This is a genomic window from Marinobacter sp. ELB17 (genome assembly GCF_000169375.1).
In the GTDB taxonomy this organism is placed as follows: domain Bacteria; phylum Pseudomonadota; class Gammaproteobacteria; order Pseudomonadales; family Oleiphilaceae; genus Marinobacter.
The window spans coordinates 1-56,354 of sequence record NZ_AAXY01000017.1; the positions used below are offsets into that span (position 1 = coordinate 1).

At 54.3% G+C, this 56,354-nt stretch carries 57 protein-coding genes, 3 pseudogenes and 1 riboswitch; of the genes and pseudogenes, 26 read left to right on the top strand and 34 right to left on the bottom strand.

Features of this window, described 5'->3' with window-relative positions:
- Nucleotides 1-1,608: pseudogene (locus tag MELB17_RS16000) on the top strand (copper resistance system multicopper oxidase); the annotation flags it as partial.
- Nucleotides 1,605-2,354: a copper resistance protein B gene (locus tag MELB17_RS16005; RefSeq protein ID WP_007351346.1), complete on the top strand. Its 750-nt coding sequence runs from the start codon at nt 1,605-1,607 to the stop codon at nt 2,352-2,354. The pseudogene MELB17_RS16000 and the gene MELB17_RS16005, both read left to right, overlap by 4 nt.
- A gap of 946 nt (nt 2,355-3,300) precedes the next feature.
- Here MELB17_RS16005 and istB read toward each other — a convergent pair.
- The 4 genes from istB to MELB17_RS16025 all read right to left on the bottom strand — a co-directional run bounded on the left by istB (nt 3,301) and on the right by MELB17_RS16025 (nt 8,099).
- Nucleotides 3,301-4,056: an IS21-like element helper ATPase IstB gene (gene istB / locus MELB17_RS16010; RefSeq protein ID WP_007348516.1), complete on the bottom strand. Its 756-nt coding sequence runs from the start codon at nt 4,054-4,056 to the stop codon at nt 3,301-3,303.
- Entirely contained in the window at nt 4,053-5,519 is a 1,467-nt protein-coding gene (gene istA / locus MELB17_RS16015) for an IS21 family transposase (protein ID WP_007348517.1), read from the bottom strand. Before istA ends, istB begins: the two co-directional genes overlap by 4 nt.
- A gap of 598 nt (nt 5,520-6,117) precedes the next feature.
- Nucleotides 6,118-7,191, bottom strand: a complete 1,074-nt coding sequence (locus tag MELB17_RS16020) for a transposase (RefSeq protein ID WP_007350690.1) — start codon at nt 7,189-7,191, stop codon at nt 6,118-6,120.
- The gene (locus MELB17_RS16025; protein WP_007351349.1) at nt 7,188-8,099 is read right to left on the bottom strand and encodes a tyrosine-type recombinase/integrase; all 912 of its coding nucleotides are present in this window, start codon (nt 8,097-8,099) and stop codon (nt 7,188-7,190) included. Before MELB17_RS16025 ends, MELB17_RS16020 begins: the two co-directional genes overlap by 4 nt.
- 71 nt (nt 8,100-8,170) lie before the next feature.
- On the opposite strand from MELB17_RS16025, the gene MELB17_RS16030 reads away from it, so the two are divergent.
- From MELB17_RS16030 to MELB17_RS16050, 6 genes are read left to right on the top strand one after another with little or no spacing between them, the layout of a single operon-like run.
- Entirely contained in the window at nt 8,171-9,244 is a 1,074-nt protein-coding gene (locus tag MELB17_RS16030) for a TolC family protein (RefSeq protein WP_264673242.1), read from the top strand.
- Nucleotides 9,244-10,308 carry an efflux RND transporter periplasmic adaptor subunit gene (locus MELB17_RS23950; protein WP_007351351.1) on the top strand — a complete coding sequence of 355 codons (1,065 nt, stop codon included), beginning with the start codon at nt 9,244-9,246 and terminating at the stop codon, nt 10,306-10,308. The genes MELB17_RS16030 and MELB17_RS23950 overlap by 1 nt, the downstream gene beginning before the upstream one ends.
- A complete protein-coding gene (locus MELB17_RS25735) occupies nt 10,268-10,780 on the top strand; it encodes a copper-binding protein (RefSeq protein WP_227498942.1) in 513 nt (170 codons plus the stop codon). Before MELB17_RS23950 ends, MELB17_RS25735 begins: the two co-directional genes overlap by 41 nt.
- 5 nt (nt 10,781-10,785) lie before the next feature.
- The gene (locus tag MELB17_RS16040) at nt 10,786-13,935 is read left to right on the top strand and encodes an efflux RND transporter permease subunit (RefSeq protein ID WP_007351353.1); all 3,150 of its coding nucleotides are present in this window, start codon (nt 10,786-10,788) and stop codon (nt 13,933-13,935) included.
- Between the two features lie 32 nt (nt 13,936-13,967).
- A complete protein-coding gene (locus MELB17_RS16045) occupies nt 13,968-14,315 on the top strand; it encodes a copper resistance protein CopC (RefSeq protein WP_007351354.1) in 348 nt (115 codons plus the stop codon).
- A 40-nt stretch (nt 14,316-14,355) separates the two neighbouring features.
- Nucleotides 14,356-15,258 carry a CopD family protein gene (locus MELB17_RS16050; RefSeq protein WP_007351355.1) on the top strand — a complete coding sequence of 301 codons (903 nt, stop codon included), beginning with the start codon at nt 14,356-14,358 and terminating at the stop codon, nt 15,256-15,258.
- A gap of 519 nt (nt 15,259-15,777) precedes the next feature.
- Here MELB17_RS16050 and MELB17_RS16055 read toward each other — a convergent pair.
- Genes MELB17_RS16055 through MELB17_RS16065 form a run of 3 tightly spaced genes read right to left on the bottom strand, consistent with a single transcriptional unit; the run spans nt 15,778 to nt 17,619 of the window.
- Nucleotides 15,778-16,461, bottom strand: a complete 684-nt coding sequence (locus MELB17_RS16055) for a hypothetical protein (RefSeq protein ID WP_007351356.1) — start codon at nt 16,459-16,461, stop codon at nt 15,778-15,780.
- Nucleotides 16,462-16,476: 15 nt separating this feature from the next.
- Nucleotides 16,477-17,211, bottom strand: coding sequence for a HupE/UreJ family protein (locus tag MELB17_RS16060; RefSeq protein ID WP_007351357.1), 735 nt, complete (start codon nt 17,209-17,211; stop codon nt 16,477-16,479).
- Between the two features lie 45 nt (nt 17,212-17,256).
- Nucleotides 17,257-17,619: a hypothetical protein gene (locus MELB17_RS16065; protein ID WP_007351358.1), complete on the bottom strand. Its 363-nt coding sequence runs from the start codon at nt 17,617-17,619 to the stop codon at nt 17,257-17,259.
- Between the two features lie 81 nt (nt 17,620-17,700).
- Between MELB17_RS16065 and MELB17_RS16070 the strand changes: the two genes are divergently transcribed.
- The 3 genes from MELB17_RS16070 to MELB17_RS16080 all read left to right on the top strand — a co-directional run bounded on the left by MELB17_RS16070 (nt 17,701) and on the right by MELB17_RS16080 (nt 19,158).
- Entirely contained in the window at nt 17,701-17,979 is a 279-nt protein-coding gene (locus MELB17_RS16070; protein WP_007351359.1) for a metal-sensing transcriptional repressor, read from the top strand.
- A 120-nt stretch (nt 17,980-18,099) separates the two neighbouring features.
- Complete coding sequence (locus MELB17_RS16075) at nt 18,100-18,342, top strand: hypothetical protein (RefSeq protein WP_036185163.1); 243 nt, start codon at nt 18,100-18,102, stop codon at nt 18,340-18,342.
- A gap of 82 nt (nt 18,343-18,424) precedes the next feature.
- Nucleotides 18,425-18,597, top strand: a riboswitch (yybP-ykoY riboswitch).
- A gap of 3 nt (nt 18,598-18,600) precedes the next feature.
- The gene (locus tag MELB17_RS16080; protein WP_007349957.1) at nt 18,601-19,158 is read left to right on the top strand and encodes a manganese efflux pump MntP family protein; all 558 of its coding nucleotides are present in this window, start codon (nt 18,601-18,603) and stop codon (nt 19,156-19,158) included.
- A gap of 225 nt (nt 19,159-19,383) precedes the next feature.
- On the opposite strand, the gene MELB17_RS16085 is transcribed toward MELB17_RS16080, so the two are convergent.
- A complete protein-coding gene (locus MELB17_RS16085; protein WP_007351361.1) occupies nt 19,384-20,388 on the bottom strand; it encodes a LysR family transcriptional regulator in 1,005 nt (334 codons plus the stop codon).
- A 154-nt stretch (nt 20,389-20,542) separates the two neighbouring features.
- On the opposite strand from MELB17_RS16085, the gene MELB17_RS16090 reads away from it, so the two are divergent.
- The 10 genes and pseudogenes from MELB17_RS16090 to MELB17_RS16130 all read left to right on the top strand — a co-directional run bounded on the left by MELB17_RS16090 (nt 20,543) and on the right by MELB17_RS16130 (nt 27,952).
- Entirely contained in the window at nt 20,543-21,883 is a 1,341-nt protein-coding gene (locus tag MELB17_RS16090; protein ID WP_007351363.1) for an aspartate aminotransferase family protein, read from the top strand.
- Nucleotides 21,880-22,575 carry a CoA transferase subunit A gene (locus MELB17_RS16095; protein WP_007351364.1) on the top strand — a complete coding sequence of 232 codons (696 nt, stop codon included), beginning with the start codon at nt 21,880-21,882 and terminating at the stop codon, nt 22,573-22,575. Before MELB17_RS16090 ends, MELB17_RS16095 begins: the two co-directional genes overlap by 4 nt.
- The gene (locus MELB17_RS16100; RefSeq protein ID WP_007351365.1) at nt 22,562-23,209 is read left to right on the top strand and encodes a 3-oxoacid CoA-transferase subunit B; all 648 of its coding nucleotides are present in this window, start codon (nt 22,562-22,564) and stop codon (nt 23,207-23,209) included. The genes MELB17_RS16095 and MELB17_RS16100 overlap by 14 nt, the downstream gene beginning before the upstream one ends.
- On the top strand, nt 23,206-23,454 hold the full coding sequence (locus tag MELB17_RS16105) for an acetyl-CoA acetyltransferase (RefSeq protein WP_007351366.1): 249 nt from the start codon (nt 23,206-23,208) through the stop codon (nt 23,452-23,454). The genes MELB17_RS16100 and MELB17_RS16105 overlap by 4 nt, the downstream gene beginning before the upstream one ends.
- A gap of 2 nt (nt 23,455-23,456) precedes the next feature.
- A pseudogene (locus MELB17_RS23960) lies at nt 23,457-23,618 on the top strand (acetyl-CoA C-acyltransferase); the annotation flags it as partial.
- Nucleotides 23,619-23,835: 217 nt separating this feature from the next.
- Complete coding sequence (locus MELB17_RS16110) at nt 23,836-24,639, top strand: transporter substrate-binding domain-containing protein (protein ID WP_007351367.1); 804 nt, start codon at nt 23,836-23,838, stop codon at nt 24,637-24,639.
- Nucleotides 24,640-24,758: 119 nt separating this feature from the next.
- Nucleotides 24,759-25,415, top strand: a complete 657-nt coding sequence (locus MELB17_RS16115; protein WP_007351368.1) for an amino acid ABC transporter permease — start codon at nt 24,759-24,761, stop codon at nt 25,413-25,415.
- A gap of 12 nt (nt 25,416-25,427) precedes the next feature.
- Nucleotides 25,428-26,081 (top strand): amino acid ABC transporter permease, encoded by a 654-nt coding sequence (locus MELB17_RS16120; RefSeq protein ID WP_007351369.1) that lies wholly within the window; start codon nt 25,428-25,430, stop codon nt 26,079-26,081.
- A 67-nt stretch (nt 26,082-26,148) separates the two neighbouring features.
- Nucleotides 26,149-26,904, top strand: a complete 756-nt coding sequence (locus MELB17_RS16125) for an amino acid ABC transporter ATP-binding protein (protein ID WP_036185169.1) — start codon at nt 26,149-26,151, stop codon at nt 26,902-26,904.
- A 10-nt stretch (nt 26,905-26,914) separates the two neighbouring features.
- Complete coding sequence (locus MELB17_RS16130) at nt 26,915-27,952, top strand: histone deacetylase family protein (protein ID WP_036185149.1); 1,038 nt, start codon at nt 26,915-26,917, stop codon at nt 27,950-27,952.
- 20 nt (nt 27,953-27,972) lie between these two features.
- On the opposite strand, the gene MELB17_RS16135 is transcribed toward MELB17_RS16130, so the two are convergent.
- Nucleotides 27,973-29,103 (bottom strand): class II histone deacetylase, encoded by a 1,131-nt coding sequence (locus tag MELB17_RS16135; RefSeq protein WP_007351373.1) that lies wholly within the window; start codon nt 29,101-29,103, stop codon nt 27,973-27,975.
- A gap of 252 nt (nt 29,104-29,355) precedes the next feature.
- Between MELB17_RS16135 and MELB17_RS16140 the strand changes: the two genes are divergently transcribed.
- Together MELB17_RS16140 and MELB17_RS24675 are read left to right on the top strand one after the other, a co-directional pair.
- Nucleotides 29,356-29,709 carry a RidA family protein gene (locus MELB17_RS16140; RefSeq protein WP_036185152.1) on the top strand — a complete coding sequence of 118 codons (354 nt, stop codon included), beginning with the start codon at nt 29,356-29,358 and terminating at the stop codon, nt 29,707-29,709.
- Nucleotides 29,710-29,713: 4 nt separating this feature from the next.
- Nucleotides 29,714-29,983, top strand: a complete 270-nt coding sequence (locus MELB17_RS24675; RefSeq protein ID WP_007351376.1) for an ornithine cyclodeaminase — start codon at nt 29,714-29,716, stop codon at nt 29,981-29,983.
- Between the two features lie 114 nt (nt 29,984-30,097).
- Here MELB17_RS24675 and MELB17_RS16150 read toward each other — a convergent pair whose 3' ends face one another.
- A complete protein-coding gene (locus MELB17_RS16150) occupies nt 30,098-31,195 on the bottom strand; it encodes an alpha/beta hydrolase (protein WP_007351377.1) in 1,098 nt (365 codons plus the stop codon).
- A 273-nt stretch (nt 31,196-31,468) separates the two neighbouring features.
- Here MELB17_RS16150 and corA point away from each other — a divergent pair, with 273 nt between their 5' ends.
- Nucleotides 31,469-32,542 (top strand): magnesium/cobalt transporter CorA, encoded by a 1,074-nt coding sequence (gene corA, locus MELB17_RS16155; RefSeq protein ID WP_007351378.1) that lies wholly within the window; start codon nt 31,469-31,471, stop codon nt 32,540-32,542.
- Between the two features lie 23 nt (nt 32,543-32,565).
- Here corA and phnN read toward each other — a convergent pair whose 3' ends face one another.
- The 20 genes from phnN to MELB17_RS16255 form a co-directional block, all read right to left on the bottom strand.
- Entirely contained in the window at nt 32,566-33,192 is a 627-nt protein-coding gene (gene phnN / locus MELB17_RS16160) for a ribose 1,5-bisphosphokinase (RefSeq protein ID WP_007351379.1), read from the bottom strand.
- A 21-nt stretch (nt 33,193-33,213) separates the two neighbouring features.
- A complete protein-coding gene (locus MELB17_RS16165; RefSeq protein WP_007351380.1) occupies nt 33,214-34,401 on the bottom strand; it encodes an alpha-D-ribose 1-methylphosphonate 5-triphosphate diphosphatase in 1,188 nt (395 codons plus the stop codon).
- On the bottom strand, nt 34,398-35,102 hold the full coding sequence (phnL, locus tag MELB17_RS16170; protein WP_007351381.1) for a phosphonate C-P lyase system protein PhnL: 705 nt from the start codon (nt 35,100-35,102) through the stop codon (nt 34,398-34,400). Before phnL ends, MELB17_RS16165 begins: the two co-directional genes overlap by 4 nt.
- A gap of 31 nt (nt 35,103-35,133) precedes the next feature.
- Complete coding sequence (gene phnK / locus MELB17_RS16175) at nt 35,134-35,943, bottom strand: phosphonate C-P lyase system protein PhnK (protein ID WP_007351382.1); 810 nt, start codon at nt 35,941-35,943, stop codon at nt 35,134-35,136.
- Nucleotides 35,940-36,833 carry an alpha-D-ribose 1-methylphosphonate 5-phosphate C-P-lyase PhnJ gene (locus MELB17_RS16180; RefSeq protein ID WP_007351383.1) on the bottom strand — a complete coding sequence of 298 codons (894 nt, stop codon included), beginning with the start codon at nt 36,831-36,833 and terminating at the stop codon, nt 35,940-35,942. Before MELB17_RS16180 ends, phnK begins: the two co-directional genes overlap by 4 nt.
- Entirely contained in the window at nt 36,830-38,041 is a 1,212-nt protein-coding gene (locus tag MELB17_RS16185; RefSeq protein WP_007351384.1) for a carbon-phosphorus lyase complex subunit PhnI, read from the bottom strand. Before MELB17_RS16185 ends, MELB17_RS16180 begins: the two co-directional genes overlap by 4 nt.
- Nucleotide 38,042: 1 nt before the next feature.
- On the bottom strand, nt 38,043-38,720 hold the full coding sequence (phnH, locus tag MELB17_RS16190) for a phosphonate C-P lyase system protein PhnH (RefSeq protein ID WP_007351385.1): 678 nt from the start codon (nt 38,718-38,720) through the stop codon (nt 38,043-38,045).
- A gap of 3 nt (nt 38,721-38,723) precedes the next feature.
- Nucleotides 38,724-39,212: a phosphonate C-P lyase system protein PhnG gene (gene phnG, locus MELB17_RS16195; protein WP_007351386.1), complete on the bottom strand. Its 489-nt coding sequence runs from the start codon at nt 39,210-39,212 to the stop codon at nt 38,724-38,726.
- 32 nt (nt 39,213-39,244) lie between these two features.
- Nucleotides 39,245-40,051, bottom strand: coding sequence for a phosphonate ABC transporter, permease protein PhnE (gene phnE / locus MELB17_RS16200; protein WP_007351387.1), 807 nt, complete (start codon nt 40,049-40,051; stop codon nt 39,245-39,247).
- A gap of 89 nt (nt 40,052-40,140) precedes the next feature.
- Entirely contained in the window at nt 40,141-41,151 is a 1,011-nt protein-coding gene (gene phnD / locus MELB17_RS16205; RefSeq protein WP_007351388.1) for a phosphonate ABC transporter substrate-binding protein, read from the bottom strand.
- Between the two features lie 52 nt (nt 41,152-41,203).
- Complete coding sequence (gene phnC / locus MELB17_RS16210) at nt 41,204-42,052, bottom strand: phosphonate ABC transporter ATP-binding protein (RefSeq protein WP_007351389.1); 849 nt, start codon at nt 42,050-42,052, stop codon at nt 41,204-41,206.
- A 96-nt stretch (nt 42,053-42,148) separates the two neighbouring features.
- Nucleotides 42,149-42,913, bottom strand: a complete 765-nt coding sequence (gene phnP / locus MELB17_RS16215; RefSeq protein ID WP_007351390.1) for a phosphonate metabolism protein PhnP — start codon at nt 42,911-42,913, stop codon at nt 42,149-42,151.
- 122 nt (nt 42,914-43,035) lie between these two features.
- Nucleotides 43,036-44,658: a hypothetical protein gene (locus tag MELB17_RS16220; protein WP_007351391.1), complete on the bottom strand. Its 1,623-nt coding sequence runs from the start codon at nt 44,656-44,658 to the stop codon at nt 43,036-43,038.
- A gap of 147 nt (nt 44,659-44,805) precedes the next feature.
- Nucleotides 44,806-45,015: a hypothetical protein gene (locus MELB17_RS16225; RefSeq protein WP_007351392.1), complete on the bottom strand. Its 210-nt coding sequence runs from the start codon at nt 45,013-45,015 to the stop codon at nt 44,806-44,808.
- Nucleotides 45,016-45,029: 14 nt separating this feature from the next.
- Nucleotides 45,030-45,908: a DMT family transporter gene (locus MELB17_RS16230; protein ID WP_007351393.1), complete on the bottom strand. Its 879-nt coding sequence runs from the start codon at nt 45,906-45,908 to the stop codon at nt 45,030-45,032.
- 145 nt (nt 45,909-46,053) lie between these two features.
- The gene (locus tag MELB17_RS23970; RefSeq protein ID WP_007351394.1) at nt 46,054-46,293 is read right to left on the bottom strand and encodes a CDGSH iron-sulfur domain-containing protein; all 240 of its coding nucleotides are present in this window, start codon (nt 46,291-46,293) and stop codon (nt 46,054-46,056) included.
- 43 nt (nt 46,294-46,336) lie between these two features.
- Nucleotides 46,337-46,690, bottom strand: coding sequence for a YkgJ family cysteine cluster protein (locus tag MELB17_RS16235; RefSeq protein ID WP_007351395.1), 354 nt, complete (start codon nt 46,688-46,690; stop codon nt 46,337-46,339).
- Nucleotides 46,691-46,738: 48 nt separating this feature from the next.
- The gene (locus MELB17_RS16240) at nt 46,739-47,113 is read right to left on the bottom strand and encodes a VOC family protein (RefSeq protein ID WP_007351396.1); all 375 of its coding nucleotides are present in this window, start codon (nt 47,111-47,113) and stop codon (nt 46,739-46,741) included.
- A 509-nt stretch (nt 47,114-47,622) separates the two neighbouring features.
- Nucleotides 47,623-49,179 (bottom strand): diguanylate cyclase domain-containing protein, encoded by a 1,557-nt coding sequence (locus tag MELB17_RS23325; RefSeq protein ID WP_083796415.1) that lies wholly within the window; start codon nt 49,177-49,179, stop codon nt 47,623-47,625.
- A 196-nt stretch (nt 49,180-49,375) separates the two neighbouring features.
- The gene (locus MELB17_RS16255; protein ID WP_007351398.1) at nt 49,376-49,933 is read right to left on the bottom strand and encodes a CAP domain-containing protein; all 558 of its coding nucleotides are present in this window, start codon (nt 49,931-49,933) and stop codon (nt 49,376-49,378) included.
- A gap of 321 nt (nt 49,934-50,254) precedes the next feature.
- Between MELB17_RS16255 and MELB17_RS16260 the strand changes: the two are divergent.
- Together MELB17_RS16260 and MELB17_RS16265 are read left to right on the top strand one after the other, a co-directional pair.
- Nucleotides 50,255-50,986, top strand: a pseudogene (locus MELB17_RS16260) (CHAD domain-containing protein); the annotation flags it as partial.
- Between the two features lie 113 nt (nt 50,987-51,099).
- The gene (locus MELB17_RS16265) at nt 51,100-51,285 is read left to right on the top strand and encodes a hypothetical protein (RefSeq protein ID WP_007351401.1); all 186 of its coding nucleotides are present in this window, start codon (nt 51,100-51,102) and stop codon (nt 51,283-51,285) included.
- 111 nt (nt 51,286-51,396) lie between these two features.
- On the opposite strand, the gene MELB17_RS16270 is transcribed toward MELB17_RS16265, so the two are convergent.
- From MELB17_RS16270 to MELB17_RS16285, 4 genes are all read right to left on the bottom strand, one after another.
- The gene (locus tag MELB17_RS16270; protein WP_007351402.1) at nt 51,397-53,016 is read right to left on the bottom strand and encodes an alkaline phosphatase; all 1,620 of its coding nucleotides are present in this window, start codon (nt 53,014-53,016) and stop codon (nt 51,397-51,399) included.
- Between the two features lie 58 nt (nt 53,017-53,074).
- Nucleotides 53,075-54,256, bottom strand: coding sequence for a choline ABC transporter ATP-binding protein (gene choV / locus MELB17_RS16275; protein WP_007351403.1), 1,182 nt, complete (start codon nt 54,254-54,256; stop codon nt 53,075-53,077).
- Nucleotides 54,253-55,101: a choline ABC transporter permease subunit gene (gene choW, locus MELB17_RS16280; RefSeq protein ID WP_007351404.1), complete on the bottom strand. Its 849-nt coding sequence runs from the start codon at nt 55,099-55,101 to the stop codon at nt 54,253-54,255. The genes choV and choW overlap by 4 nt, the downstream gene beginning before the upstream one ends.
- Before the next feature lie 179 nt (nt 55,102-55,280).
- The gene (locus MELB17_RS16285; protein ID WP_007351405.1) at nt 55,281-56,210 is read right to left on the bottom strand and encodes a choline ABC transporter substrate-binding protein; all 930 of its coding nucleotides are present in this window, start codon (nt 56,208-56,210) and stop codon (nt 55,281-55,283) included.
- Between the last annotated feature and the right edge of the window lie 144 nt (nt 56,211-56,354).

The window sequence follows — 56,354 nt, forward strand, 5'->3', positions numbered from 1 at the left end:
AAGAGGTCTCGATCAATGTGACCAACAACTGAACGAAATGACGTCCATTCACTGGCATGGCATGATCTGCCATTTACTCAGGACGGCGTGCCCGGTATCAGCTTTGCGGGTATCAAGCCTGGGGAAACCTTCACATACGAATTTCCCATCACCCAGTCAGGCACTTACTGGTTTCACAGCCACTCCGGCTTCCAGGAGCCGGATGGTGCCTACGGTGCCATTGTGATTGACCCCGAAGGCCGCGAGCCGTTTCGTTACGATCGCGATTACGTGGTCCAGCTGACCGACAAGCACCCGCATTCTGGCGATCGCATCATGCGCAACCTCAAAATAATGCCGGATTACTACAACCGTGAGCAGCAAACCGTCGGAGATTTCTTTTCGGAAGCGTCTGAAAACGGTTTGATGGCCACCATCAAGGATCGGATGGCCTGGGGCGACATGCGCATGATGAAAGCCGATGTTGAAGACTTGCAGGGTTTTACCGGCCTGATCAACGGCAAGGGTCCCGACCAGAACTGGACCGGCATTTTCGAGCCCGGCGAGCGGATTCGGCTGCGTTTTATTAACTCGTCTGCCATGACCTATTTTGATATCCGCATTCCGGGCCTTGAAATGACCGTGGTGCAAGCGGACGGCAACAATGTTCAGCCGGTGACTGTGGATGAGTTCCGCATTGGTGTGGCGGAAACCTACGACGTGATTGTGCGGCCCAAAGAGGAACAGGCTTATACAATTTTTGCCGAATCCATGGGGCGTTCAGGGTATGCCAGGGGAACGCTGGCTCCTGAGGCAGGAATGGTCGCTGCGGTGCCAGAATTGCGCGAAGCGGCCCGATTGACTATGGCCGACATGGGCGGCATGGAAGGTATGGATCATTCGAGCATGGCCGGCATGGAAGGCATGAAGGGCATGGATCATTCCAAGATGGCCGGTATGGATCAGTCTGACATGAAAGGAATGGAGGGCATGGATCATTCCAAAATGGCCGGTATGGATCAGTCTGACATGAATGGCATGGAAGGCATGGATCATTCTGCGATGGGCCAAGGTGCAATGGCTTCCGCGGGTGGCGCAAGCGATCCCTTTTATGCGGCGGGCAGTGGCCTGGTTCCAACGGCGGCCAATGGCGGCAAGTTTCTGTCTTATTCCGATCTGAGAGCGCAAAAACCGCTCTACGACGAACGCGAACCAACCCGGGAAATCGAACTGAAACTGACGGGCAACATGGAGCGCTACACCTGGAGCATCAACGGCGTCAAATATGAAGACGCGGATCCGATCCGCCTTCAGTATGGCGAGCGGGTGCGATTCAAGTTTGTAAATACAACCATGATGACTCATCCCATGCACCTGCACGGCATGTGGTCCATGCTTGACGTTGGCGCAGGTCAGTTGAACCCGGTCAAGCACACCATCAGCGTTCAGCCTGGCACCACGGTTTACATGGAGACTGAAGTGGATGAACCCGGCCAATGGGCGTTCCATTGCCATCTGTCTTATCACGCCGCAGCAGGCATGTTCCGCAAAGTCATTGTTGAGGGCGGGCCGGATTCCACGCAGGCGGCATCCGGAGACCAGCTGGGCGATGTTGGAGGTGACGTATGAAACTATGGACGCCTTTAGTAGTAAGTACAGTTTTGGGTCTGAGTGTTATACCCACTCTGGCGTTTGCTCAAGAGCGGGTGCGTGACACCACTGAACGGAAGGCGCCATTAAAAGTGTGGGGCGCGCAATTTGAAGAATTTGAATACCGCTACAGCGACGACGACGAAGAACTTGGGGTATGGAGCGGCGATTTTTTCTACGGCACGGACGAGCTGAAAGTCCGTTGGCTAACAAAAGGCGAGTACGCCATTGAAGAGCAGGCCTACGAAAAGCTGGAAAACCAGCTGGTCGGCCAAGTGCCTATCTCTGATTTCTTCGACGCCAAAGCCGGGGTCAGGTTTGACACGCCCGAAGGCCCTGATCGCACATACGCCGTTCTGGGTGTCGCGGGCCTTGCGCCACAGTGGTTCGAAATTGATGCGAATCTTTACGTGAGCAAGGACGGCGACACGTCCGCCGCTCTGGATGCAGAGTATGAACTGCTCTTCACCAACTACTGGATACTGACGGCCACTCTGGATGCGACTGTGGCGTTCAGTGAAGATAAAGAGATTGGGGTTGGAACGGGCCTGGTATCGACGGAAACCGGGTTGCGGTTGAGCTATGACCTTATTGACCGCGCTTTCTCGCCTTACGTGGGTGTTGTTCACGAACGCAAGTACGGCAACACGGCCGACTTCGCCAGAGCCGATGGCGGCGGCACAGAGAGCTGGTTTGCGGTAGTTGGAGCACGGCTTACCTTCTGAAACTCTTGGTTGCGTTTTCGGACTGGTCAGCGGACAAAGCTGGAGCACTCCATTGAAACTTACCGAACCTGTGACGAGCCCTATGCAACGCTTGATTTCAACGGTATCTGCGATGAGGTGTTCAATTTTCACGATCTAAGTACCACGTTGTGCCCACCTAGCTGGAGAGGTTTGGAGCTATCTGACGGACTACTACAACCGACAACGGTCTCACACGTTCAACGGCGGGAGATCGTCGGTTGTGGTTGAAGAAAAACTTAACATACTGTCTGGAATTAGTTGACCACTACACCTTGTTTTTAAGTTGCGCTCGCTCTGCTAATGGCTTAAATTATCAAACAATTTGGCGTAAATTACGTGGAATATCTTGAAAAAAATGCGATCCATAGCGTTTAAAACACGCCAAACACTGGTCCTGGCTCTTTTGCTTTGCTTCAGCGCTATGCAAGTGTTTGCGATGACGACTATGCCGATAGCCATAGACCCTAATCCGGTCGCAGCCGCGCAACAGGACTGTTCTGGTGAACACGCACAAGCAAGTTCAGTGCTGACGTCTCAAATGGTTGAGTTACCCGATGTGAGTCACAGTGCTCATGCATGCGGTCAAGATTGCATTGCTGATCATTGCCTGATGAGTTCAGCGGTTACCGTAAGTGCTTTTACGATCGAGCTATCTGGCTCACTATCTGAGGTAGCGTCCGGCGATGCCAGCGCTGATAGTATCGACACCTCCCCTCCGTATTATCCTCCAATTTCCCACTAGACGTTCGTAGTTTGGTGGGGGCAGTTTGTCCCTGAAGTTCCTGTGCGGTCACACAGAATGCTGCATTTGCTGGTAATGCCCTATGTTTGCACTACGCAATTTTTTTATTGTTTGCATCGCTCTGTGTTCGGCGTCAACTATCCTGTCCGGTCCGCGACAACTATGATGGCCGGTTGGGTGGTCTTACTTCTTACTCTTTGCAGCCTGCTTGAGATGCTGCTGTCTTCGGTAACTTTCCCCCTCTAATTCGATAATAGTTGCGTGGTGTATCAGCCGGTCTATGGCCGCTACAGTCATCATGCTGTCTGGGAAGATTTGATCCCACTCACTAAATGGTTGGTTGGCTGTGACGATTAGACTGCCACTCTCATAGCGATGGGCGATGAACTCGAACAGTACCTGGGTTTCTGCATCCGTCTTTTTTACATAACCGATGTCATCGATGATGACGACCCTGTATTTATCCAGCCGTGTCATGGCTGTCATCAAGTCGAGATCGCGCTTGGCCTGTTGTAAGTGCTGAACCAGCGCTATGGCAGGGAACAGTTTGCAGCGTACCCCCTGTTCGGTGAGTTGATGACCCAGTGCATTAGCGATATGGGTTTTGCCAGTGCCGCTGGGGCCAATCAACAGCACATTGTCGGCATGGTGTGCCCAGTCACTGTCTTGTTGCAGCCTTGCCAGTGCGGTGTTGCAGGGGCGGCTGAACGCGCTTTGATCAAGCGCTGAGAAGGTCTTGTTGGCGGCAAGTTTTGCCTCGCGTACCCACTTCTGGGTCCGGCGCTGGTAGCGGTCTGAGAGCTCGTACTCACACAATGCCGCTAGGTAATCGGTGTGTGACCAGTTCTTCTCAATGGCGGTTTCCCAGAGCGATTGGTAATGACGGTGGAAGGCCGGCAGACGGAGTTCTTTTAACAGTAAAGCGACAGAGCCTGTCATATCTGTGCCTCCTGACTGTTGATCGAGGACAGTAGCTCGTCGTAGCTCACTAAGGTGTGTTGGCTTGATGCAGAGCACTTGAGGTCTGGGTTGCCGCGAAGGTAGCGTGACTGAATCTCGGTAATGGACGCGAACCGGCCTGCTTGGGCCTCAATCAGCAGATCCTCCCCCAGCGACTGTTCATCATCGTACTCGAAGGCCAGTCGCAATGTTGTCACGATCCATTTGCAGGCTTCTCGGGCTTCAAGGTGCGTATCCGCAAGCTGCCAGAGTTGACGGTAGTTGTCGTCCGGGAGTAAGTCATCACGCAACTGAGAGTAACGGAAGGCCTGCGGCTTCGAGGCCAGCGAGCGGATAACGTGCCGGTAATTGACGCTGCGGGCGCGATTCTCGCCAGGTTTGGGGTAAATGCGCGGTAATGTCAGTGCCGGCTGCTGTCCGACGAACAGCACCAGCTTGTCGTGGTGCAACCGGATTTGTACCGACTCTCCAATCAGCCGCGATGGCACGGTGTAAACAACGCGCCGGACTTCGATCGTTGAGCTGCGCGTCACCTTAAGGTGGAGGGTCTGATACTCGGCCGCCGTAAACTCCGGCAGAGGCTGCAAGGCCGCCTGCTCTTCAAGCGCGCGCGATCGGTTGCGCTGATTGAGCTTGTCGACAACGCGATCAATAAAAGCCTGATAGTGCGCAACACCGTCGAAGTCACTGTGACCGCGCAATAACAACTGTTGTGCCAAGCGTTTCTTGAGCGAGCCATTGGCGCACTCCACCACGCCGTTTTCATGGGACTGCCCCAGATTATTGCGAGTGGGTGTCATGCGGTAATGCTGGCACAGCTCGCTATAAGCCTCAGTCCACACGTTTTGACGGTTATTGCGTGCCGCGCTTAAGCTGTCGGTGCGGTGCTCAATGGGACTGCCACCCACCTGTTGTAAGGCTCGCTGCAAGCCCGCCGCCAGAGCCGCATAACTCTCACCACCTTGAACGACGGTAACCGAGCGCCAACCGCTGTAGGCCAATCGAAATTGATAGAGCAGGTGTGGAAAGGTCTTGGATTGAATCGTAACCGGGTTGTCGGGGTGGGTAAAATCAGAAAACCCCTGTTGCGCCACAACCGCCTGCTGGCGAAAAATGACCTCGCGTTCCGGCCCGTGTAGCGCCCGCCAGAGCTTCACACGGCGTTGCAGGGTGCGCAGAATGGTCTGATCGTAGTGCTCAGGGTAATGCTCTTGCAGATAATCAAGCAGAGTTGTACCGGTCAGCTTAGGCTCATTTTCTAACAGATGGAGCAACTCTGTTTCCCAAACCGCTTCCAGTGGATCTTCTCGGGTACGCCATTGCCGCTCGGTGTCAAGGCAGGGTTTTTGTGCTGATGTCTCGATGCGTCGCCCAGATCGGACAGAAACGCCTGCCTTGGCGGCAGCTACTTCTTGGCTTGCGCCATTTTGTCGGTGCTGCATGTACAGCTCCTCTTGTCGGTTGGTTATGTGTTGACCAGGCACCTTGTGCTCCACAGTGGAAAACAAAGTACCGATTGTTACACCCAACCGGCCAAGATAATTGTCGTTAACCGGTCATCCTAATTGTCGCCGAACAGCTCTGTTGCTACTGTCTGTAACAACGAACAGGGCGCTTGCAACTGCCGGTCGTTTAACGCTGGACGAGGCTGTGCAGCAGGCCATCGCTAATGATCCTTGGTTGATAGCGAATCAGCAGAATGAAGCCGCTATCCTGGCAAGGAGTGCGGCTGCTGAGGTGTTGCCAGATCCGAGGTTTAATGTCGGGTTAATGAACTTCCCGACAGACACCTTTAACAAATAAGGATAGGTCGCGCGCAGCCGCGACCTGATCCGGTGTTGGACGAGCCCGGTGCTTCTCTATTAAGGAAATATCGTCGGCGAACTGAGAGGTGCTTTGGCCCTGGCATTGGGCGGTCATTTCCGTCAGGCCAGAGGTTCCCGTGACCCTCGGTGGAACCGATAGCCGATCTGTCCTGGTGGTGGTGTCATAGGGTGCTCTGATCCCTCCCTGTGAGGTGCATGTCGGACGGATGTAGGCCTATGCCAGACATCGTCGCCGGGTTGTCGGCACGGGCCACCGGCAGGGGCGCCGCCAAAGCGTGATGCCCATGGGCTCGCCACAGCAGGGGCAAATGCGTTGTTTCCGGGGTTGGGTGACGATCCCGGGTAGCGCGACCCGCAAGAGCCACTGCAACCGGTGTAAGGTTTTGCGGGCACCGCCGTGCAGGAACCCGTATTCCCGCACCCGTCGCAGCCCCTTGGGCAGGACGTGCTGCAGAACCCGCCAGAGGAACCGGCTCGCCGGTTCGGTCAGGGTCTGCCAGCGCCGGGTCTGACTGTCCTGGTAGCGGAAGGTGACTTGCTCACCGTCGTAATCCACGATGTTTTGCTCCCGCAGTACACCGCGATACAGATAGCGGGCCAGATAGGTCAGCGCCTGGTCGCCACGGCCGACCTGCTCGCACTGGGCGACCCAGTGCCCGGGAATCGATTCCGGCAAGGTAAAGCCTTGCTCGCGCATCCGGGTGAGGAATTTGGCGCGGAACACGGTGGCCAGGGCCCGGCCGTTGAACAGGTATCGCCCGGCCCGGGCGTGCCAGTGATGGCCCGTCAGCCCGCCCCCAGGGACCACGATGTGGACATGGGGGTGGAAAGCCAGGCGCCGGGAGTGGGTGTGCAACACCCCGACCAGCCCGAGCTGGCTCCCCAGGCGTGTATCGTTACGGGCGAACTGGGCGAGGACCTCCCGGGCGACCTGGAACAGGGTGTGGCAGGTCCACCGGAGGTGGTGCCAGGCAAAGCCCCGCAACTGGGCCGGGAGGGTGAAGGTCACCAGGAAATAGTCCACCGGCAACAACTTCTGCCGCTGCCGGTCCAGCCATTGGCGGTTGGTGCCGTGCTGACAGGCCGGGCAACTGCGATGGCCGCAGGACGGGTACGCCTGTTGCACCTGCTGACAGGCGCGACAGTGATAGCGGACCTCGCCACAGGCGGGTGTGTGGCAGGCCAGGATCGACTGCAGGGCGGCGTGATGCTCCGGTCGCAGTCGCGCCCCGACGAACTGCTGCAGGCTGGCCTCATGATCGCGCAGAATCTGCGCCAGGGTGATCATTGGGTCACCCAGTCAACTTGCAGCCGCTCCACCAGGGCATTGATCATCAGGGCACTGTTCTGCTGGGCCTCATGGGTCATCCGGGTGTAGCGGGCGGTGGTTACCGGGCTGGCGTGGCCGAGCAGACTCTGAATCGAGCGCAGGTTCACCCCATTTTCCAGCATATGGGTGGCAAAGCTGTGGCCCATGGAGTGAATGTGAACATGCTTGCGGATACCGCAGTCCAGGGCGACCTGCTTGATGGCCTTCTGCACCCCACCCCGGGCCATCACCCGGGGCTTGCCGGAGGTGGCAACCGACGCATACGGCGGGTGCCACCCGGGAAACAGCAGGTCTGGATGACGGTGAGTGGCCCAATAGCGCCGCAAGGCCTTGAGTGTCATCAGCGGTAAAGGCACGAAGCGATCCTTCTTGCCCTTGCCACAGCGCACATGCACCCGCATCAGGTGACTGTCGACATCGGCGATGGTCAGGTTCAGGGACTCGCTCAGTCGCAGGCCCAGACTGTAGGTGGTGAGGAAATAGACCTGATAACTGAGTTTGCGTGTGCGACTGATCAGGCGCTCGACCTCCTTCAGGGAGAGCACGTCCTGCAGGGTCTGAACCTTGGGGGCCTTGACGATAGGGACGTATTCCCAGGGCTTGCCCAGTACATACTGATAGAAACTCTGCAACGCATTGCGGGCAATCTTGACCAGACTCCAGGACCGATGCTCGACCAGATGCATGAAATACTGCTGGAGCTGATCGGTGCTAAGCTGATCGGGACAGGTCTCGAAATAGTCGCAGACCTGTCGCAGGCAACGGGTGTACAGATCGATGGTCTTGGGGCTTTTGCCGCGCAGGGTGAGTTCGGTGAGGTAGCGTTGGTGCAGAGCTTGAAAACGAGCGTGTTCGTTAGCGTTCATCACACTTCTCCTGACAGGCCCTCCGAAATGGAAGGGGTCAGAGAAGTACAGTCGAATTTGACCTCTGCCGCATAGCGGCTTCGTTCAACTACGCACAAGAGCCAATGACTCAGATATCCGTTGGGGTATCGCAAATGTTGCCAAGGGGCGATACCTTGGCTCTGAACAGTCACAGACTGCGCTTACAGAGTCATCAAATGCCTTTGCTCCGAGAAGACAGGAAAGCCAAGGTAGGCCTGATGGTCACGCAACTCTGGCTAGACGCTTTGAAAGCCAGTCACAGCATAACGTTAATTGAAGGAAATCGAGTATTATTCGAGCAACTAACGGACATTGTCAGCAGTAGTTACAGCAGCACCCTTGGCCAGACCCGTCAGCTCGATTTAGTCAGGGCACAGGTGGAATTGGACCAGTTAGATGAACGCCTAACGGAAGTGCAGCAACAGCAAACACGTGCTGTACAGCAGTTAGACGAGTGGCTTCCAGGCATGCCGTCCGATGTCTCGATGCTGACCCCAGCACTGGACCAATCCATGCCTGAATGGTCTACGCCTATCGTTCTATCGCAAGATGATTTGACGCAACGACTTTTACAGCACCCCAGCCTCCGCTTGATTGATCAAATGACAAAAGTGGCGCAAGCCGAAATTCATATTGCCGAACAGCAATATGAACCTGAATGGATGCTCAATGTCAGTTACGGCTTCCGTGGTGACGACGCCAGGGGTACTGACCGCCCTGATCTCTTAAGCGTTGGTGTCAGTGTCGACATGCCAGTTTTCTCCCGCAAGCGTCAAGATAGCCAGGTGCAGGCAGAAACGTATGAGAAAGAGTCTCTGCGCACAGAGCGATTCTTGAAACTCCGCAGTTTATTGGCAAATTACCGCACCTTAGAAGCAGAGTTGCAACGTCTTGATCAACGGCGAGAACTGTATCGAAACAAGTTACTGCCTGGGCTCCAGCAAAGTGTTGACGCTGCGATCAATGCGTACACCGTTGATGTTGGTAATTTTGCAGACGTGGTGCAGGCCCGGATTGGTGAACTCAATGCCAAATTGTCGCTGTTATCTATCGAATTTGAACACTCCGGGAAGATCGCTGAAATGCACTATTTACTGGTCGGTAATCAGCGGGGGACGAAATAGTGAACCTGTTTAAGAACCTGGCATTGTTAGTGTCTGGCGCTCTGCTTATGCTTGCCGCTTTGTATATTTGGCGACCAGATTTGTTCAAGCACGTAACAGATATGCATGTGACATCAGCCACGAACGATGCCGACAAACCTTTGTACTGGGTTGCTCCGATGGATCCAAATTACCGCCGTGATGCGGCAGGAAAATCGCCCATGGGCATGGACTTAGTCCCCGTCTATGCGAAGGATCAAAATGGCGATGAGAGTAGCCCGGGCACAATCGAAATATCGCCAGAGGTCGTTAACAATCTGGGTGTCAGAACTGGCAAGGTTGTTCTGGATCACCTACGGCCAGAGATAAGAACGGTTGGATATCTGCAATATAACCAAGACAGCATTGTCCATATTCATCCCCGCGTAGAAGGCTGGGTGGAAAATAGCTATGTTAACACCGTAGGTGCGCCGGTTGAGCAAGGTCAGCGTTTGTATACGCTGCACTCTCCTGCATTGGTTAATGCACAGGAAGAACTGCTGTTTGGTTTAAAACGTGATGATCAGCGTTTGATTCAAGCGGCAGAACAACGTCTGCTTGCTCTTCAAATAAGCGATACGGTTATCCGTCAACTTAAAAGAGACCGCCAAGTATCGCAAACGGTTACTTTCTACGCTCCAGCATCGGGAGTGGTAGAAGAACTCAATATCCGTGAAGGTCTCTATGTAAAGCCGGGCATGACGCTGATGTCGATCGCTAATCTTGACGAAATTTGGATTGAAGCTGAAGTTTTTGAACGTCAGGCCAGCCTAGTCACAGTCGGTTTACCTGTGGAGGTTGATCTCGATTTCCTGCCCGGCGAAGTGCGCCAAGCCAAGGTAGATTATATCTACCCGAGTTTGGATGCTCAGACACGCACTTTGAGGGTTAGAGTACGATTAGATAACTCCGACTACGCCCTCAACCCCAACATGTTTGCTGAGCTTCGTATTCTTGCCAGTGATCAAAATGAACGGTTGCTGATTCCTAAAGAGGCGTTAATTCGTGGGGGGGCAGCAGAACCGCGTAGTGCTGGCACTAGGTGAGGGGCGATTTAAATCCCTTGCCGTTAAAACTGGACAGAGTGACAACCAGAGAGTCGAGATCCTTGATGGTTTGATCGAAGGCGAAGAAATTGTTACCTCCGCTCAGTTCCTGCTCGATTCAGAGTCCAGTAAATCATCCGACTTCACTCGTATTGATGCGACTGACAGCCAGCAAATGGAGAAGCCCGCGGCCAGCCAGGATGCGCAAAAAGCCACAGCTGAACTTCCTGGCAAAGTATGGGTTGAAGCCATTGTTAACAGTGTTGATATCAATGCCATGAAACTGAATGTTCAGCATGGTCCTATTCCGGAGTGGAGCTGGCCGCTGATGCAGATGGAATTCAAGCTGACCGAATGGATGGACGCTGGCGACATCCCTACCGGTCAGTCGTTGCAACTGGAGATAACCCGCACGGAATCGGGCAAATATGAAGTCACCGACTTTTACCTACCCGCAGCGAAACAGGAGTAGCGATTATGATAGAAGCTATTATTCGCTGGTCTATCCGCAACCGTGGCATGGTGTTGCTGGCCACATTCATGCTGGTTGGTTTGGGGCTTTATTCCCTGAAAAATACGCCGGTAAATGCGATTCCCGATCTGTCTGACGTGCAGGTCATCATCAAAACCAGTTATCCCGGTCAAGCGCCGCAGGTGGTGGAGGATCAGGTCACCTATCCGCTCACCACTGCAATGTTGTCGGTACCGGGGTCCAAGACGGTGCGAGGTTATTCCTTCTTTGGGGATTCCTACGTCTACGTTATTTTCGACGACAAGACGGATATCTACTGGGCCCGCAGCCGCGTGCTGGAATACCTGAGCCAGGTTGCTCCTTCGTTGCCTGAAAATGCTCGTCCGCAATTAGGGCCGGATGCAACGGGCGTAGGCTGGGTGTACCTCTATGCATTGGTTGACCGCACCGGTAAGAATGATTTGAGCCAATTACGTTCCTTACAGGATTGGTTCCTTAAATATGAATTACAAACCGTTCCAGGCGTCTCTGAAGTTGCGGCCATAGGTGGGATGGTCAAGCAATATCAAGTGCAGGTGAATCCGGAAAGACTACGCGCATTCAATATACCCCTCAGCCATGTACAAAATGCTATTCGCCGTGGCAACCAGGAAGTTGGGGCGTCAGTCGTGGAAATGGCCGAGGCTGAATACATGGTCCGGGCTACAGGCTACATTCAAAGCATAGAAGATCTGGAAGTGATCCCCTTGGGTGTTAACCAAAACGGCACTCCGCTACTGCTCAGAGATGTTGCTGATATTGGCATTGGTCCCCAAATGCGTCGGGGTGTTGCTGAGCTCGACGGCGAGGGTGAGGTTGTGGGTGGCTTAGTTGTCATGCGCTTTGGCGAAAACGCCGAGACAACCATCAATGGAGTCAAAGCTAAGCTGGAGTCGTTAAAGAAAAGTTTACCTGATGGAGTGGAGGTTGTCACCGTATACGATCGCTCAGGTCTGATTGATAGAGCGGTTGAGAATCTCTGGAAAAAATTGCTGGAAGAATTCCTTGTAGTAGCGCTGGTCTGTGTCGTGTTTCTGTTTCATGTCCGCTCATCTCTGGTCGCCGTTATCAGTTTGCCTGTCGGTATCCTAACGGCATTTATAATCATGCATTGGCAAGGTATTAACGCCAACATCATGTCTCTTGCAGGAATAGCGATCGCCATAGGTGCCATGGTTGATGGAGCGATCGTTATGATTGAAAACATGCACAAGCATATGGAAAGGACGCCTTTAACGGACGAAAATCGCTGGCAGGTCGTTGCAACTGCAGCTTCAGAAGTTGGCCCCGCGCTTTTCTTTAGTCTGCTTATTATAACGGTAAGTTTTTTGCCTGTGTTCGCGTTAGAGGCACAAGAGGGCCGAATGTTCTCGCCCTTAGCCTTCACCAAAACCTACGCCATGGCTGCCTCCGCAATATTGGCTATAACCTTGGTGCCAGTACTGATGGGCTACTTCATCCGTGGCAAGGTGATAGCTGAACACAAGAACCCGCTCAATCGATTGCTGGCTGCTATCTATATGCCTGCGCTGCGTGGTGTACTGCGTTTTCCAAAAGCAACCCTGGTTGGTGCTGTTGTGGTGTTGGCTATAGGCGCATGGCCGCTGGATAAAATCGGTAGTGAGTTCATTCCGGATCTGGATGAAGGCGACTTGATGTACATGCCTACCACCTACCCGGGCGTATCTATTGGTGAAGCACGCCAAATTTTGCAACAAACCAACAAGCTGATTCGCACAGTACCTGAAGTTGTCACCGTGTTCGGTAAAGTCGGTAGAGCAGAAACGGCAACGGACCCGGCACCACTGAGCATGATTGAAACCTTTATCCAGCTGAAGCCTAAGAGCGAATGGCGCGAGGGAATGACCACCGCCAAGCTCAAGCAGGAACTGGATCAATTAGTGATGTTACCCGGCGTAACCAATGCTTGGGTGATGCCAATCAAAACACGCATCGACATGCTCGCGACGGGCATTAAAACGCCCGTGGGAATTAAAGTTGCGGGGCCGGATCTGAATATCATTCAGGGGATCGGTCAACAATTAGAGCGGGTGCTGAAGGATGTTGAGGGTACCGCATCAGTATATTCTGAACGCGTTGCCGGTGGTCGTTATATCAAAGCTGATATTCAGCGAGAAAAAGCAGCCCGTTATGGTCTCAATATCGCTGATATTCAGGAAATCCTAGCGTCAGCAGTCGGTGGAATGAATGTCTCCAGCACGGTTGAGGGGTTAGAGCGCTACCCCATCAATGTCCGCTATCCGCAGGACTATCGGGATTCCCCCGAACAATTGGAGTTATTGCCCATTGTAACCCCTGCGGGCCTAAGGATTGCTCTCGGTGATGTGGCCAACATCTTCGTCGAAAACGGTCCCCCTATGCTGAAAAGTGAAAATGCGCGGCTCAATGGCTGGACCTATATTGATATTGAAGGTGTAGATCTTGGTCGCTATGTCGAAAATGCTCAACAAGTGGTTGCTGAACAGGTAGAACTCCCCCCTGGCTATTCATTGAATTGGTCTGGTCAGTACGAATACATGCTGCGCGCCAAAGAAAAGCTTACCTACGTAGTCCCTCTAACCCTCGCCATTATTATTGTGCTGTTATTCCTCAACTTTCGTAATTTTGTCGAGGTGGCCATGATCATGGGGACCTTGCCACTGGCCTTGGTGGGTAGTATTTGGCTGATGTATTGGGAAGGCTTTAACTTTTCGGTGGCCGTGGGGGTGGGGTTTATTGCCTTAGCCGGAGTAGCGGTCGAAATCGGCGTCATCATGCTGGTGTATCTCAATCAATCCTGGCAACAGACGATTGACCGTTGCCATGCTCAAGGACTTGAGCTTCGCGAAGAAACGTTACGCCATGCGGTGCTTCATGGTGCGGGAATGCGGGTACGCCCCGTGCTAATGACAGCTGCGACCATTATTTTTGGTCTCTTACCTATTTTGTACGGTACAGGCACTGGCTCTGAAGTAATGAGCCGGATAGCCGCGCCGATGGTGGGCGGTATGGTGAGTGCTGTGGTGCTCACACTGTTGGTGCTACCGGCCATTTATTTCATGTGGAAGCGGAGCTCGCTTGCAAAAAATACAGTACCTACAGTAGAAAAATCTTAAATTTTTTAAACTAAAATGAAAGGTGCATTGTTATGAAAAAGATCCAAACCTTAATAGCCATTGTGGCTTTAGCAGCATCGTCCTCAGTCTTTGCACATACAATGATGGAAAGCACATTTCCGCAGGATGGAGCAATGGTGATGGAGCCAACCAGGCATGTCGAAGTAAATTTCGACATGCCTATGAAATTGATTAGTCTAAAGGTGATCGGTGCTGATGGAAGGCCTGTTGCCGTCGACTATGAACGCGCTAAAGAAGCAGGCACCCATTTCAAGGGGATGACACCTGTATTGGTGCCCGGCAACTACACCGTACACTGGAAAGCGGTGGGCGATGATGGCCACATGATGGATGGAACGTTTGGCTTTATGCAGCACTAATAGAGTATGTATTCGTTAACTCGGGCCAACGGCGTTTAAGATGGGACTGGAACTAACCTCCTGGGAATTTTCGACCCTGATAACCCGTTGGCTTTTGTATGTCGGTGTGGCCGGGTCTGTTGGTGGGGCTTGCAGCCTCTATCTTTTAAAAGCGTACAAAGGACTGCAAGGCGCTTTGCTGAAATACGCGCTCTTTGCGGTTTTATTGGCTATTACCAGTGCTTTCGGGCACTTTTTTGTACGCGTGGGCGCTGTCCTTGAAGAGGGCGTTTCTGGCATGTTTGAGCCAGATATCGTTTCAATTATATGGAACTCTGCGGTAGGAGAGGCGCTTCTGTTAAGGGTTTTCGGGCTGTTTCTGCTGCTAGTTGCGCTGGTTTTTTTGTGGCGCAAAAGAAGATTGACGGCTACCTGGGTTGAACCTGGTGCGAGGGTCGCATGGCTCGGGTTTGCTGGGTTATTACTCACGGCAACCTCGTATACCGAGGCGGGTCACGCGGTTTCGCAGTCGTGGATTTTTCAACTTGTGCTTGTTGTACATCTGTCGTTAACAGCTTGGTGGATGGGTACCTTGTACCCCTTGTGGTTAGCGTGCCACCGTTTAGCTTCTGCTGAAGCACATGCGGTGCTGCATCGTTTTGGACAGTTTGCGGTTGCTGCTGTTTTGTTAGTGGTTTTGGCAGGTCTATTTTTATCTTACCAACTGACGGCCTGGAACAACTTGTTTACAAGCAGTTATGGTTTGTTTTTAATCACTAAACTGATCTTAGTTCTACTTCTGTTAGGGCTGGCAGCCTTACACAAATTCGTTCTTGTACCGCAGTTGTTATCTTCGCAAGATGCTAGTCGGTTAAAAAGATCGCTTCTTATCGAAAAGTTTATTGGCGTAGGGATATATGCCATCACGACAGTGCTGACGACACTCGTAGGTCCGATGATGTAATTTTTAATCCAGGTGTCTTGGTCGTGCTCGACCGAGCCTATCGGTGATTTGCAACCCAGTTGGCCAATCACAGCGCCGTCCTCATTGAGCATGGTGGTGATCATCCGGCTTCCTGCTTGAACTCCGGCGTGAAAAATCGGTGTTTTCTGATCATTAAACACCTCGCTTATGGCGGAAATATTACCGCCTACGTTGGTGTCCGGAATCATTGAGCCATTACAGACTCACATAACAGCTTTAGGTTGTGTTATTCAAGTCGAACGAGCTTTAACTATTGGAGGTAACACAGAGGCTTATCATGGAGTAACCTTTCCAGAACACCACGAAGATATTGATGTCGCGCCCGTTACACTTCAAGAACATGGTGTAAGAATTTAAATCGAAAGTTAAATCACAAAAGATTTAACTTTCGATGAGTCAGATACAGAGCGATTAAGGGAGCACCTAAGCTTTCTTCGATACGGCACTGACGGCTACTTTTCAGCTACTTAGATGACGGGGTAGTCACTGCTACTTTTATTACATCGCCCTTTTTAACTCACCATAGTCACCATCGGTGCGAAGCACCAGCGTGATGTCATTATCGTTGCGATTGCGGAAGAACCAGCCGTGGTTGCCGCTAAACGCAGCTTTCAGCTCGCCTTCGTCCTGAGGGACATCCCGGCCTTTTTCGTAGGAAATGGACTGACCACCGCCATCACCGTGGGTGTCGAAGTTAACAGGGCCGCCTGTAGATACCCAGGCGAACCGGGCGACGTCTCCTTCCTGCATAGTGAGCTTAAACTCTGTGCCCTCACCTGGAGTGAGGACAACACGGACCTCGTCCTGCCATTCGGGTTCGGCGGCGATTGGCGGGGCAGGTTGCTCTACTTTTGGCGCGGCTTCAGGCTCAACTTCAACAACTGCGGCTGTCTCGAAGACAGGCTCAACGGGCTCTGAAGGAGTCTCCTCGATGGACGATTGCACCGCCACCATCTGCGCGGCGTCGTCGGCAGCGGCTTCTTGCGCGAGTTGTGCCTTGATTGCACCCATCTCCGTCAAACCTAGCAAGCGGCCAGCGCCGGTAGGGTCCAGAGCGTACTCGGAGGGCATCACCACGGTTACCAGCAGAACCAGCGCTACGATGGCCGCAATGATGGTGGATCGAATCAGCTGCGCGGAACTGGGTAATTCGCTACGTGAGGGCATATCGGTGTTATACATAAAAGATCTCCAGAATTAAGCGACAAAATAACCGGTGAGCTGAAAGCCGATGAGCAGGAAGCCGGCGCTCATCATGGCCACGTTGGCGGTATAGGCATGGCGGAAAAAACCGTCGGTTTTACGCCAGTAGCTCATAACGATGAGAATCATCGCCAGGGCTAAAAGCTGGCCGATTTCCACGCCCACGTTGAACGCGAGCAGGTTCGGTATCAGCCCATCCGGGGAGATGTCGTACTCAATGATTTTCGTGGACAGGCCAAAGCCGTGGAAGAAGCCGAAAATCAACGTGGCGGCCTTGGTGTTGGGTTGGAAGCCGAACCAGCGCTGATACGCGCCCACGTTATCCAGTGCCTTGTACACCACCGAGAGCCCGATGATGGCGTCAATGATGTAGCTGTTAATGCCGACGTTGAAGTACACGCCCAGCAGCATGGTGGTGGAATGCCCCAGCGCAAACAGGCTTACGTAGATTGCGATGTGCTGCATGCGGTAAAGGAAGAAGATGACCCCCAGAAGGAATAGCAGGTGGTCATAACCGGTGACCATGTGTTTGGCCCCGAGATAGATGAATGCAATGAGGTTTACCCCGGATATTTCCTGGATGTACCCTTTGTCTCCCTGGGCAATGGCATGGGCCAGCACATCGGCGCTCATTCCGAGCAAACCCAGTGTCAGGAATATCCAGACCAGACGGCGACCGCCGGCGGCTGTGCGCGCACGCCAATGGCCGTCAAGCAACGTTGACAACATAACGACTCCAATAATTTCGTTTAAAAAGCTGCGGTGCAGCGAGACTTAAACAGTCAGAGAGGTTTTTGGCGGGCGTTCTAGCCGGTAACGAAAGCTGCGGGGAGAATCTCCGGCGTAGGGTACAGGCAGCCGGAGGGAGATTGAGTAGCCCGTGACGAGGCGGGTCGTCAGCCGATCCGCGGATTCGTGGCTGTGATTGCCCGCGTCGTGGTGAGGGTGACTGCCTGACTTTTCGTCAAAATCGTCGTGGTTGTGTGACGGGCCATCGTGACCCTCTGAAACAAACGCACTTAGCTCTGCGACACCGTGAGATGACACCCCACCAACGACCGATAGCGTCATCCCAGCCAGCGCAAGCAGCAGGGCAAGAAGTGGAATCAAATTTTTACGATGGGTGGCCGTCACCATAGGTGTCAGTTCTTTAGTCAGGCTATTGGATTAATTCAGTGAGAGAGGATAGCATCCCCCCTAGGGGGATAGGAATTAAATATGGCGAATGATCAAACGCACCACTCGCATCTGCAGATCGTCAAGCGCCTGAAGCGGGCTCAAGGTCATCTGGGCAGCGTGATAGGGATGATTGAGGCAGGGCGATCCTGCCTGGAACTGGCGCAGCAGCTTCATGCCGTTGAAAAAGCCATTCAACAGGCAAAGCGGGTGTTGGTACAGGACCACATCGAGCACTGCCTGGATGATGCGATTGGCCCGCTGGAACCGGAACAGAAAAGCCATTTTGATGAGTTCAAAGCCATTGCCCGTTATCTTTGAACATTGTTGGTTCATGCTTGATAGTCTGAAATACCGAACGTACTGGCACCTGTTCTTCGCTCGTTAGTTGCTTTACGGAGCACCAGGAATTTGAGAGGTTTGAGTTCAGAGGACTTTCAATTGGCCTGGATAATCACAAAATACGCGATTACAGCTCTGCTGGTGGTTTTGATCTCAGAAGTGGCCAAGCGCAGTGATAAGTTGGGCGCACTGATTGCGGCGTTACCGATGTTCCTGATTTTTCCGTTCCTTCTGTCCCGGCTTGGCTTTTGGGGGGCTCTTGCGGCAAGTGCCATTATCGCCGTGGTGTGTTTTAGCGTCCTGGCTGTGGTGGTGAAGCGATTTGGCATTATCTTGCTATAGCCATGAAGCTTTCAGTAATTCTGAGGTTGCAGAAGCGTATTCATCTCCTTCCCACTTGATTTACACGTTGGCTGTGTTAGATTTGGCGCTCTTTGGGGAGTAGCCTGCTTCCGGTATTCGGAAGAGTTCGTGTCAACATACCTGGCCAAACGCCATGGTGCGAACACCTCTCGGTTGGCGAGACCATCGATATATCCATGCCTGATGGTCGGGCGTGTGGATATGTCGTGGACTCAACGCCCGGCCGGAGAACATTGAATGAACCCCATAGCCCTTCTGTTGTTGGCTCTTTCAATGTCTACTGATGCGTTTGCAGTAGCCATAGGCAAGGGAGCAAGCCTTAAAAATCCCCATTTCTTCGAAGCATTAAGAATGGGCCTCATTTTTGGATTAATTGAGGCCATCACTCCCTTTATCGGTTGGTTAATTGGTAATATCGCCGCGTCTTATGTGGATGTTTGGGGGCACTGGATAGCGTTCGCGTTATTGGTGTTTCTTGGCTTACACATGCTCTATGAAGGTCTGAGTCCAAGTAGTGAAGAGATAGAACAACCCTCCAGACATTCTTTTCTTAAGATTGCTCTAACCGCATTTGGCACCAGTATTGATGCAATGGCAGTGGGTGCAAGCCTGGCATTTGTAGAGGTGAGCATATTTCTGGCCGCTGGGCTCATTGGCCTGGCCACAACGGTAATGGTTACGTTAGGCGTCATGTTGGGACGAGTCGTGGGTTCACTGTTCGGTCAGAAGGCTGAAATTATGGGCGGCCTGACACTGATTGCCGTTGGTGCATGGATCTTGTCAGGCAATCTTTAACTCTCAGCAATTGATCTATCCCACGCCCTTGGGTGGCAGCGCCGTTAGAAATGCGATGGACAGGTTTCGACTTCCACTGTCACATGTACGAGCGACGATTGGCCGGTTTGGATTCGGTCACGGTAATGGCCGGGAGACTGCGGATAGTGGGCAACGATCGCGACAATCGCGGCGTACAGATTGGGTCCAATCGACCAGACGTGGAGATCACTCACACGCGTATCGTCACACTCCACCGTACGTTTGATGTCCTGCACGATACTTGCCTGCTGTTTGTCGAGTAATACACTCGCCGTGGTCTGCACAGGAGTCGGTGCATTTAGCCAAGAGGTGATCCGGCAACTCCGGGAGCATCTCTTTGAGCAAACCGATTAATCGGTTGTTCGCCCATTTCTGTTTATACGCCAGTCCAAAATGATAGTTAAAGGCGGGCTTGAACGGCTTGATCAGTAGGTTATCGCGGGTTACCTGGTGGTCGTAGGCTGTGATGGGATTGATCAGGGTGATGCCGACACCGTTGGCGACCAGTGAGTAAATGGCAGCGATGTTGGCTTCGGTTTTACCGGCGATGTGAATGTTTTTCTGCGACAGTTCGAGCAGGAGCTGGTCGGCTGCCAGATTGGGCTGGTTGGGTATGACCAGATGCTGTCCTTTCAGATCTTCTATTGTGATCACACTGGCTTTGGCCAGGCTGTGGTTTTTAGGCATCAGACACACGGCTTCGGTTGAGATTAACTCATCAACCACCAGCGCCTGGCTGCTCACCGGAAGAGTCACAAATCCGACATCGAAATAACCCGCTTCAACCGCACGAATCACTTCCGGGCTGGGCATGATGTCCAGATAGACGTTGTATTTGGGGTTGTCACGCAGAATGCGGGCGATGATTTTGGGGACATAGGCAAAACCCAGAGCCGGTGCTGAGGCAATGCGTATGCGCGAAGCGCCAAATTCACGCAGTGCCACAATGCTGTGCTTCATGTTCTCCAGGTTGCTCAGCAAACCAAGAATCTCACTATAGAGCTCATCGGCCTCAGGCAGAACGATTAGCCGCTTCTTGTGCCGCATGAACAGCGGAATCCCAATATTTTCTTCTAATTGCGCCAGAGATCGACTGACGCCAGATTGGGTAATGCCCAAATCCCTGGCGGTCCTTGTGGCGGTGCCAGTCTCATACAGCGTTTTAAAAATGAGCAAAGACTTCAGAGAGTTAAGGTTTATATCGCTCATATTTTCTGGCCTCGAAGGATGATGGTTGCTTGAAAACATGAGTGTAAGTCATCAAGTAATGAATAAATATTATGCATTGAAATTAATTTGAAGCTGTTCTTTAATGAAAACAGAATTAAAAAACACCGATTTGTTTTCAAGAGTGGTTAGTGCCATGTCCAACAATGCTTTGTTTTACCTGACCAGTAATGACATGCCGCTTGTCAGCCATGCCGATGGCATTTATATCTGGGACACCACAGGTCGGCGTTACATCGATGCCTGCTCCGGTGCCATCACCTGCAATGTTGGCCACAACCACCCCACCGTAAAACGCGCCATGGTTGAGCAACTTGATAAGGTTGCTTTCAGCTATCGCACCCAGTTTGAAAGCCAGGTCGCGCTAGACCTGGCAAACCGCCTGGTCGGTCTGACCGACGGTGAGCTGGATAAAGTCTTCTTTGTCGGCAGTGGTTCAGAAGCGGTCGAGAGCGCTATCAAACTGGCGGTCCAGTATTTTGTTGCCAAAGGGCAGCCAGAGCGTTGCAAATTTGTGTCGCTGCGCCCTTCGTATCATGGCAGTACCATGGGCGCACTGGGGCTAACGGGATACGAACCCCTGGAGGCACCGTATCGCTCGATCACTATTAGCTCGGTCAAGGTGCCCTCGCCAGACTTGTATCGTTACCAGGAAGTCAGTGTTGAAGAACACATTGCATCGGTGCTGGAACAGACCGAAAGCGCCATTCTGGCCGCAGGCCCGGAGACAATTGCGGCCCTTGCGCTGGAGCCGGTTGGAGGTGCCAGCACCGGAGGGCGCATGGTCACCAAAGCGTATATGGAAGGGTTACGGGCTTTGTGTGATCGCTACGGTTTTCTGTTCATCATGGACGAAGTGCTCAGCGGCATGGGCCGCACCGGCGCCTGGTTTGCCTACCAGCATTTTGGTGTGGTGCCTGACATTCTGGCGCTGGCCAAAGGGCTCGGTTCTGGCTACTACCCCATAGCGGCCATGATGGCGCGTCAGGAGTTGGTCGACGAGGTGAGTCGCAGTGGCGGTTTCATGCACGGTCATACCTACGCCGGCAACCCTTTGGCTTGTGCCACGGGCCTTGCTGTCATTGGTGTGATGGACTCGGAACAGCTGGTCAACAATGCGGTAGAGCAGGGTGCCTATCTTCGTCAGCAACTCGATCAGCTCGCTCTCAAGTATGACCGTATTGGCAATGTGCGAGGCATCGGCTTGTTGCAGGGGGTGGAGCTGGTGCAGGACAAGGCCAGCAAGCAGCCATTTCCGGCATCGTTCAATGCCTTCGAAAAGCTCACCGCTCTGGCCAAGGTCCGCGGCCTGCTGATTTATCCGAGGCGTTGCCTGAATGGTCTGGAGGGGGATCATGTGTTGATTACGCCGCCTCTGACCGTCACCGCTGCGGACATTGACGACATAATCGCCTTGCTGGATGACAGCCTGGCCGCCTTCGAGCAGGTGTCGCTGAGGCAGGAGGTCTGTTCATGAAAAAAAACCAGACCCTGGAAAACGCCATCGCCGCCATCCCCTCAGGCGCTGTGGTCATGGTGGGTGGCTTTGGCAATCCGGGCACGCCTTTCAGCCTGATCAACGAGCTGGTGCGCCAGGGACAGACCGATCTGACGCTCATCAAGAACGATGCCAATGAACCTGGTCATGGTTTGAGCCGGCTGATAGAGAATGGCCAGGTGCGCAAGTTGATCACCACGCATATTGGCCTGAACAAAGGCGTGATTGATCTGATGAACCAGGGCGTACTCGAGGTCGAGTTTCATCCCCAGGGCATGCTGGCCGAAAAGATTCGCACTGCCGGTGCTGGCAGCTTCGGTTTCCTCACCGACATCGGCATTGATTCCGAGATTACCCGGCCAGAAGATCTACTCGAATGGCAAGGTCAGACCTACAAGGTCGAGATGGCGTTGCCGGCGGATTATGCGCTCATTCATGCCGCACAGGCGGACGGGCTCGGCAATTTGCTGTACCAGGGCTCGGCTATCAACTTCAGCCCCCTGATGGCCATGGCTGCAAACCATGTCATTGTCGAGACGCCGGATCTCGGCGTTCCGGGCCGATTCAAGCCAGAACAAGTGCATACGCCGGGTGCCTTTGTCGACAGCGTTGTACCGCTGGAATCACTCACCTCTGATTACGGGATTCTGGAACATCATGTCCGCCGCTGAACGCATTTTGAGCCGGGCGGTGAGTGAAATCATCCCGGGCAGCATTGTCAATCTGGGCATTGGTTTGCCAACGCAGGTTATCCATTACCTGCCGGATGACTTCGATGTACAGATCCATTCGGAGAACGGCATTCTCGGCGCCTGGAAGCAGAGTGCTCCCGAGGCAATGGATCCCTTCCTTATTGATGCCGCCGGCGCCTATGTTTCCCTTCGGGAAGGGGCCAGCCTGTTCGACAGTGCTGTTTCTTTTGCAATCATTCGTCGCGCCCGGCTGGATCTAACCATGATCGGCGCCTTCGAAGTCGACGCGCTCGGCAACCTTGCCAACTGGAAAATCCCGGGCAAGTTTTCGCCCGGGATTGGGGGTGCCATGGAACTGGCCCAAAAGACGAAACGCATCGTTGTGCTGACGACCCATACCGACAAACAGGGGCGACCCAAGATCCTTAAAAATTGCCGGCTGCCGCTGACGGCCAAAATCTGCGTCAACCGCATAATTTCCGACCTGGCGGTAATGGACGTCGCTGCGCAAGGCCTGGTGGTGCGTGAAAAGCTGGTCCAGATCAGTGACGCTGATTTGCAGGCCCAAACGGAAGCGGAGTTGACGTTTGCCACAAGGGGGGCCGAGTCATGAAGTTGAAAGTCGGTGTTGACGCGTTCGCGGATTTGCCAGCAGATCGACTGTCACAGATATCCGGTATTAACCGGGAGCAGATGGACGCTTTTGCCTGCCGTTCGCACCAGCGAGCACGCGAAGCGCAGCAACGGAGTTTCTTTATCGATGAAATACTGCCCATAACCGTGGCAGAGGGTGAGTCATTTGCACAAGATGTGTACACCCGGCCAGGCACTGGCCCAGCTATCATCGGCTTTCACTGAAAAATGGCGGTGCTCTGGCTATCGGACACCCGCTGGGTGCAATCGGTGTTCGTCTGGCCGGCACCTTGGCACGGTCGCTGCAAGTATCGCAAGGTCGTTACGGCGTCGCCGCTGCCTGCATTGGCGGCGGTCAGGGCATTGCCATGTTGATTGAGTGCGTCTGAGATGCACGGCCTGAGCGTGCGTTTGAAGACAAAAAGCAAGGAGAAACGGACAGGAGGTGACCATAGCAACAAGCAAGGTAGTCTAAACTATAAGCAATCTGGATGGATTAAAGCGATCAGTCCTGGCTCAACAGGTACGGTCATTAACCAGTGTGAAGAGGTGTGATGTACCGATGTGTGCATTGCTTTATAGAAAGGTCTGAACAGGAAGAAGAATATGAAGGCTCTTACTAAAAAGTTTTCTCAATCTCTGGCTGTCGCAGCAATAGTGGCAAGTGCAGCGGCCATGGTGGCCATGCCGACGCAGGCGCGTGAGCTGGATGAAATTCGTAACGACGTATTTCAGGTGGTCAACTCCGGTGCTTACCCTCCCTTCAGCTACGTCGACACCCAGGGCAACCTGGTTGGCCTTGATGTTGACATTGCCGAGGCCCTGGCTGCAAAGATGGGTGTAGAGGTTAACGTGCAGTCATCCCCCTGGAACGGCATCATCGCCGCCATGGTCGGTGGCCGTTTTGATGCCTGCATCTGCAGCATGAGCGACACAGAAGAACGCAGGAAGGCAATTGACTTTTCCGACTCCTACTACAGCGCTGGTCTGTCAGTTTGGGTGCAAGGCAGCACCGACGATATTAACAGCATCGACGACTTTGCTGGCAAGACTGTCGGTTCCACTCTGGGTGAAACCGGTAACCAGTGGGCGGTGGAAAATGGTGAAGGCAAATGGCGTAACCAGACCTTCCAGGGTCTGCCTAGCATGATGACTGGCCTGACCACAGGCCGCATCGATCTCATGATTGCCGATGACGTGCCCGTGCTGGTTGCCATGCAGGAAAACGCGCCCGACATCAAGATGATAGACGTTGGTGAATTGCCACGCTGGCCTGCCGCCATTTCCGTTCAGAAAAACAAGCCTGAACTGCTTGAGGCGCTGAACGTTGCCCTGGCAGAAATCAAGGCTGATGGTACTTACCAAGCCATTGTCGACAAGTGGATTGGCAAGGGCGCCAACATCGAGTAAAGGCTCAGCAAGGGGGGGGAGCCAGATGCAACCAATGCATCAGGGTTCACTCCTCACCTCATCCCCCGGGTCAACACGTTGGATGTTGTATCACCGACAATAGCAAAAAAGGTAAGACCATGGATTTCAACTTGATGGTCGAGGTCACGCCCCTGTTGATCGAGGCAGCCTGGGTCACGATCGATGTTTCTGCCCGTTCAATGTTCTTTGGATTCTTCGTCGCCTGTGGCCTGGTGTTCTTGCAGTCTTTTCGCTTTGCACCCATCCGCTGGTTTGCCCGAGGTTATATCAGCGTGGTTCGCGGGACACCCTATTTTGTTCAGTTGTTGCTGGTATTTTATGGCGGCCCCAGCATTGGCGTCAGGCTTGACCCCATCACGTGTGGTGTCTTCGTGGGCGCTTTCAATATTGGCGCCTATATGAGCGAAGCGATTCGCGGCTCCATAGAGTCCGTGGATAGTGGTCAGACCGAAGCCGCCAGATCCGTGGGATTTGGCAAGGTACAAACGATGGTGTCTATCGTGTTGCCGCAAGCCGCCCCACTGATGATTCGTTCAGTCGGGGTGTTGGCCATTGTACTGGTGAAAAACTCCTCTCTGGTTTCCATCATCTCCGTGGTTGAATTGACGTATCAGGCTCAGCGGTTGATTGGTTCGACCTACAAGCCGCTGGAGATTTTCACCCTCAGTGCGTTGATGTACATCGTCATTGTCTACGCGGTGATGGGCATCATCGAACTGGCCTATCGTCGCGCAACGCGTTACACAACCCAATAAAAGGACGCAGAGATGGAATTTGATTTCGGTCCAGTAATAACCTATTTCCCTACCTTGCTGAAAGGCCTTGGTGTCGGTTCTCTGGTGGCCGTCGCTGTTGCCTTTCTGTCGGTTGTGGGTGGGCTGGTGGTGGCCGTGATCTCCATTTATATCAATAAGGTCGTGAGCTGGCCATTGCGCTTCTTTATCTGGCTGTTCATGACGACGCCATTGCTGTTACAACTTTACTTTTTGTATTTTGGCCTCGGTGAATGGATTCTGATTCCCGCCATCCTGGTTGGCATTCTTGGGCTGGGTTTTCACTACATGGCTTACAATGCCGACATTTTTATTGCCACCATCAAGTCAGTGTCTGGCGGTCAGTATGAAGCTTCACGGTCGATAGGCTTTGGGCATGTCGCCACCATTTTCTACATCATTGTGCCACAGGCCTTTATTCGCGCAATCCCGCAACTGGGCAACAATATGATTTTAATGGTGAAAGATACGTCGGTCTTATCCGCCATTGGTGTGGCTGAGCTGGTGCATGCCTCCCAGTATGCAATCAGCGTAACGTTCCGGCCGTTCGAGTTTTTCATCGTTATCGCTTTGTTGTATTACGTAATCAATATCTTTATGGAGCTAGGCCAGGCCTGGCTGGAGCGGCAGACGGCCTATCGTCGCTAAACCCTAATCTTTGACAGCATAAAAGGCGGTAGAGCCCGTGAAAACTGAGCATCAAACCGACACTCCGATGGTCGAGATCCGCAATGTGCACAAGCGTTTTGGCGATCTGGAAGTTTTAAAAGGCATCGACCTGACGGTTAACCGCGGAAAGATCGTATCCATCATTGGTCCTTCCGGCTCTGGCAAGAGCACTCTGTTACGCTCGGTGAACCACCTGGAGGTGATTGACCAGGGTGAGATTCTTCTCGACGGCGTTCAGGTGAACCGGCCCGATATGAACGGCCTCGCATTTGAACGGCACATCAACCACATCCGCCAGAATATGGGCATGGTGTTTCAACACTTCAATCTGTTTCCTCATCTGTCCACGATCGACAATGTCACCCTGGGGCCACGCAAGCTGAAAGGCATGGATAAGAAAATTGCTCGGGAATTGGGTATGGAGTTGCTTGACCGGGTTGGCCTTGCCGAGAAAGCTGAGGTGTTTCCCAACCATTTGTCGGGCGGTCAAAAGCAACGGGTGGCGATTGCCCGGGCGCTGGCGATGCAGCCCAAGGTGATGTTGTTTGACGAGGCGACTTCAGCCCTGGATCCGGAGCTGGTCGAGGAAGTTAACCGGGTAATGCGCGGCCTGGCAGAAGAACATATGACCATGTTGATCGTGACACACGAGATGACATTTGCGCGCGATGTGTCGGACTGGACCATGTTTATGGACGGAGGGGTCGTTGTTGAAGAATGCGCCCCGGAGAAGCTGTTCAGCAATCCGGATCAGGAGCGCACGTGCAACTTCCTGCGCAAACACCTTGGCGATAATCACTAGGCGCTGCGCTGTGAAATATTTCTACCACGAGGCGCAATCGCTTCACGCGCCCAAGCATTTCTTTCTTCGCGGTCAACCTGCGCCTTCACCAGAGCAACCGGTGCGCTCCGAGCTCCTGAACGCAGCAATTAATGCCACGGCTGCCAGCCTGTTTCTGCTGCCACCGCTTACCGGGGACCCGCTCCTCCTGGAACGGCTTAAGCGCATTCATACCCCTCGCTATCTTACCTTCCTTGAGAGCGCGGTGGAGCGCTGGCGAGCCTTGCCCGGTGCATCCGATGTAGTTACTCCCAATGTACATCCTTGTGGCCATGCCCGGTTTTACCCACGTCACATAGTCGGGCAGGCAGGCTGGCACATGCATGATATGGCGTGCCCGATGGATGAAGGCAGTTATACCGGCATTCTCGCCAGTGCAACAACCGCCCAGGCAGCCGCCGATGCCGTGCTGCAAGGTGAGGTTGCGAGCTACGCTCTGTGTCGACCTCCGGGCCACCATGCCGGGCCGGAACGGGGAGGTGGCTTCTGTTTCCTGAACAACTCGGCTCTGGCAGCCACCGTATTGCGCGAGCGCTACGAGCGCGTAGCCATCGTTGATGTCGATGTACATCATGGCAACGGAACCCAGGACATCTTCTGGCAACGAAACGACGTCTGGACTGGGTCAGTGCACGTCGACCCTGCGGATTACTACCCTTTTTACTGGGGTGCGGCGGATGAAGTGGGGGAGGGTGACGGCAAGGGGTATAACCGCAATATACCTCTGCCACTTGGGACCAATGGCATTGAATTTTTACAGGCCTTGTCGCGTCTATTGTCAGCCCTTGCTGAATTCCAGCCTCAGGCCATCGTCATCGCACTCGGGCTCGATGCCCATAAAGATGACCCGCTGGCCGGGATGACGCTGGAAACCGAGGATTTTTACCGAATTGGCCAGCGCCTGGCTCAGGTCAAAGGCCCGAAAGTGATTGTTCAGGAGGGCGGTTATCCAACGGACAGCCTCGGTGATAATCTCACCGCCTTCTTGCAGGGCTTTCTTTGTGGTTAGCGCGGTGGAGCGGTCCAGCGTCATGCCGGTGTCGCGAGTGATTTACTCCAGGCATCGATCAACTCACGTTGATGCGGCTGCAACGCCTGATAGCCCCAGGCCGCAATTTCCGCATTTTGCGGGTCTGGCACCCGGGTATCACTGTCCGCCAGCGCAGCGATCGCCGCATGACCACATAACGGAGCATAGCCTTCCGAATAGCCACCCTCATGAACCATCACCAGGCGCCCATCGCAGACTTGCTCTGCCAGTTTTCGGATTTGTTCCGTCATTTCCGAAAACGCGCCACTGTTCAGCAACATTTTGCCCAGTGGATCCTTGGCGCAGGCATCGTAGCCGCAGGCAACAACAATCAGTTCAGGGCGAAAATCAGTCAGCGCAGGCAAGATCAAATGACTCATGGCATAGCGATACGCGCCAATGCCGCAACCTGGTGGCATTGGCGCATTAAGGTTACAGCCTAGCCCAGCTCCCTCACCCTGCTCTTCAAACGCTCCGGTATCCAACGGATAGTTACCGGCCTGATGGATCGACAGCGTGAACACATCGGGGTCATCGTAAAACGCACTCTGGGTACCGTTGCCATGATGCACATCCCAGTCGAGCACCGCGACGCGCCCAATTTGACCCAGTGCCCGCGCACGCTTTATCGCGACGGGAATATTGCCCAGCAGGCAAAAACCCCGCCCGCGATCAGACTCGGCATGATGCCCCGGAGGCCGGCAAAGTGCGTAGGCGCGGCGTCTTATACCCAGAGCTACATCCTCTACTGCGGCAATGGCCAGCCCCGCCGACTGTTTAGCCGCCGCCAGGCTGCCAGCGGTATAAGGTGCGCAATCGCCTCCGTCCCCGCCACCCTGAAGGTCGCCTTTTTCAAGTTCGTCCAGGTAACGCCCGGTATGGAAATACTCGAGATCCTCACGAGTGGCAGGCGGCGGTTTGACAACCACCAGCTCATCGATCAGCCCCGACACTTCCAAAAGGTTCTTGAGCCGACGTTTACTCTCTGGGCTTTCCGAAGCAGGTTGAGGCTGTAGGAAAGCGCCCGCGGACGAAAACACACCAATGGCCCCAGGATCGTGCCAGAAACAGCGCTCATGCCAGTAAAATCCCGTCGTGTGAATCGCATCACCAGTAGCGGTTCGAGTCATTTCGCATCCTGTTGCTGATAGGTGAGCGCACGTTTTCCCGCAGGATCACTTTTCAGTTCGAAAAAAAGCCATTTCACCGCGATTTGGGCGTAGTCGCCGGGCACGATGTCCTGAGCATCTCACTGCAATAGCCCTTTTACGTAACACAGAATGTTATGGTACCTGTCGACCAAAAAACAATCGACGAACTTTTTTAAACGGACTTTATCAACGGTTTTACCCAAAACCTTCAACTTTCAACTGGAGAATATTATGACGATTAAATACCTCGGGTCTGGTGCCCGGATGAGCCAAATCACAGTCCATTCGGGAACCGTTTATACCGCCGGGCAGGTCGCCAGCGATGCTACCGCTGATGCCGCTGGCCAGACACAGCAAATACTGAAAGGACTTGATCGCCTGCTGGCAGAAGCAGGCACTGATAAGTCCCATTTGCTATCCGCCTCTATCTGGGTGGCCGACATGGCTGACTTTGCTGACATGAACAGCGCCTGGGACAACTGGGTGACACCAGGTCGCACTCCCGTCAGGGTCTGTGTGGAGGCGCGTCTCGCCAAGCCTGAATGGAAAGTGGAAATCATGGTTATCGCGGCGCTACCGGAGTAATTCTATGCACGTTATCTCTGCAGAGGCAGTCGCGAGCTCACTGCCGTGGCTACCGCTGATCGACAGGATTGGACAGGCATTCCGGGAAGGTGTCGAGGCGCCGCCTCGCCATCATCATGCGATCCAGCGAGATGATGGCGAGGCAACCATGCTACTGATGCCCGCATGGGAACCGGGCCGCTCCAGTGGCGACGCCATCACCGTTTTTAAATCGGTCGGTGCATCGCTGGAAGATCTGGCCGCCGCCATTGAGGTCTGGCAACGTCTTAAATAGTTTGACCTCTGGCGACAGACGAATGGGCATTGATTGGCCGTATCGAGGACGTCGCCGAGCACACCACGCAGCCCTTTCTATTCCCGCATCCCGAGCACGCGTTGCAAGCGGGAATTATGAAGGTGATGAACTGTCATCAGGCAGAACCTCCACCCGCGCCAGAAATTCGCCTATATTCTCGAACGCCTCCTCCGCCTCCGGTAACAGTGGCGTAAACATGTGCCACACATGAACCATGTCGGGCCAGGTTTTTATTTCCACTGGCGAGCCGGCCTGTTGCGCCTTTGCTACATACCGTTGGGCGTTTTCGTGCAGTAGCTCCGATTCGCTGACGTGGATCAGCGTTGGCGGCAGACTGTGGAGTTTTCCCCGCAGGGGTGATGCCATTGGGCTGGTGGGCAATATGCGAATGCCAAAAACCGTTCCCCACCACAACAGCGGTGAGGGTATGCGCGCCAGCTTCTCAACGGCGGGTCCCAGCATTACGTCGGTTTTCAGGTTGGCTCGCTTGCTGAGTGACGTGAGCATGAGTTCGGTGGAGGGTGACAGGGCAATCGCGGCATTCGGTGGTGGCAGATTCTGGTCTCGTGTCCAGGCAATCAGGCCCAAGGTGTGACTGCCGCCGGCGGAATCCCCGGCGATAACTACGAAATCGGCCGCAGCTTTCCGGTCCGGGCCGTTATCGAGTATCCAGCGGTAAGCTTGCTGGCAGTCGACAATGCCGTCCAGATAGCGGTTTTCCGGCATTAATCGGTAATCAACGGCGAACACGCAGGCGTGGGCCAACCTAGACAAACGATCAGTGATTGCGCGATGACTTTTGGGGCTGCCGGCAATCCAGGATCCGCCGTGAATGTAGAGAATCCGGCGGTTGGGATCTGATCCGGGTGCAATCACCCACTCCCCATTGGGCTGGCCCTCTTTAGTGGGGCGGATATCCGAGACCAGTTCCAGCCCGTCGTTCATGCTATCCATGTAGCGCCGCAGGGCCTCTATCCGAGCCCGGCCGCGCAGGCCTTCAGACGCAGCGTGCATTCCCTGTACTTTTTCAAGCACTTGCTGCCGGGCATCACTTTGCGGCGGGTGGGTGGTCGTTCCGCTATCAGTCCCGGCATCGTGTTTTTGGCGCACAATAAACACCACTGCAGTCGCCAGTGCGACCATCACCAGACCAAACCACATCATTACCAACCAGGCGACTCCGAAAATCATCTTTAAACCCCTGCGTAGTTTTAAAACAGCTCGTTTGTGAGCCGCCATGTTAGTTTACTCATGGTTCTTACACTGATCTGTCAAGCTATGATCGCTCTAGCTTTGATCCTTCTAGTTTTATTACTCTAGCATGGCTCGATCCAGCGTCTATAATTCTGGTTTCAGAGTGTAAAAGTCCATGAAATGCATCACTAAAAAATAATCAGGGTGGGGGTATTTCGAGAAAATACGTTGACCCATGAAACCGTCAAACAGCGCCCGGGCGAATGATTTATGGCCTATTTTAACAAACACTACCACAGCCCAGGCACAGCACCTGGAACCCTGGTGGCCATTCAGAAACTGGTAACGCCGGTTACCATAAAGCTGATCGATTACACGGAGTCCTCGGTTGAGGAGCATCAACTTGCTTCAGCGCGCGATTGTCGGCCATTTCTGGATCGGGAGAGCAAAACCTGGATTCAGGTAAACGGGCATATCGATCCAGATGCCCTTCGAGATTTTGGTGAACTGTTTGACCTTCATGACCTGGCGCTGGAGGACATCATCAACAGTGGCCAACGCCCCAAAATCGAACTTTATGACGACCAGATTTTCATCATCGCGACACTGCCTGTTTACGATGGCCAGAATTTAGAGCTGGTTCAGGTTAGCCTGTTTGTTGGAAAGAACTATTTGATCTGCTTTTGCCCTCTGGCGAATGACCCTTTTGAGCCGGTCCGCAAGCGAATGCGGCAACCCAACAACCACCGCTTCGCTGACCGCGGAATCGATTATCTGCTGTACGCGCTGATGGATTTTATTATTGATGCCGGTTTTCCGGTACTGGAACAATTCGGCGGCCAGCTTGAAGCGCTTGAGGAGGAGTTGCTGGAACGCCCGAGTCAGAAAACGCTGGCGTCATTGCATGAGCTTAAGCGCGAACTGCTGACCTTACGCCGGGTGCTCTGGCCTCAGCGGGAACTGGTCACGACGCTCATGCGCGGCGATGACGAGCTGATTCTGGCAAACACCCTGGTGTATTTCCGGGACTGTTACGACCACAGCATTCAGATTATCGAATTATTGGAAAGCTTTCGCGATATGGCGACCAGTATGCTGGATATCTACCTGTCCAGTATCAGCCAGCGCACCAATGAGACGATGCGGGTGTTGACGATTATCGCAACCATCTTCATCCCGCTGACGTTTGTAGTGGGTGTTTACGGTATGAATTTTGACCATCCGGGCAGCCCCTGGTCTATGCCGGAACTGGGCTGGTATTACGGTTACCCGATGGTCTGGGGCTTCATGATGCTAACGGTTTTGGGGTTGCTCTGGTTCTTCAAACGCCGGCACTGGATATAGCCGCCTGGGTTGGTTCTCACTTGCTATAAATACCCTTCACGGAGCCCGCTTCGGTGACCGTTCTGTTGTTTTTTGATTGCAGCCAACAGGTTGAATACGGCGTCTTCCACGTTGCCATTGTTCTCGATGACAAGGCAGTCTGAAGGGAGCTGCTGTTCCAGCTCCTGGGCACGGCGAATTCGCGCGTCGATCTGGTCAGCGCATTCTCGGCCGCGCATTACCAGGCGCTGTTGCAGCCGGTCCGGGTCGACACGGATCAGTACCGGAACAAGCGTGTCGCCATAATGCAACCGAGCCTCATCGAGATAGCCGCGAGATCCATTCACCAGTACCTGGCCACCGCGAGCAAGCCACTGGTCGATCTCGCGGCCGATTCCGTAGCGGAAACCATTAGCTGACCAGTGCATGGCAAAGGCATCTATGGCTACCCGTTGCTCGAACTCGGTGTCTGAAAGCCAGACATGGCACTCGGTGCCGCCATCCGCCTTTCGGGTTATATAGCGGTGGGCCACAAGTGGCCTCATGTCATCGGTAGAGCCTCTCCGACAGCCTCGCAGCAGCGTGTCCTTGCCCGCGCCTGACGCCCCCATAATGTAAAACAGGCGTCCCAACCTGGCCGCGAGCGGCTGTTTATTGTTTGATTCTGGCACCTTTCGCTCCTCATTAGGGTCTCAATACACGCGTTTTCCGCTTCGCCAGACGTTTTGAATCACCGGCAGCTGATTTCTGGGTTCCACCAGCACCAGGTCCGCCCGTTTACCGCGTTCGATCACGCCGCGGTCATGGAGGTTGGCGCAGCGCGCGGGGGTGGACGTGACGGTGGCGATGGCCCGAGCCATGTCATAGTCGTTGTCTTCCATGCTGGCCAGGCGAAATGCCGCGTGCAGCATGCTGGCGGGATAATAGTCCGACGACAGTATATCGAGCACCCCGGCGGAGGCCAGCTCGGCCGCTGCAATGTTGCCTGAGTGAGAGCCTCCCCGCACAATATTGGGCGCACCCATCAATACCCGCAACCCTTGGTCATGGGAGGCTTTAGCCGCTTCCCAGGTGGTGGGAAATTCCGCAATACGCATACCCAATGCTGCTGACTCTGCAACGTGGTCGAGGGTCGCGTCATCATGGCTGGCCAGCGGGATGCCTCTGGCCTGGCAGACGGCGACTATGGCTTTGCGGTTTCGGTCGCTGTGCAGCAGAGCGGATTCCTTGCGCTTGTGCGTGAAGGCGTCCATTTCAGCATTGTTGAGGTTGTGCTTGCCCTGGTAATACTGCCGGTACTTGTCTTCCCGGACGAATTGACGCTGTCCTGGTGTGTGGTCCATGACCGAGACAAGCTGGAGCAGGGGATGATCAACCAGCTCTTCAAACAGTTGCAAAGTTTCGCCAAAACTGACTTCGCAGCGCAGGTGTAGCAGGTGATCGGCCCGCAACATGCCCGCATCACGTGTTTCCGACAGAGCGTCGATGAGGGTCCTGAGGTGGGTCAGGCGGCTGCTGTCATCAACAATATCACCGACGGACAACGCGTCGAATACCGTGGTTATGCCAGACGATACGATATGGGCGTCGTGGGTGAGCACGGCCGGATGGCTGGGCCAGATAACGCCCGGCCGTGGCGAAAAGTGCTTTTCAAGATTGTCCGTATGCAGCTCCACCAGTCCCGGAATCAGGTAGGCTCCTTGGCAATCCTGGGCTTTGGCTGCCCGGGTGTTGCCCCGATCTATAGCACTGATCAAACCATTCCGGACTTTGAGTGTGCCGGTAAATACTTCGGTTTCAGTCACAATGCGGGCGTTGGTGAGCAGTAGCTCACTGTTTTCAAGCTGCGGCCGTTCCAGTGTCAGGTCCATGGCGCTCATGCGGCTTCCTCTTTTGCGGGGCTGGTCAGGGGTATTCGGCGGTCGGCCAGCTGGTCGCGTAGCCCGGCGTCGTGGAAGATTCCTACAATAGCCGCGCCGCGTTCCCGGGCCTGCTGGATAAGCGACACCACGACAGCGCAGTTGTCTGCGTCCAAAGAAGCCGTGGGTTCGTCCAGCAAAAGGATCGGGTAATTAACCACAAAGCCCCGGGCGATATTGACCCGCTGCTGTTCGCCGCCGGAAAAGGTCGAGGGAGCCAGGTGCCAAAGCGTCTTGGGTATGTTTAGCTGGCGCAGCAATCCGGAGGCTTTTTCGCGACAGGTCTCCCGGTCTACGCCCAGGGCCCTTAGCGGTTCCATCACCACTTCGAGGGTTGATACCCGGGGAATAACCCGCAGGAACTGGCTGACATAGCCCAGGGTTTGGCGCCGGATGTTCAGAATCTGCCTGGGTGTTGCTGTGACCAGGTCGGTAAGCTCGCCCTGGTGCCGAACATGAAGTTGACCGGACTGAGGCTTATAGTTGGCGTAAAGCGAACGCAAAAGGGTACTTTTTCCAGACCCCGAGCGCCCGTCCAGCACGACGCATTCGCCAGCGTTCACGTCAAAGGACACATCCGTGAGGACAGGGTAGGAAACACCGCCCTGATTGTGCAGGGTGAATCGTTTGTTCAGGTCGGTAACCTCGATCATGACCGTCATTGCAGTTCTCCAGTTCGATCACAGTGCGGTGTCACGGGGTCAACACCGAAGACACGAGCAACTGACTGTAAGGGTGTTGTGGGTCATCCAGTATCTGGTCGGTAAGGCCCTGCTCAACCACTTTGCCGCCACGCATCACCATGAGCCGGTGGGATAACAATCGGGCGACAGCAAGGTCATGTGTTACCAGCACAACAGACAGGCCCAGGTCTACCACCAGGTTACGCAGCATATCCAGCAGGCGGGCCTGAACCGAGACATCCAGCCCGCCTGTGGGCTCATCCATGAACACCAGTCGCGGCTGGGTGACCAGATTGCGGGCAATCTGAAGGCGCTGCTGCATGCCTCCGGAAAAGGTGCGAGGCAGGTCATCAATACGGGCGGTATCGATTTCCACTTCTCGCAGCCAGGCTTCCCCTGTTGAACGCAGGGTGCCGTAATGACGTTCACCGATGGCCATCAAGCGCTCACCAATATTGGCGCCGGCGCTCACGCCCATCCTCAGGCCATCCCGGGGATGCTGGTGGACAATTCCCCAGTCGGTGCGCAGCAAAAGCCGGCGCTGGCTTTCGGTAATGTCGTAGATGTCGAGTTTGTCGCCCTGTTTCCCTGTGTACTCAATCTGTCCGGAGTCTGGTGTCAGCATTCCAGAGAGGCATTGCAGCAGCGTGGTTTTGCCGGAGCCGGACTCGCCCACTATTCCCAGTACTTCGCCGGGCCAGAGTTCAAAGTCGACGCCATCCACGCCTTTGCCAGGGGCGTAAAGTTTGCGCAGATCGTTCACCTTCAGCAAAGGTTCAGCCAAGCCTTCTTCTGTCATGGCCATTGCCGCGTTAGTCATACAGCCTCCTGACGGGCGCCGGTCTCGAAGCGCTGGTTGCAATAGTCGGTGTCCGAACAGATGAAAATGCGCCCGCCCTCATCGTCGGTCACCACTTCATCCAGGAAGGAATGGTCCGACCCGCAAAACTCGCAGGTCTGGTCCCAACCCTGGATCTCAAAGGGGTGATCCTCGAAATCGAGACTTTCAACACGGGTGAACGGCGGGATGGCGTAGATGCGTTTCTCCCGGCCAGCGCCGAACAGTTGCAATGCGGGGCTGCCGTGCATTTTGGGATTGTCGAATTTGGGGATGGGCGAAGGGTCCATCACATAGTGGCCGTTGACCTTGACCGGGTAGGCATAGGTGGTGGCGATGTGGCCGAAGCGGGCAATGTCCTCATACAGCTTGACGTGCATCACCCCGTATTCCTGCAGTGCGTGCATTTTCCGGGTCTCGGTTTCCCGCGGTTCGATGAACCGCAGAGGCTCGGGAATAGGTACCTGATAGACCAGTATCTGGCCGTGAGAAAGCGGTGTTTCGGGTATCCGGTGACGGGTCTGGATAACACTTGCCGCCAAAGTTGACTCGGTCGTAGCAACGCCGGCTGTGCGGGCAAAAAAACGCCTGATGCTGACCGCATTGGTGGTGTCGTCTGCGCCTTGGTCGATCACTTTGAGAACGTCATCCTGACCGATAATAGTGGCCGTGACCTGCATGCCACCGGTGCCCCAGCCATAGGGCAACGGCATCTCGCGTCCGCCGAAAGGTACCTGGTACCCGGGCACCGCCACGGCTTTCAGCAGGCATCGGCGAATCATCCGTTTGGTCTGCTCGTCCAGGTAGGCGAAGTTATAGCCGTTGCTGTCACTCTCGGTGTCAGAATTGTGGTTAGAAGCTGCGCTGGTCATGCCTGTTTCACCTCACGGTGTTGTTCGTTGTCCATGCTCGGCTCATCTTGGTTGCCGGGTTTGGATGTGGTGTTCGCTTTTGGGTCCTGGCGGCCTGATGTGCGTTGTTCAAACTCTTTCCGGAGCCGTCGCAGCAGTACCAGCTCAGACTGAAAATCAACGTAGTGCGGTAGCTTCAGATGAGACACGAAACCCGAGGAGTCGAGGTTGTCGCAGTGGGCGAGAACAAACTCTTCGTCTTGCGCCGGCGAGACCACGTCCTCACCCAGCTCCCGCGCCCGCAGCGCGCGATCCACCAGCGCCATCGCCAGTGCCTTGCGCTCGGAATTGCCAAATGCCAAGCCGTAGCCGCGGGTGAAGCGTGGCGCCTCGGTGGCGGTGCCGATAAACTGGTTGATCATGTCGCATTCGCTAACCTGAATGTCACCGACAATAACGGCAAAGCCCAGTTCTTCCGGCGCGATTTCCACCGCCACTTCGCCCTGGCGAATTTCCCCTGCAAACGGGTGATTGCGGCCGTAACCGCGCTGGGTAGAGTAGGCGAGTGCCAGCAGGAATCCCTCGTCGCCGCGAGCCAGGGCTTGTAGGCGCAGGTCGCGGCCAGCGGGATAGTCCAGTGGTTGGCGGGTAAGGTCGGCCGGCGCCGAATCGTCGGGTTGAAGGTCACCGCTATTGGCCAGTGGGCTTTCAATCAGTCCCTCGCTGTTGAGGAAATCCAGTACCCGCGGGCAGTCTTCCACCGTTTCGTCGGAGGGCTGCGTGGAAGGAAGCGTAGAGGGTGACGAATTGCCCCGCTCACCATTGGCCAACAACGTAAAATCCAGCAATCGATGGGTGTAATCGTAGGTGGGGCCTAACACTTGGCCTCCAGGCAGATCCTTGTAGGCAGCGGAAATCCGGCGCTGAATAGCCATGGTGTTGGTTTCCATCGGCAGAGACGCGAGGAAACGCGGCAGGGTCGTGCGATAGGCCCGTAGAAGAAAAATAGCCTCAATAGCATCGCCGCTGGCCTGCTTGAGCGCCAGTGCTGCAAGTTCCGGGTCGTAAAGAGAACCTTCGGCCATGACCCGGTCTACCGCGAGTCCCATCTGTTGGCGAATCTGGGCAACACTCAGTTCCGGTATCGAGGTGTCACCGCGGCGGGTTTCGTCGAGCCAGCTGTGGGCCTGATCGATGGCTTTTTCGCCGCCTTTGACAGCTACGTACATGCTATATCTCCACTCGAGTGGTGCGTGGCAAACCCATCAGGGCCGTTCCGGCGGTGAACATAAGGTCAACGCCACAAGGAAATTGACGGCAATTATCGGCCAGCATGCCAGGCCAGCGCGGGTCCAGGCCGGCGATGCCGACCTTGCGTATGCCATCAATCCCCGGGCCACGCAGAGTCCAGGTGCTGGCGGCATCCAGGCTTTCCACCTGCACGATCACGGTGGTGGAGCGATCTGGGTATTCATGGCTGCCTTGGGCAAAATGGGTCAGATCGCCGTCGAAATCGGGCGAGATCAGGGCAAACTCTGCCTGGCCCGGTTCGTCCACAAGGCGACAACCACAATGAAAACGCAGCGCGCTCACCAGGGCATCGGTTCTTAAGGCCGGCGCAATCCACAAGGGTGTTTCCGCGTCTAGAAGTGTCAGGCAAAGTTGGTATGACGCACTGTGCGCGCCTTCAGGCGCTGGGCTTTCAGGCACGTTTTGCACGGTTCCGGGCTCAGAGAGCGCGGTGAGCGCGCGACGAAACACCTGTTGCGACTGATGCACCGGATCGTCAAACCCGGCACAAAGCCCGGCCAGTGAGAATGCCGTTGAGGTTGCCGGTGAGAGTGCCGGTGAGAATGTTGTCGACAGCGCCTGCATGGCGAATAGGTGAGTTTCGTTGGTCGCGGTCATCGGCTAGCTCCCTCTTACCATGGTCATGAAGTTCACTTTGGTTGTGGCGGCTTTGCGGGAGACTTCTTCACGGCGAGCCAGCCACTGCTCATGCAACGGCTGTATCAATGCAGGGCCGTGCTCATTGCAGTTTTCGCACATCAGGCCGTCGAACAGTGCCGCCAGTTCAGCGTGGCGCCGACTGCGGCCACGGACATAGCCAAAGCCCTGTGTATTGCCATCCAGCTCCACCACACATCGGGTAAGCGTGATTTCGCCGAGATTAAAGGGCGAGCCGGTGCCTCCGGTGCGGCCCCGCACCATGGCCATGCCAATTTCCGGTTTACGCAGGTGGCGAAATGTCGGTTGCAGTGGCAGGTTCTGCCAGTAAGCCTCCAAGTCACTCAGGTCGGCTCTTGCCAATACCGACATCCAGTATTGACGATCGGCGACCTCCGACGTGGAATCCTTAGTTTGTGAAAAGCTCTGCGAAAAGGCCTGCGCGTGGGTCATGGGCCGTTTTCTCCTGTAAGTGGGCCAGTTATCTAGATAAAGCGTTTGCGGACCCACTGAGACGTGATATCCAGTGAGGTCACGACGAGAATAATGATGATCATCACCGCGCAGGTTTGAGCAAACTGGAAGCCGCGCATGCTTTCCCAGAGAATCACGCCGATGCCCCCGGCACCCACCATGCCCACGACTGTGGCGGAGCGGACATTGGATTCGAATCGGTACAGTGAATAGGAAATCCACAACGGCAAAACCTGCGGGATAACGCCATAAATAATTTCCTGCAGACCACTGGCTCCGGTGGCTCGCACACCTTCTACCGGCCCTGGGTCAATGGCCTCTACGGCTTCGGAAAACAGTTTTGCCAGCACCCCGGTGGTGTGGATGAATAACGCCATGACCCCGGCGAACGGTCCTAGCCCTACAGCGACCACAAACAGCATGGCAAACACCATCTCGTTGATGGCGCGGAACGAATCCATCAAGCGGCGAACCGGCTGGCAGACCCACCAGGGCACGAGATTTTCCGAGGACATGATTCCGAAAGGGATGGCCAGAATAACGGCCAATACGGTGCCCCAGATCGCAATCTGTACGGTGGTGACCATCTCGCTGACATAGAGCGGCCAATAGTGAAAATCGGGCGGGAAAAAATCGGCTGCGAACACAGCCATGTTGTTACCGTCGGCAATCAGAGCCGCCGGGTTCATCTCGGCGCCCTCCCAGGCCCAGATCAGGACAGCGCCGGTGATGCCCCAGCCCAGCAAGGCCGCCCAGTTCCGTGAAAGCAGGTTGTTTTGGCCTTCGGGAAGATGTGAGTGTGTTGATGCGCTATGCATGAAAGCTGCCTGTCGCTTTTACGTCTGGAGTTACCGGGGTCGTCTCCGGCGCGAAAAGGGCTGGCGTTATAAGCCAGCCCCGGGGTTTATCAGTTAGACTCTTCGCGGGCAGCGTCCAGTGCTGCAAGCCGACGATCCAGGCCGGCCAGTTGGGCTGCGATGTCCGCCAGCTTTTCGGTCTTTTCCTGTGCTGAGTAACGGCTGTCGTTCTCGATGACCGCTTTTTGCTTGAACATTTCGAGCTGACGAATGGGAATCAACTGGTCATTGCTGGAAGCACGGAAGGGTGCCCATTGGAGAGCAGCCAGGATTTTCAATTCTTTTTCGTCGCCGGTAGTGCCGTAGCCCATCAGGAAGTCGTAGACTTTCTGTTTGGTTTCCGCAGACAGATTTTTGCGCCAGACCAGTGGGTCAGACGGAATCAGCGGTGATTTCCAGATTACTTTGAGGTCGTCTGCTTTTTCCGGAAAAGTGAGTTGCAACCGTGCCATGCTCTCGGTATTGAAGGTGGCCACGTCTACCTGTTTGTTAGCCACAGCCATGGCGTTGGTTTCATGGCCGGCATTTAGCGTGCGTTTGAAGGCTTTTTTGGGATCGATGCCGTTTTTGGCGAAAATGTAGTAGCTGGGCACCAGGAAACCGGAGGTAGAGTTGGGATCGCCATTACCAAACGTAAGGTCTTTGGCGTTGGCGAGCACATCCTCGACCGTATTCAGATTGGTACTGTCTTTGTGAACAATCATCAGGCTCCAGTAGCCGGGTGAGCCGTCCGCTGCCACGGTCTGAACCACAACTTCACCACCGGCACGGTCGACAGCTTCCATCGCCGACTTGTTGCCGTACCAGGCGATGTCAACCTTGTCGAAGCGCATACCCTGGATGATGCCGGCATAATCCGGGGCGAAGAAACCTTTCACTTCCATGTCCAGCTTTGCCGACATGTCCTCAAGGAAAGGTTCCCAAACGTTTTTTAGATTGCTGGACGATTCGGTCGAAATGATGCCGAAGTTAAGAGTCTTCTGTTCTTCTGCCTGCAAGCCGGCTGCGCCTACTGTGACTGCGGCCGCCAGGGTCATGCGGCCTATCCATTGTTTTAACATAAGTGTTTCCTGTGGTTTTGAGTGTGAGTGAACATACGGGACAGTTTTCCGGTCAGCCGGTGGCTGCCAGGGCAAACGCTTTGGCGGGTGTGGGGTTTTTTTTGTTCTTGACAGGTTCGCCATCAATGTCGAAAGAGGTGGTGCCGTAAATACTGGCCAGCACCGCGGGAGTCAGATTCGCAGATGGGCCGTCATACACTATTTCGCCAGCCTTCAGTGCTACGGCTCGGTGGCAGAATTCGCGGGCATAATCGACTTGATGAAGTGTGACCACAACGGTGCGACCGTCTTGATCATTAATATCGGCAAGAATTTCCATAACACGGCGGGCCGATTCAGGATCCAGCGACGCGATGGGCTCGTCAGCAAGAATCACTTCGGCTTTCTGAGTGAGTGTGCGGGCGATGGCAACCCGTTGCTGCTGGCCACCTGACAGTAAGGATGCGCGCTGGGTCGCCCAGAGATCCATTCCGACGCGGTTCAAGCATTTTAGGGCCAAGGCTTTTTCTTCGGTGTTGAATAAACCGAGGCATCCACGCCACCCGGGCACGCGGCCTAGAGTGCCGGTGAGCACATTGGTTATTACCTTCATGCGGCCGACAAGGTTGAACTGCTGAAAGATATAGCCTATTCGCGCTCGCGTTTTTCGGATGTCCGGTGACAGCCGACCTTGGCATTGCACGAGTTGTCCCAGTACGCGAATTTCGCCGCTGTCTACATCGCTGCAGCTCAGCCCGGCGAGGTGGCGAAGGAGGGTGGATTTGCCAGAACCGGAGGGGCCGATAAGGGCTACCATCTCGCCGGATTCAATAGAAAGATTGATGTTCTTGAGGGCTTTATCCGCGCGTTTGTTGTTGCCAAACGTCTTTGATAAACCTTTAACCTGAATGTCGGGACCCATAGATCGCCTACCCTGTCGCGTTTTTAACGTGTATAGGTAGTTTCTCTGGCGGCTGTGACGATTCGATGTCGTTTAGATGACAGTTTATTGAAGGTTTTAAGACGGGAGTGTGAAATCTACCCAATCCCCGTCCCGGGCAACGCTTATACGATTCGGCAAGGCCGGGTTCGTACTCTGGCGCCAGTTATCCAGCTCGTGGCTAATGTGGATGAGCCATGCCCGAGCCGGATCTACGGCTTGAATGCAATCCAGAGCCAGGGTCCAGTCGTTATGGCCTTTCGGCTGACCAGACGGCGGGAATGTGCAGTCTATTGCCAGTCCATCAGGCTTTATTGTTTGTAAAAAATGTTGGGTGTCATCGGGTAGGCCACGAGTATCGGTCAGATAGGCAAACGTGGGGCCACCGGTAACTTCGAAGACGTAGCCGAAGGTCGGCTTCGAGTGGAGCAATGGCACAGGTGTGACCTTTAACCCTCCGATTTCAAATGCAGAGAATGCTTTTTGAGGGTTGAAATCCAATATGCCAGGATGGCGGAACAGATCGGCGCAGCCGTCAGGGTCAGGCGGAATAAAGACGGGGATACTCGGCCCCTTGCCCCAGCGCAGATGAAACAGCCCCTGAACATGATCAGGGTGAAAATGCGTCAGCACAATGGCATCCAGATCGCCGGGAGCGAAGCGTTTGTGCAGGTCCATCAGGCCGCCATCAATCAGAATGCGGATGGTTCCTGATTCGATAAGGGCAGAGCAGGGCTCGCGCGCCAAGGCCGCGTTCGTTTTGGCGACGGAACAGGCCGCGCAACAACAACCGTAAAGTGGCACACCACCGGCAGCGCCCGTTCCTAAAAAAGTTATCCGCATCAGGTGCTCCCAGAAGGGGTTGGGTCCAGACCGGCCTTAGGGTTTGCCAAACACTGGAATGAGCGTTGAGGATAACCCTTCATAGTGAAACAGATGTGACAGCCAGAAATCGGCGTTTTTTTTCACTGTTGCTCAACACCCTTCACAGAGGCCACTTCGGCGCTCAGAGGCGCTCGACGGAACGCCTTGAGCATGAAAGGGCGGAAGCTTGCCATGCTGGGGCCATCCTGATTCAAGTCTGGTTTTGCTCCCAGTTGAAAGCCGGGCAACCCACCGCCGCTGCTTCCGGTCGCCAGGAACGGCGCAAGTAATTCCGGATTGCCGCTGATCACGTGAACAATAACGTCCCGGCTGGCGCCTTCGCCGGTCACCAGCGGTGCCGGCTGGTGATCGCCTAACAGCACCAGCAGGGTATTCTCATCCACATGGCGCGTTGCATAGCCTGTTGCCACGTTCAGCGCGTAATCGATAGCAAGGGCGTAGTGTTCACGAACTCGCTCAGGCTCCAGCCACAGGCTGGCAGGTGTTTCGCCGGCGCCTTCCCACTGGTTGAATGCTGTGCCGTTGCCAACACTGTCCCAATCGTCCAGCACTGGTAAAATAGGCACCCAGGGAGCATGGCTGCTGATCAGAGCCACTTCTGCAAACATCGGCCCAACGGTTTGTTCACGAACGCTGCGCTGAAACCAGGACCAAGTGTACTGATCCGGCATGGTCACCCAGTTAAACGGAGGCCCCTGGTAATCCATGGTGGTGGATTCGTAAATACGGTTGTAGCCAAATGCCTGGCCTTCTGGCCAGTCTTGGGTAATAGCCGGCATCACCGCGACTGTATCGTGGCCGGTTACCGCCATATCGTCTATCAGTGTGGGGTAATCGCTGGCTAGCAAAATCTCGTAGTCCAGCTGGGTATCAATCCACTGGCCGCTTAGCATCGTGGCGTGCGCCAGCCAGGATTGCCCGCCTTGCACCGGTGAACCCAAGCGTCCAGACACCATGTGCAGGCCCGCTGCGCTAACGGCGGCTTCCATTTTGTCGAGGCGGGAGCCGATAAGGTGCTTAAAGCGGTCGTCTGTGAGGCTGGAGATGCCGTAGGATTCGATAAACCCAAAAATCACATCGGTATTGGCCAGGCCGGGCAGTGCCACAGGCTCTCCGGCCGCCGGATCGTTCGCCAAACTCTGGCTGAACTCTGCCGTTGATCGACGGGTGTCGATAGCCAGCAGTATCTGGTTAGTTGCCAGCTGCGCAGCGCTAAGGCTCACCACCGACTGGGGCGCAAACGACACCGCCACCAGCAACAACCCGGTGGCAAAAGCCGCTTTACCAAAACCGGAGTGCAGGCCTCCGGCAAGGCGGCTTAGCAGTTTGCTTACCCACAATGCCAAGCCGCAAAACGCTAGCAATAAAACCAGCAGTATCAGCAATGAAAGGCCGGTGCCGAGGTTACTTAGCATCAGGTCGACCACAGAGCCGACCACTCCCAGCTCCAGATAAAGGTTGAGTCCCCGCCCGAGACTTTGGCGAACCAGCAGATCGCTCAGCGTAAATAACGCCAACACGGCGTATAGCGTACCTACCACGCCGGCCAGCACTCGGGTAAATACGGAAGGCGATAATAGACTAAACACTGCACATACCATTAGCGCCTCGGCGGCAACCCAGGGAATCCATGGGTAACGCGGCAACAGTAACGCCAACAACAGAGCATTAAACAGCAACAACGTGAGCGCAAAACGTTTCAAAAGGGGACTTCCTTTAAGAGAGGGCGCCCGCCGGTGGGATACCCTATTTTGATACCGATAAAAAAACAGATACGCATGGGGCGGGGTTTTCGGATTGCTAGGCGTGCAAAATGTCGCTCAAGTATTTAGCAGCATGACTCGTAGCCATTAGCCGGCTGTACGATACTGTAAAATGAGACCTACAATTTCATGATCACTTTTCGTCGATGCTAGAGAATCATTCAGAGATGTTCTTTGGGGCAAGTGAATGTTGAATTTAGAACGTAAAATACTTTCTACTTCGCCATCAACGGCTGGGTCAAAGTCTTTTCCAACATAAACACGAATGCGCTGATAAATAAATTCTTTATTGGCCATTAAAATCATTTCTGTTATTTAGCATTAAAGTGTTTTCCAATATTTTGTTGGGTAACCTGAGCAGGTTGTTTTCGAACAATGACCAGCGCGATTCCGCCGAGAATGGCGGCGGAAGCCAGCGCCAATCGCAAGGTTATGGATTCGCCCAGAAAAACAATGCCGCCTGCGGCTGCAATCACGGGAACACTGAGCTGTATGATAGCTGCGTTCGTGGCTTTTAGCATGGGCATTACCATGTACCATACAACATACCCCAGCCCGGACGTGAGCGCACCTGAGATAATTGCGTACCAGATGCCCGCAGCATCCAAAGAAAGCCGGCTCAGCATGAAAAAGCTTAAAACGACCGTAAAGGCAACGGCGCGCGTGAAGTTCCCGGCACTTGTGTAAACGGGGTCGCCTGCACCTCTCCCGCGCAGAGAGTAAACACCCCAGCAAACTCCAGCTCCTAGCATCAACAAGGAACTGGCCAATGGTGGTGTGGTTGATAAACCAGGCAGAAACAACAACAATAGTCCGCCGAAAGCGAGCGCAAGGCCGGCTAATTGCAGCTTGAGCAGGCGTTCTCCCACCCAAAAACCGTAAACAATCATAGTGACTTGAACCGCGCCGAACAAAAGCAGTGCGCCCGTGGCCGTGGGCAAGCTCACATAGGCAAATGAAAAACCCGCCGCGTAGGCGAACAAGGCCGCAGCAGACCACCAGCTTCCGCTGCCGCCGCTGGGCCGGTTGCTGATCCACACGGCCAGCAACAGCACAACCGCACCCGAAATCAAACGGATCGCCGTAAAGCTCGCAGCATCAATATCCGTGTGTTTCAGGGCCATCCGGGCCAGCACCGAATTGCTCGCAAAGGCAATCATGGCGAGGGTTGTCAGAATAATTATTCGCATAAGAAACGCTCTATCTGACTGCTCGTTGCCACCACGTCAGCCTGTCCATTACTCCCACAAGGAGCATTTGCTTGCTGGCGAAAGGGCGGAACGCACCAACGGGTATGTGCTCCAGCGAGCGCCGCAAATGGGTTTGATGGGCTTGTTATACTTGCTTGTGGCTGCCATCACACATTGGCTGTGATGCTGTTGATTTGCAGCCGCAAAAAAATGCTTTTTTAGTTTCTGATGCCGCGTATTTCACGGGTCTGAAATCTGAGCCACTATGAGAACCGTCGCAAAAAGGCTGGTTTGCACTTTTACCACAAGCACACCAAAAGTAATTTTTGCCAGATTCCACTTCCACTGCATAGGGCGTATCAGATGCTCGAATGGCTTTTGTCATCATTATTCTCTCTCAATTATTGAATGAACACACCGCAAAGAGTTTACACCAATACCTGCCGCGTATTAGCAATGTAGTGATGGATCTGGCGCTCAACTTTGGCGCCAATCATGACGTCGGGGCGACGACCGTTAGGGCAGGGCATACTGGGTGTTGTGCCAAATAACCGGCAGATTAAAGGGCGTTCCCCGTAAACCGTGCAACCATTGGGGCCCAGGTGCACACAGCTAAGGTCACCAAGTGCGGCTTCATGTTCGGCGTCAGTTTTTACAGGCAGGCGTGATATTTCTTCCGAAGACGTCGTTACCGGCCCGCAACAATCGTGACAACCTGCCACACACTCGAACGAAGGAATCTGTTCGCGCAGACGCGCGATAATATCTCGATTTTTGTACATCTATACCCGCCATTTACCTAAACATAAACTGTGTTTCAAAAACCAACTCTACCGATATAGTGCGCAGATTTTGTTGCCCGAGGGGTCTCTTAAATAGGCAATATATAAGGTTCCGCTGGCTCCCCCGCGAAGGCCGGGTGGGTTTTCGCATGACGTGCCACCATTGGCAATACCGGCAGAGTGCCAGGCATCAACGGTTGCGGAATTTTCTGCGGAAAAGCCGATGGTGGTGCCGTTACCATGACAAGCGGGTGCGCCATCAATTGGCTTCCCAATCGCAAAGGTGCCGCTGTTCGCCCTATAAAAGCAGCGCCCTTTGTCATCCACCAAACCAGACTCGTGCCCTAAAGAGCCAAGAATAGCATCGTAAAAGATCTTTGATTCTTGAACATCGTTTGCACCAACCATAATGTGACTGAACATGCCTGCTCTCCGTATAAAATATGAATACGCCTAAGACATCAACTCCGCATCTCGTTTTGACGCATGGGCATTGCGTCAACTGTCAAAAATATTACATTGTAAGTTCGCACGGTCTACCTGCGGCTTTGTGCCGTCATTGCTCTGCGCGGACATACTGAAAAAAAGAAAAATCAGTAAGCAAAATCCCGTGCTCCATACAAAAATCACGTTTAAATAGACGGCTATTTTTTTCTGAGCCGTCGGGTTAGGCTTTTCGGAGAAACCGAAGTAATCCGCACCGAACAGGCCAACCCCGCAATCCTCACAATAGTTTTTCGAATACGAAATCCTTAGCGCTGAAGGCTCAAATACTTTCCGACAACTATAGCAGCTAGGCATAGTGATTACTGATTCCTTGAATTCATAGCATATCAGTGCTGATCAGCAGTCGCCAAATCGCATCTGGCAATGAAAAATTCTGAGGCATCAGCGCCATAGTTTCGAGCATATTCCGGTAACGTCCCGATTTCTCAATGTTCCGGCAAGGCTTGATCCGCCTTCAATACTTGGTTGCGACCGGCTTCCTTGGCGTCATAAAGTGCATCATCTGCTTGTTGTATCAGTACTGCAGGTGACATTTTTCTGGTCGGAACCAGACTACAAACTCCGACACTGATGGTAATCACCGGCGCCACACCCGAGAACTCATGAACAATGCCAAGCGCCTGAATAGCGACCCTGCAGGCCTCCGCGACGGTGGCAGCATCTTGGGTGTCCGGCAGCACCAGAGCGAACTCCTCACCGCCGTAACGTGCCGCCAGATCGGTGGGCCGGCGCATCACCTGTTCCAATGCTCGAGCAACCTGTTTCAGACACTGATCACCGCGCGGATGACCATAAGCATCATTAAATGCCTTAAAATAATCAATATCCAACATAACCATCGAAATTGGCTGACTCTGGCGTAAAGCCCTCGACCATTCTTGCTCAAGGTAAGCATCAAAATGCCGGCGATTGGCAAGCCCCGTCAGGGCATCGGTCAGGGAAATCGTCTCTAGCTCGCGCTTGGTTTTGTTCAGTTCGGCATTCTGCCGCAGGCTTCGCACCGCAAAGAACACCAGCAATGCGATGAAGGAAAAACCGAACCCAATGACTAATAAGGGCAGGTAGCTTCGTCTGGCACTCACAAACGTCGCCCCGGGCATAGCTTGAAGCACCCAATTTCGGCCCGCGATGGGCGCCAGGGGTACTTCGTGGATCAGGCTTCTCAGCCAGCGCTCATCGCTAGGGCGGCCAATGCTGTATATCACGTCCTCGGCCCCATCCGTACGATCCACAAGTTGAACCAGAATTTTGCTGCCAATCGCCATCGGAATCGACTGCTTAATCAGTTCACTGATCCGAAACACGCCGTTCATAAAGCCATAATGGCGCACCGCCCGGTCCTCCGGAGTGGTGTCGGCGACACCGCTGTACAAAGGCGCGATAACCAGCAAGCCCTTTTCGTTTCCTGGCTCCTGTACCAGTTTGATGGCAGCCGTCGCGACCATTTCGCCGGTCTCCCTCGCGGCCAACAGGGCCACCCGCCGCTTGGCCTCGCTCGACACGTCAAAACCGACAGCCTGCCGATTATCCGCTATGGGCTGGATGAACTGCACAGGAACGAGCCAGGGCAGTTCTTCAACTGGCATCGCATCAGCCGTTGCCGACATCTCAGACAAAACAAACCCGGGATACCAACTCTGCTGCCGTTGCTCGAACCCGGCACGGTCTTCCTGACGGACAACTGGGGCCCAGGTAAACGCCTTGATGGCGGGAGAGCGCTCAAGCACTGGTAGGGTCAGCTTTTCAAAAAGCGTTGCATTCATCTCCGGCATCAGGCTCGCAGAGGTCTTCAAGGCGAACAGAATTTCAAGGTTCAGCCGCACTTCACGCTCAAAGGCGATCTCAAGCTGAGTAACATCTGCACGAAACTCTGCGGTTATGCTTTTGTTTTCCTCCAGGTACAAGCCACGGCTGAGCGCTGCGCACAACCCAAAACCAATCAACGCCAGCAAAATCACCATTAATAAGGGGTGCCGCTTCATAGAGTCCGAGTCGCTATTCCAGCCACTATCCCATTCACTAAACGGGCGAGCTCATTCACTGTTGTGTTCAAAACATCGACCTCCATTCCCTTGTGAATTCGGCAGGCAGGCTCGATTCGGCGCCCACACAAATTAGAATGCTAGCTAAGGTAACCAGGCGGAACACGGTGTTCTTGAGTTGGTTAACAGATCCTCACTAACGCGGCCGTGCAAAAACCTGGGTCCAGAAAGGGGAGTATTGCGAGCCCGGCGCCCCAATCCTCGCCGCGCCCATTTCGGAGAATTCGGCACTCATTATATGGGCACAGTGTCCCGGGCTTGAGAGCCACGCATCAACCACCTCATCAACAGAGTTCTGGCCCGCTGCGATGTTTTCGCCCACCGCCGACCAGCGATAATCTCTGTTATTCACCCGCTCGCCGATCTCAGCACCATCAGGGCCGGTATGACTAAAGAATTCCAGCTCCGCCATGGTCTCCGAGTGGTCTCGCGCGGCATCCTCAAGTTTGCAGTTCCAGGACAGCGGATCGACGGCGTTAAAGTCGTGGTTGCCGCATTGCCGGGGCTGACTGCGAGCTTCATTAACGCGATTCAGCAAAGACTGATCCGCTTCGTCCATCTCGCAGTTGCCGGCCACAAGAGAACCGGAAAATCCGAGAACAAACAGCAAGGTAAGGGTGCACGATGAACGGGGACATATGAAAGTCATCACATAGTGAGAATCCCGCATGATTACCGTAGCCTGTTTAGGCATTTGACCCTCCTCGCTTTTAGCGAAATTGATCCCTGCGCAGCTGATTTTTAAATTTACCACGGTACTATACGAATGATTCTATCAGAGGATCGACGATACACTTATTTCACACCATTATTTTGTCATTTCGAGAGTGTTTAGATAGCGTCGGCTGTACCTTCTGAATAAAGAGCGGAGTGAAGTAATGCGCTGTCGTCTCAATTCTACCGGTAACTTTGGCAGGCAGCTCAAGCGGCTAATGCAGTCAATTAACGAAGATATCGCGCTAACGCTCGGCACGCATGCAGGGTTCCAGAAACGGGGGTTCATGAGGCTCGAAAAAGCTGTAAAGAAGTGCGTGCTCTACTACGGCTGATTGGACCCCAGATTGGCAAAACCGAGTACAGCCGCCGGCAAGAACACTACAAAGTAATTTCCGGGAAGCTTTCCGGCAGCCGAGACGCAGCGGTTCGTGTGAAAACCTGGCGGGAGCTGATAAAACAAAACGCCGCGTTGCAGGAACAACCCTACGACGCCATTGACTGTTTCCTTTCTGGACAGCAAAAACTCAATCCACTTGAGGCTAAAGGTCGCGAATTTTTCATGGAGCTGGCTTTAGAAGTAGAAGCTCAGAGCGCCGTGCCTAAAGGATGGGGTCTTCCAAAGTCACTGTTGCCACTTATGCCCAACCTCAAAAATATATACAAAAAAGCCCGTGACGCCGAGAAAAAGGCGAATAGTTCTGCCGAAATCGAAGCTTTTCACCAATTTCGGAAACGATCAAAAGATCTGTTTTACTGTTTGCGTGCACTGCGCCCGATGTTTGGCAAGGGCTTGCAGTCAAAGGTAAATAAGCTTGAAGTAATGACAGAACTTCAGGGCTTGGCCAATGACCAAGCCGTATTGCTCGAATACCTGGCAGATCATTGCCACGAAATTGATCTGGACGCTGAACAATGGGACTTAGCCGAGGCATGTATCGTTGCGAAGCTTCAGGCGCTTCAAAAGCAGACCCACAAACGGGCAAAAAGCCTTATTTCAGGCTCACCCGCTTCCTTCATCAAGTCCTTATAGCTTTCAGCGCCTGGAACGACTTACTCAGAAGTGGGAAACGCTTGCGATCTGGCACCATGGGCCTAGGATAAAGATGATCAGAGAAGGTATCTCGCTGTGTGGAGGAGAAAGATATGAAGTGGATCATTTTGATCATTATTGGCGCTGTTGTGGCCTTCTGGCTTTTTCGGGGCCGCGGTAGTAACAGCATTGAAGATCCTGAGGTGAAAATATTCGAGGAAAAGGATTACTACCTCACATCCGATGACAACTCATCCGATGACAAGGCATCCTCTGGTGACAGTAACCCGCGTCACTGAGTTGCTGCTGGAGTGCGCCGCCAATGAGGATGAGGTTGGATTCCTTTTACACATCCAAGAAGGGCTAGGCGGGCACTGGAACAAATACGCAAACAGGTGGTCAGGCGGGTGTCAGTCTTCTAGCGCTTCAATCGCGCGCTGACCCACTTCTGTGTGGTGCAGCACCTTACCGAAGGGTGCGCTGGTGTCTCCCGGCCCCTGTGTAAATACCAGTACCGGGGTGTTGGTGTGGGTGCCGGTGGCCCAGACAACGTTTTGCTGTTCGGCCACTTCGCGGGCCAGCAGGTTCTGGCGATTGTCGTCAGTTTGGTAGGTAAAGAAAGCTCCGTTAACGCCCATTTTCGGGACGGTCTGGGCGCTCAGGTATTTGTGGCCTTCGGTGTAGAAGGGATTGTCCTCGGTTTCGAGCACGCGCGCAGCTTGGGCGTCGGTGATGTCGAAGCCGGTTTCGGCGTTGACGATGCGAGCCAGATTGGCAGGCGTTTGCTGGTCTTTATCCAGCGCGTCGAACTGGCTATAGAAGATATCGCCATAGGAGGACTTCTGTTCGTACAGTGTGTCCAGGGTCGCCACGTCGCCGAAGTTGAAGGCGGGCTTGAACTGCTGATCTTTGAACACATTGCCTGGCAGGTCACGTCCGTGGGGTAGGTCGTTGGCAGAGTAGCTGAAACCAAAACCACCGGTTTCGTGATCGGCGGTCACCACAATCAGGGTGTCATCACGGCCTTCAGCCCAGTCCAGCACGTAATTCAGCGTTTCGTTTATCCGCAGCATTTCGTGCAGCATGGTGCCGGTGTCGTTGTAATGCGCGGCCCAGTCGATTTGCCCGGCTTCGATCATCAGGAAGAAACCTTTGTCGTTCTGGGACAGCGAGTCAATCGCCTTTGCTGACATTTCTTTTAGTGTCGGTATGGTACGGGCGGGGTCGTCCTTGGTCTGGGTTTCGGTGATGCCGTTGGGCAACGCCGAGTAGGCAAACAGGCCAAGGATTTTGCCATCGGCTTTTGCCAGCTGCGAGCGGTTGAACGCCAGGTCGTAGTTCTTCTGCTGCGCTTCGGTAATCAGATTACGGTCGTCCTTACGCTTGGACTTGATTCGCACGGAGCCTGCGGACAGCGCTTCCAGCTCTTGACGCGCCGCAGACTGCTCGTCATTGGCAGATTCCGGAATCCAGTAACGCAGGCCGCCTGACAACATGACGTCCACGTTGTTGTTCAGCAGATCGACCGCAATTTCATTTTCCAGGCTGCGATGGCTCTGGTGGGCAGCAAAACCAGCCGGGGTCGCATGGGTAATGCGAGTGTCGGACACCAGCCCGGTGGATTTGCCAAGTTTTTTGGCTTTTTCCAGAATGCTTTCCGCGCTGTTACCGTCTTTATCTACGCCAATCATCTCGGCGCCGGCCAACTGACCGGTTGCCAGTTGCGTGGCGGAAGCGGCGGAATCCACCACCAGGTTGTTGTTGGCGTGGGTCATGGAAAGGCCCATGCGGCCGTTGGCGGCGATCCGGTCAAAGGCGGTGTTGCCGTCGGTGATCACCGAATTTGGCGCCTGCTTGGCGTACGCCAGTAGCAGACCAATTTGTTGTGGTCCCATGCCATCGCCGATGATCATGATGACATTTTTGGCCTTCTCCGGCGCTTGCGACGCGGATTGCATCGGTGCACACGCTGTCAGCAGAAGGGAGGATGCTACCAGCCCTGCTGCTACTGAGGCTTTACGAATGCTCATACTCAAATCCTTTTACGGGTAGTGTTTTTATGGCTATCGGAGCACGTCTGCTGCTGCCTTAGCTGTCGTCTAAATGTTTGCCCAGCATTGCGTGATACAGTTCCCGGTCGCCGATGGCGCCAGTGATCAGACCGTTCTCTTCCACCAGCAGGCTATGACCGGTGAAGTACCGAATCTCTACGGCATCCCGTAAGGGGGTGTCTGGTGCGATGCGGGTGGGCTGCTGGGCCAGGCTTTCGATGGACTGACCTTCTTGCCAAAGCTGGGTCTGGAAGGTTTGGCCACCGCTGGTGACCACCGCTTTTTCTGCTACATCCGGTGTGTGTAGCCAGATACCGTAGCGTTTATTGATGCAACGATTACCGCTGGCGTCTTCCTGTATCTGCCCGATAGGCAACGCCAGGGAACGCGCGGCGAGAACATTGAGCGGATTGGTGCTGGCAACAAAGCTTTTGACGTAATCGTTCGCGGGTTGCAGCACAATGGCTTCCGGCTTGCCATGTTGAACGATTTGGCCGTCCTTCATAATCGCAATGTGCGAGCCCAGCTTTAGTGCTTCATCCAAATCATGACTGACGAACACAATCGTTTTCTGCAGTTCTTCCTGCAGGGTCAGCAGTTCGTCTTGCAACTGGTTACGAATCAGCGGGTCAAGGGCGGAGAATGGCTCGTCCATCAGCAGAATTTCCGATTCCGTTGCCAATGCCCGGGCCAGCCCCACCCGCTGCAGCATACCGCCGGACAGCTCAGCCGGTCTGGACTTGGCCCAACCGGAAAGGCCAACCAGCTCCAATTGACGCGCGACTTTCTTACGGCGCTCGGCCTTGCCCAGGCCTTGCAGCTCCAGACCAAAAGCGACGTTGTCTTCCACCGTCAGCCAGGGCATCAGGGCGAAGTTCTGAAACACCATGGAGATGCGACGGGTGCGGATGTCCCGCTGAACTTTCTCGCTGGCCTGAGTGAAATCCACCATCTCGCCATGGTGTTTAATGCGTATAGCGCCACTGGTGACATCGTTCAAACCGTTGACACAGCGCAACAAGCTGGATTTTCCGGAACCGGACAGTCCCATCAGAACGCAAATCTCACCTTTCTTGACACTCAGGCTGGCATTCTGGACACCGACCACTAACCCGGTCTGGTCACGGATTGCGGCCCGGTCCAGGCCCTGTTCAATCAACGGCAGCGCGCGTTTGGGGTTTTTGCCGAAGACGACGTTTACATTCTCAAATTCGATCATGATGACGTCTCCTTAGCATCACTTTGGCGGAAGAACCGGTCCATCCAGATGGCCAACAGCACAATCGCCAGACCGGCTTCAAAGCCTTTGCCGATATCGACCGTATTCAAAGCCCGAACCACCGGGACACCCAAGCCATCGGCGCCTACCAAAGCAGCAATAACAACCATTGAGAGCGACAACATGATGCACTGGGTAATACCGGCTCCAATGGAACTCATGGCAGCGGGCAGCTCAACCTTAAACAACAGTTGCCGGTTGGTGCAGCCAAAGGCCTTGCCCGCTTCGACCAATTCTTTCGGCACCTGGGAGATGCCCAGGTGAGTCAGCCGCACCGGGGCGGCGATGGCAAAGATCACGGTTGAGATCACGCCAGGGACCACTCCCAGACCGAACAAGGTCAGCGTCGGGATCAAGTAAACAAAAGGTGGGATGGTCTGCATCAGATCCAGCACCGGCTGCAGGAATTTGTACAGCCAACGGCTATGAGCCGCATAAATGCCCAGAGGAATGCCGATCACCACACACAATAGGGTGGCGTACAACACCAGCGACAGCGTCGCCATGGTGTCTTCCCAGTAACCAATATTCCAAATCAGCAAAAAGCTGAAGGCGGTAAAAGCGGTCAATCCCCAACGGCGATGACGAAGATGCGCCGCCACCGTCAAAAGCAATATCAGAGCGCCGGGCGGTACCCATAACAGGGCGCCTGTCAGGCCGTGGATCATGCTACTCAGGGTATCGGACACAGCGTCAAAAAAGCCGCTGAAATTGACGACCAGAAAATCAACAATGCCTTCGACGAAGTCGCCGAAAGGCAGTTGGTGCTCAGTTATCCAGCTCATGGCGTTCAGTCTTGTTGGGTGCAGGCCTTGGCCGACACCGGAAATGGGAGGTGTTCGTTACAGAATCGGGCGCTCTGAACCGGTCAGTTCAGAGCGCCACCAAAGTGCTCTCTAAAATATTCTCTAAAATATTCTCTAAAGTATTCTCTACAGAATTCAAATCAGTACGTTCTTCCGTACTACTTCAGGGATGCCTTAACTGCAGGCAGCGCTGCATCGCCGTTCAAGGTCGTGACACCTTTGAGCCAGACATCCAATACGGCCGGGTTGTTGGCGAGCCAAGTGTGAGCAGCATCCCGCGGCTCTTCGCCGTCGTTCAGAATGGCACCCATCACTTCGTTTTCCATGGACAGTGAAAACGTCATGTTCGTCAGCAGCTTGCCCACGTTCGGGCATTCGTTCAGGTAATTCTTACGCACGTTGGTGTGAACGGTTGCGCCGCCGTAGTTGGCGCCAAAGAAGTCGTCACCACCGTTAAGGTAGGCCATGTCATGATTGGCGTTCATGGGGTGCGGTTCCCACCCCAGGAATACCACCCATTCATTACGACGAACTGCGCGGCCCACCTGGGACAGCATGCCAGCTTCGCTGGACTCCACAAGCCGGAACTCACCAAGACCAAACGCATCTTGGCCGATCATGTCCTGAATCAGACGGTTGCCATCGTTGCCGGGCTCAATGCCATAGATACGGTCGTCAAATTGGTCGGCGTGCTTGGCAATGTCGGCAAAACTGGTCACGCCGGCATCGTAAACATACTGCGGTACCGCCAAGGTGTATTTGGCGCCTTCCAGGTTAGTGATGACGGTTTCAACATCACCGCTTTCTAAGTAAGGACGCACGTCTGCTTCCATGGTGGGCATCCAGTTGCCCAGAAACACGTCAATGTCTTTGTTCTGGAGCGACCGGTAAGCCACGGGCACCGACAGCACTTTCGCTTTTGACTCGTAGCCCATGCCTTCCAGTACTTCGGAGGCCAGCGCGGTGGTGGCAGTGATGTCGGTCCAGCCAACATCGGCAAAACGAACGGTTTGACATTCGGTATTCGGAGCCGCCGCTGCAGCGCCACTGATAGCAAGGCCAGCAAAGGCCAAAACAAGCTTTTTCATTTGTCGTTCTCTTTTATGGATTGTCGGTCACAGCGTTAGCGCTGTGCATTTTTCCAATCAGGGTGTCCGCACAGGGTAGGCCTAGGCCGTGGGTGTGATCCGCGCATTGAAAGATAGTAGACGCTGTGCGTAGCTCTTCGCCGC

Coding starts and splice junctions, on each gene's coding strand:
- MELB17_RS16005 (WP_007351346.1), top strand. CDS start 1,605: ATGAAACTATGGACGCCTTTAGTAGTAAGTACAGTTTTGGGTCTGAGT.
- istB (WP_007348516.1), bottom strand. CDS start 4,056: ATGACAGGCTCTGTCGCTTTACTGTTAAAAGAACTCCGTCTGCCGGCC.
- istA (WP_007348517.1), bottom strand. CDS start 5,519: ATGCAGCACCGACAAAATGGCGCAAGCCAAGAAGTAGCTGCCGCCAAG.
- MELB17_RS16020 (WP_007350690.1), bottom strand. CDS start 7,191: ATGATCACCCTGGCGCAGATTCTGCGCGATCATGAGGCCAGCCTGCAG.
- MELB17_RS16025 (WP_007351349.1), bottom strand. CDS start 8,099: ATGAACGCTAACGAACACGCTCGTTTTCAAGCTCTGCACCAACGCTAC.
- MELB17_RS16040 (WP_007351353.1), top strand. CDS start 10,786: ATGATAGAAGCTATTATTCGCTGGTCTATCCGCAACCGTGGCATGGTG.
- MELB17_RS16045 (WP_007351354.1), top strand. CDS start 13,968: ATGAAAAAGATCCAAACCTTAATAGCCATTGTGGCTTTAGCAGCATCG.
- MELB17_RS16050 (WP_007351355.1), top strand. CDS start 14,356: ATGGGACTGGAACTAACCTCCTGGGAATTTTCGACCCTGATAACCCGT.
- MELB17_RS16055 (WP_007351356.1), bottom strand. CDS start 16,461: ATGTATAACACCGATATGCCCTCACGTAGCGAATTACCCAGTTCCGCG.
- MELB17_RS16060 (WP_007351357.1), bottom strand. CDS start 17,211: ATGTTGTCAACGTTGCTTGACGGCCATTGGCGTGCGCGCACAGCCGCC.
- MELB17_RS16065 (WP_007351358.1), bottom strand. CDS start 17,619: ATGGTGACGGCCACCCATCGTAAAAATTTGATTCCACTTCTTGCCCTG.
- MELB17_RS16070 (WP_007351359.1), top strand. CDS start 17,701: ATGGCGAATGATCAAACGCACCACTCGCATCTGCAGATCGTCAAGCGC.
- MELB17_RS16080 (WP_007349957.1), top strand. CDS start 18,601: ATGAACCCCATAGCCCTTCTGTTGTTGGCTCTTTCAATGTCTACTGAT.
- MELB17_RS16085 (WP_007351361.1), bottom strand. CDS start 20,388: ATGAGCGATATAAACCTTAACTCTCTGAAGTCTTTGCTCATTTTTAAA.
- MELB17_RS16090 (WP_007351363.1), top strand. CDS start 20,543: ATGTCCAACAATGCTTTGTTTTACCTGACCAGTAATGACATGCCGCTT.
- MELB17_RS16095 (WP_007351364.1), top strand. CDS start 21,880: ATGAAAAAAAACCAGACCCTGGAAAACGCCATCGCCGCCATCCCCTCA.
- MELB17_RS16100 (WP_007351365.1), top strand. CDS start 22,562: ATGTCCGCCGCTGAACGCATTTTGAGCCGGGCGGTGAGTGAAATCATC.
- MELB17_RS16105 (WP_007351366.1), top strand. CDS start 23,206: ATGAAGTTGAAAGTCGGTGTTGACGCGTTCGCGGATTTGCCAGCAGAT.
- MELB17_RS16110 (WP_007351367.1), top strand. CDS start 23,836: ATGAAGGCTCTTACTAAAAAGTTTTCTCAATCTCTGGCTGTCGCAGCA.
- MELB17_RS16115 (WP_007351368.1), top strand. CDS start 24,759: ATGGATTTCAACTTGATGGTCGAGGTCACGCCCCTGTTGATCGAGGCA.
- MELB17_RS16120 (WP_007351369.1), top strand. CDS start 25,428: ATGGAATTTGATTTCGGTCCAGTAATAACCTATTTCCCTACCTTGCTG.
- MELB17_RS16125 (WP_036185169.1), top strand. CDS start 26,149: ATGGTCGAGATCCGCAATGTGCACAAGCGTTTTGGCGATCTGGAAGTT.
- MELB17_RS16135 (WP_007351373.1), bottom strand. CDS start 29,103: ATGACTCGAACCGCTACTGGTGATGCGATTCACACGACGGGATTTTAC.
- MELB17_RS16140 (WP_036185152.1), top strand. CDS start 29,356: ATGACGATTAAATACCTCGGGTCTGGTGCCCGGATGAGCCAAATCACA.
- MELB17_RS24675 (WP_007351376.1), top strand. CDS start 29,714: ATGCACGTTATCTCTGCAGAGGCAGTCGCGAGCTCACTGCCGTGGCTA.
- MELB17_RS16150 (WP_007351377.1), bottom strand. CDS start 31,195: ATGATTTTCGGAGTCGCCTGGTTGGTAATGATGTGGTTTGGTCTGGTG.
- corA (WP_007351378.1), top strand. CDS start 31,469: ATGGCCTATTTTAACAAACACTACCACAGCCCAGGCACAGCACCTGGA.
- MELB17_RS16165 (WP_007351380.1), bottom strand. CDS start 34,401: ATGAGCGCCATGGACCTGACACTGGAACGGCCGCAGCTTGAAAACAGT.
- phnL (WP_007351381.1), bottom strand. CDS start 35,102: ATGACGGTCATGATCGAGGTTACCGACCTGAACAAACGATTCACCCTG.
- phnK (WP_007351382.1), bottom strand. CDS start 35,943: ATGACTAACGCGGCAATGGCCATGACAGAAGAAGGCTTGGCTGAACCT.
- MELB17_RS16180 (WP_007351383.1), bottom strand. CDS start 36,833: ATGACCAGCGCAGCTTCTAACCACAATTCTGACACCGAGAGTGACAGC.
- MELB17_RS16185 (WP_007351384.1), bottom strand. CDS start 38,041: ATGTACGTAGCTGTCAAAGGCGGCGAAAAAGCCATCGATCAGGCCCAC.
- phnH (WP_007351385.1), bottom strand. CDS start 38,720: ATGACCGCGACCAACGAAACTCACCTATTCGCCATGCAGGCGCTGTCG.
- phnG (WP_007351386.1), bottom strand. CDS start 39,212: ATGACCCACGCGCAGGCCTTTTCGCAGAGCTTTTCACAAACTAAGGAT.
- phnE (WP_007351387.1), bottom strand. CDS start 40,051: ATGCATAGCGCATCAACACACTCACATCTTCCCGAAGGCCAAAACAAC.
- phnD (WP_007351388.1), bottom strand. CDS start 41,151: ATGTTAAAACAATGGATAGGCCGCATGACCCTGGCGGCCGCAGTCACA.
- phnC (WP_007351389.1), bottom strand. CDS start 42,052: ATGGGTCCCGACATTCAGGTTAAAGGTTTATCAAAGACGTTTGGCAAC.
- phnP (WP_007351390.1), bottom strand. CDS start 42,913: ATGCGGATAACTTTTTTAGGAACGGGCGCTGCCGGTGGTGTGCCACTT.
- MELB17_RS16225 (WP_007351392.1), bottom strand. CDS start 45,015: ATGGCCAATAAAGAATTTATTTATCAGCGCATTCGTGTTTATGTTGGA.
- MELB17_RS16230 (WP_007351393.1), bottom strand. CDS start 45,908: ATGCGAATAATTATTCTGACAACCCTCGCCATGATTGCCTTTGCGAGC.
- MELB17_RS23970 (WP_007351394.1), bottom strand. CDS start 46,293: ATGACAAAAGCCATTCGAGCATCTGATACGCCCTATGCAGTGGAAGTG.
- MELB17_RS16235 (WP_007351395.1), bottom strand. CDS start 46,690: ATGTACAAAAATCGAGATATTATCGCGCGTCTGCGCGAACAGATTCCT.
- MELB17_RS16240 (WP_007351396.1), bottom strand. CDS start 47,113: ATGTTCAGTCACATTATGGTTGGTGCAAACGATGTTCAAGAATCAAAG.
- MELB17_RS23325 (WP_083796415.1), bottom strand. CDS start 49,179: ATGAAGCGGCACCCCTTATTAATGGTGATTTTGCTGGCGTTGATTGGT.
- MELB17_RS16255 (WP_007351398.1), bottom strand. CDS start 49,933: ATGCCTAAACAGGCTACGGTAATCATGCGGGATTCTCACTATGTGATG.
- MELB17_RS16265 (WP_007351401.1), top strand. CDS start 51,100: ATGAAGTGGATCATTTTGATCATTATTGGCGCTGTTGTGGCCTTCTGG.
- MELB17_RS16270 (WP_007351402.1), bottom strand. CDS start 53,016: ATGAGCATTCGTAAAGCCTCAGTAGCAGCAGGGCTGGTAGCATCCTCC.
- choV (WP_007351403.1), bottom strand. CDS start 54,256: ATGATCGAATTTGAGAATGTAAACGTCGTCTTCGGCAAAAACCCCAAA.
- choW (WP_007351404.1), bottom strand. CDS start 55,101: ATGAGCTGGATAACTGAGCACCAACTGCCTTTCGGCGACTTCGTCGAA.
- MELB17_RS16285 (WP_007351405.1), bottom strand. CDS start 56,210: ATGAAAAAGCTTGTTTTGGCCTTTGCTGGCCTTGCTATCAGTGGCGCT.